The 57,003-nt window shown below is 61.1% G+C and carries 53 protein-coding genes and 1 tRNA gene (2 of these 54 cut by a window edge); 37 read left to right on the top strand and 17 right to left on the bottom strand.

Features of this window, described 5'->3' with window-relative positions; all coding sequences use genetic code 11:
• On the bottom strand, positions 1–576 hold the 5' portion of the coding sequence (gene tsaD / locus Q8L25_RS09285) for a tRNA (adenosine(37)-N6)-threonylcarbamoyltransferase complex transferase subunit TsaD (RefSeq protein WP_308924589.1). It extends 465 nt beyond the left edge of the window; the window shows 576 of its 1,041 coding nt (coding positions 1–576); the start codon lies at positions 574–576; its stop codon lies beyond the left edge, outside the window.
• Positions 577–785: 209 nt separating this feature from the next.
• Between tsaD and Q8L25_RS09290 the strand changes: the two genes are divergently transcribed.
• Complete coding sequence (locus Q8L25_RS09290; RefSeq protein ID WP_072455133.1) at positions 786–1,193, top strand: nitrite reductase (NAD(P)H) small subunit; 408 nt, start codon at positions 786–788, stop codon at positions 1,191–1,193.
• A gap of 50 nt (positions 1,194–1,243) precedes the next feature.
• On the opposite strand, the gene Q8L25_RS09295 is transcribed toward Q8L25_RS09290, so the two are convergent.
• Entirely contained in the window at positions 1,244–2,305 is a 1,062-nt protein-coding gene (locus Q8L25_RS09295) for a 3-deoxy-7-phosphoheptulonate synthase (protein ID WP_308924590.1), read from the bottom strand.
• A 90-nt stretch (positions 2,306–2,395) separates the two neighbouring features.
• The gene (locus Q8L25_RS09300) at positions 2,396–3,070 is read right to left on the bottom strand and encodes a hypothetical protein (protein ID WP_308924591.1); all 675 of its coding nucleotides are present in this window, start codon (positions 3,068–3,070) and stop codon (positions 2,396–2,398) included.
• Between the two features lie 156 nt (positions 3,071–3,226).
• On the opposite strand from Q8L25_RS09300, the gene ybiB reads away from it, so the two are divergent.
• The 9 genes from ybiB to Q8L25_RS09345 all read left to right on the top strand — a co-directional run bounded on the left by ybiB (position 3,227) and on the right by Q8L25_RS09345 (position 13,795).
• Positions 3,227–4,219, top strand: a complete 993-nt coding sequence (ybiB, locus tag Q8L25_RS09305) for a DNA-binding protein YbiB (protein WP_308924592.1) — start codon at positions 3,227–3,229, stop codon at positions 4,217–4,219.
• Positions 4,220–4,272: 53 nt separating this feature from the next.
• Complete coding sequence (locus tag Q8L25_RS09310) at positions 4,273–5,487, top strand: NAD(P)/FAD-dependent oxidoreductase (RefSeq protein ID WP_308924593.1); 1,215 nt, start codon at positions 4,273–4,275, stop codon at positions 5,485–5,487.
• A 192-nt stretch (positions 5,488–5,679) separates the two neighbouring features.
• Positions 5,680–5,892 carry a 30S ribosomal protein S21 gene (gene rpsU, locus Q8L25_RS09315; protein WP_008451879.1) on the top strand — a complete coding sequence of 71 codons (213 nt, stop codon included), beginning with the start codon at positions 5,680–5,682 and terminating at the stop codon, positions 5,890–5,892.
• A 180-nt stretch (positions 5,893–6,072) separates the two neighbouring features.
• Entirely contained in the window at positions 6,073–6,525 is a 453-nt protein-coding gene (locus Q8L25_RS09320; RefSeq protein WP_308924594.1) for a GatB/YqeY domain-containing protein, read from the top strand.
• Positions 6,526–6,653: 128 nt separating this feature from the next.
• Positions 6,654–8,450, top strand: coding sequence for a DNA primase (dnaG, locus tag Q8L25_RS09325; protein ID WP_308924595.1), 1,797 nt, complete (start codon positions 6,654–6,656; stop codon positions 8,448–8,450).
• A 462-nt stretch (positions 8,451–8,912) separates the two neighbouring features.
• The gene (gene rpoD / locus Q8L25_RS09330) at positions 8,913–11,117 is read left to right on the top strand and encodes an RNA polymerase sigma factor RpoD (protein ID WP_374694253.1); all 2,205 of its coding nucleotides are present in this window, start codon (positions 8,913–8,915) and stop codon (positions 11,115–11,117) included.
• Positions 11,118–11,225: 108 nt separating this feature from the next.
• A tRNA-Ile gene (locus Q8L25_RS09335) sits at positions 11,226–11,304 on the top strand.
• A 227-nt stretch (positions 11,305–11,531) separates the two neighbouring features.
• A complete protein-coding gene (locus tag Q8L25_RS09340) occupies positions 11,532–12,731 on the top strand; it encodes a site-specific integrase (RefSeq protein WP_004883034.1) in 1,200 nt (399 codons plus the stop codon).
• Positions 12,728–13,795 (top strand): YhcG family protein, encoded by a 1,068-nt coding sequence (locus tag Q8L25_RS09345; protein ID WP_004883035.1) that lies wholly within the window; start codon positions 12,728–12,730, stop codon positions 13,793–13,795. The genes Q8L25_RS09340 and Q8L25_RS09345 overlap by 4 nt, the downstream gene beginning before the upstream one ends.
• A 239-nt stretch (positions 13,796–14,034) precedes the next feature.
• Here Q8L25_RS09345 and Q8L25_RS09350 read toward each other — a convergent pair whose 3' ends face one another.
• The 5 genes from Q8L25_RS09350 to Q8L25_RS09370 all read right to left on the bottom strand — a co-directional run bounded on the left by Q8L25_RS09350 (position 14,035) and on the right by Q8L25_RS09370 (position 21,279).
• A complete protein-coding gene (locus Q8L25_RS09350; RefSeq protein ID WP_004883036.1) occupies positions 14,035–15,282 on the bottom strand; it encodes a hypothetical protein in 1,248 nt (415 codons plus the stop codon).
• A 288-nt stretch (positions 15,283–15,570) separates the two neighbouring features.
• A complete protein-coding gene (locus tag Q8L25_RS09355) occupies positions 15,571–17,364 on the bottom strand; it encodes a UvrD-helicase domain-containing protein (RefSeq protein WP_207570148.1) in 1,794 nt (597 codons plus the stop codon).
• 8 nt (positions 17,365–17,372) lie between these two features.
• Positions 17,373–19,511 carry an AAA family ATPase gene (locus tag Q8L25_RS09360; RefSeq protein ID WP_004883041.1) on the bottom strand — a complete coding sequence of 713 codons (2,139 nt, stop codon included), beginning with the start codon at positions 19,509–19,511 and terminating at the stop codon, positions 17,373–17,375.
• 105 nt (positions 19,512–19,616) lie between these two features.
• On the bottom strand, positions 19,617–21,026 hold the full coding sequence (locus Q8L25_RS09365) for a Shedu immune nuclease family protein (RefSeq protein ID WP_004883043.1): 1,410 nt from the start codon (positions 21,024–21,026) through the stop codon (positions 19,617–19,619).
• Between the two features lie 61 nt (positions 21,027–21,087).
• Entirely contained in the window at positions 21,088–21,279 is a 192-nt protein-coding gene (locus Q8L25_RS09370) for a type II toxin-antitoxin system RelB/DinJ family antitoxin (RefSeq protein WP_004883046.1), read from the bottom strand.
• A 679-nt stretch (positions 21,280–21,958) separates the two neighbouring features.
• Between Q8L25_RS09370 and Q8L25_RS09375 the strand changes: the two genes are divergently transcribed.
• The 4 genes from Q8L25_RS09375 (at position 21,959) to Q8L25_RS09390 (ending at position 26,367) form a co-directional block, all read left to right on the top strand.
• On the top strand, positions 21,959–22,789 hold the full coding sequence (locus Q8L25_RS09375) for a DUF932 domain-containing protein (RefSeq protein WP_004883049.1): 831 nt from the start codon (positions 21,959–21,961) through the stop codon (positions 22,787–22,789).
• Positions 22,790–22,869: 80 nt separating this feature from the next.
• On the top strand, positions 22,870–24,936 hold the full coding sequence (locus tag Q8L25_RS09380) for a ParB/RepB/Spo0J family partition protein (protein WP_004883050.1): 2,067 nt from the start codon (positions 22,870–22,872) through the stop codon (positions 24,934–24,936).
• A gap of 810 nt (positions 24,937–25,746) precedes the next feature.
• Positions 25,747–26,061, top strand: a complete 315-nt coding sequence (locus Q8L25_RS09385; RefSeq protein WP_004883051.1) for a DUF736 domain-containing protein — start codon at positions 25,747–25,749, stop codon at positions 26,059–26,061.
• 87 nt (positions 26,062–26,148) lie between these two features.
• Positions 26,149–26,367: a hypothetical protein gene (locus tag Q8L25_RS09390; protein ID WP_103790875.1), complete on the top strand. Its 219-nt coding sequence runs from the start codon at positions 26,149–26,151 to the stop codon at positions 26,365–26,367.
• On the opposite strand, the gene Q8L25_RS09395 is transcribed toward Q8L25_RS09390, so the two are convergent.
• The gene (locus Q8L25_RS09395) at positions 26,364–26,657 is read right to left on the bottom strand and encodes a helix-turn-helix domain-containing protein (RefSeq protein ID WP_064717570.1); all 294 of its coding nucleotides are present in this window, start codon (positions 26,655–26,657) and stop codon (positions 26,364–26,366) included. The two genes, Q8L25_RS09390 and Q8L25_RS09395, sit on opposite strands and share 4 nt — an antisense overlap.
• A gap of 118 nt (positions 26,658–26,775) precedes the next feature.
• Here Q8L25_RS09395 and Q8L25_RS09400 point away from each other — a divergent pair, with 118 nt between their 5' ends.
• The 9 genes from Q8L25_RS09400 to Q8L25_RS09440 all read left to right on the top strand — a co-directional run bounded on the left by Q8L25_RS09400 (position 26,776) and on the right by Q8L25_RS09440 (position 34,437).
• Positions 26,776–27,327 (top strand): DUF2958 domain-containing protein, encoded by a 552-nt coding sequence (locus Q8L25_RS09400; protein WP_004883053.1) that lies wholly within the window; start codon positions 26,776–26,778, stop codon positions 27,325–27,327.
• A 343-nt stretch (positions 27,328–27,670) separates the two neighbouring features.
• Positions 27,671–28,438, top strand: a complete 768-nt coding sequence (locus Q8L25_RS09405) for a DUF2285 domain-containing protein (RefSeq protein ID WP_004883055.1) — start codon at positions 27,671–27,673, stop codon at positions 28,436–28,438.
• A gap of 112 nt (positions 28,439–28,550) precedes the next feature.
• Positions 28,551–28,835 (top strand): AlpA family transcriptional regulator, encoded by a 285-nt coding sequence (locus Q8L25_RS09410; RefSeq protein WP_004883058.1) that lies wholly within the window; start codon positions 28,551–28,553, stop codon positions 28,833–28,835.
• A 14-nt stretch (positions 28,836–28,849) separates the two neighbouring features.
• Positions 28,850–29,704 carry a replication initiator protein A gene (locus Q8L25_RS09415; protein ID WP_028699137.1) on the top strand — a complete coding sequence of 285 codons (855 nt, stop codon included), beginning with the start codon at positions 28,850–28,852 and terminating at the stop codon, positions 29,702–29,704.
• 265 nt (positions 29,705–29,969) lie between these two features.
• A complete protein-coding gene (gene parA / locus Q8L25_RS09420; protein ID WP_004883061.1) occupies positions 29,970–30,608 on the top strand; it encodes a ParA family partition ATPase in 639 nt (212 codons plus the stop codon).
• The gene (locus tag Q8L25_RS09425; RefSeq protein ID WP_004883063.1) at positions 30,605–30,880 is read left to right on the top strand and encodes a hypothetical protein; all 276 of its coding nucleotides are present in this window, start codon (positions 30,605–30,607) and stop codon (positions 30,878–30,880) included. Before parA ends, Q8L25_RS09425 begins: the two co-directional genes overlap by 4 nt.
• Positions 30,877–31,422: a DUF2840 domain-containing protein gene (locus Q8L25_RS09430; protein ID WP_004883064.1), complete on the top strand. Its 546-nt coding sequence runs from the start codon at positions 30,877–30,879 to the stop codon at positions 31,420–31,422. Before Q8L25_RS09425 ends, Q8L25_RS09430 begins: the two co-directional genes overlap by 4 nt.
• Positions 31,419–32,018, top strand: coding sequence for a S26 family signal peptidase (locus tag Q8L25_RS09435; RefSeq protein WP_004883067.1), 600 nt, complete (start codon positions 31,419–31,421; stop codon positions 32,016–32,018). The genes Q8L25_RS09430 and Q8L25_RS09435 overlap by 4 nt, the downstream gene beginning before the upstream one ends.
• A 436-nt stretch (positions 32,019–32,454) precedes the next feature.
• Entirely contained in the window at positions 32,455–34,437 is a 1,983-nt protein-coding gene (locus tag Q8L25_RS09440) for a relaxase/mobilization nuclease and DUF3363 domain-containing protein (RefSeq protein WP_004883068.1), read from the top strand.
• Here Q8L25_RS09440 and Q8L25_RS09445 read toward each other — a convergent pair.
• From Q8L25_RS09445 to Q8L25_RS09480, 8 genes are all read right to left on the bottom strand, one after another.
• A complete protein-coding gene (locus tag Q8L25_RS09445) occupies positions 34,430–34,753 on the bottom strand; it encodes a hypothetical protein (RefSeq protein ID WP_308924597.1) in 324 nt (107 codons plus the stop codon). The genes Q8L25_RS09440 and Q8L25_RS09445 overlap by 8 nt on opposite strands.
• A 46-nt stretch (positions 34,754–34,799) precedes the next feature.
• Positions 34,800–36,052, bottom strand: a protein-coding gene (locus tag Q8L25_RS09450; RefSeq protein WP_100429696.1) for an IS3 family transposase whose coding sequence is annotated in 2 segments (ribosomal slippage) — positions 34,800–35,773 and positions 35,773–36,052 — 1,254 coding nt in all. Because the reading frame shifts where the segments join, the coding sequence is not laid out codon by codon here.
• 28 nt (positions 36,053–36,080) lie between these two features.
• Positions 36,081–37,241, bottom strand: a complete 1,161-nt coding sequence (locus tag Q8L25_RS09455) for a patatin-like phospholipase family protein (protein ID WP_308924598.1) — start codon at positions 37,239–37,241, stop codon at positions 36,081–36,083.
• A 155-nt stretch (positions 37,242–37,396) separates the two neighbouring features.
• Complete coding sequence (locus Q8L25_RS09460) at positions 37,397–38,014, bottom strand: DUF3313 family protein (protein ID WP_004883071.1); 618 nt, start codon at positions 38,012–38,014, stop codon at positions 37,397–37,399.
• Positions 38,015–38,026: 12 nt separating this feature from the next.
• On the bottom strand, positions 38,027–38,362 hold the full coding sequence (locus Q8L25_RS09465; RefSeq protein WP_004883073.1) for a multidrug efflux SMR transporter: 336 nt from the start codon (positions 38,360–38,362) through the stop codon (positions 38,027–38,029).
• Between the two features lie 190 nt (positions 38,363–38,552).
• Positions 38,553–41,669 carry an efflux RND transporter permease subunit gene (locus Q8L25_RS09470; protein ID WP_004883075.1) on the bottom strand — a complete coding sequence of 1,039 codons (3,117 nt, stop codon included), beginning with the start codon at positions 41,667–41,669 and terminating at the stop codon, positions 38,553–38,555.
• Between the two features lie 22 nt (positions 41,670–41,691).
• Positions 41,692–42,858 (bottom strand): efflux RND transporter periplasmic adaptor subunit, encoded by a 1,167-nt coding sequence (locus Q8L25_RS09475; protein ID WP_023123862.1) that lies wholly within the window; start codon positions 42,856–42,858, stop codon positions 41,692–41,694.
• Positions 42,858–43,493: a TetR/AcrR family transcriptional regulator gene (locus tag Q8L25_RS09480; protein ID WP_022652140.1), complete on the bottom strand. Its 636-nt coding sequence runs from the start codon at positions 43,491–43,493 to the stop codon at positions 42,858–42,860. The genes Q8L25_RS09475 and Q8L25_RS09480 overlap by 1 nt, the downstream gene beginning before the upstream one ends.
• A gap of 109 nt (positions 43,494–43,602) precedes the next feature.
• On the opposite strand from Q8L25_RS09480, the gene Q8L25_RS09485 reads away from it, so the two are divergent.
• From Q8L25_RS09485 to trbG, 14 genes are all read left to right on the top strand, one after another.
• Positions 43,603–45,027: an efflux transporter outer membrane subunit gene (locus Q8L25_RS09485; protein WP_028699135.1), complete on the top strand. Its 1,425-nt coding sequence runs from the start codon at positions 43,603–43,605 to the stop codon at positions 45,025–45,027.
• A 74-nt stretch (positions 45,028–45,101) separates the two neighbouring features.
• Positions 45,102–46,046, top strand: a complete 945-nt coding sequence (locus Q8L25_RS09490) for a LysR family transcriptional regulator (RefSeq protein ID WP_004883081.1) — start codon at positions 45,102–45,104, stop codon at positions 46,044–46,046.
• Positions 46,043–46,318: an EexN family lipoprotein gene (locus Q8L25_RS09495; RefSeq protein WP_004883082.1), complete on the top strand. Its 276-nt coding sequence runs from the start codon at positions 46,043–46,045 to the stop codon at positions 46,316–46,318. The genes Q8L25_RS09490 and Q8L25_RS09495 overlap by 4 nt, the downstream gene beginning before the upstream one ends.
• Positions 46,319–46,592: 274 nt before the next feature.
• Positions 46,593–48,608 (top strand): conjugal transfer protein TraG, encoded by a 2,016-nt coding sequence (locus Q8L25_RS09500; protein WP_004883083.1) that lies wholly within the window; start codon positions 46,593–46,595, stop codon positions 48,606–48,608.
• Positions 48,605–49,069: a ribbon-helix-helix protein, CopG family gene (locus tag Q8L25_RS09505; protein ID WP_004883086.1), complete on the top strand. Its 465-nt coding sequence runs from the start codon at positions 48,605–48,607 to the stop codon at positions 49,067–49,069. Before Q8L25_RS09500 ends, Q8L25_RS09505 begins: the two co-directional genes overlap by 4 nt.
• On the top strand, positions 49,066–50,133 hold the full coding sequence (gene trbB / locus Q8L25_RS09510; protein ID WP_004883088.1) for a P-type conjugative transfer ATPase TrbB: 1,068 nt from the start codon (positions 49,066–49,068) through the stop codon (positions 50,131–50,133). The genes Q8L25_RS09505 and trbB overlap by 4 nt, the downstream gene beginning before the upstream one ends.
• The gene (locus Q8L25_RS09515) at positions 50,130–50,513 is read left to right on the top strand and encodes a TrbC/VirB2 family protein (RefSeq protein WP_004883090.1); all 384 of its coding nucleotides are present in this window, start codon (positions 50,130–50,132) and stop codon (positions 50,511–50,513) included. Before trbB ends, Q8L25_RS09515 begins: the two co-directional genes overlap by 4 nt.
• The gene (locus tag Q8L25_RS09520; RefSeq protein WP_004883097.1) at positions 50,510–50,782 is read left to right on the top strand and encodes a VirB3 family type IV secretion system protein; all 273 of its coding nucleotides are present in this window, start codon (positions 50,510–50,512) and stop codon (positions 50,780–50,782) included. The genes Q8L25_RS09515 and Q8L25_RS09520 overlap by 4 nt, the downstream gene beginning before the upstream one ends.
• Positions 50,783–50,793: 11 nt before the next feature.
• Positions 50,794–53,244 (top strand): conjugal transfer protein TrbE, encoded by a 2,451-nt coding sequence (trbE, locus tag Q8L25_RS09525; protein WP_004883099.1) that lies wholly within the window; start codon positions 50,794–50,796, stop codon positions 53,242–53,244.
• Positions 53,241–53,978, top strand: coding sequence for a P-type conjugative transfer protein TrbJ (gene trbJ / locus Q8L25_RS09530; RefSeq protein WP_004883101.1), 738 nt, complete (start codon positions 53,241–53,243; stop codon positions 53,976–53,978). Before trbE ends, trbJ begins: the two co-directional genes overlap by 4 nt.
• A gap of 12 nt (positions 53,979–53,990) precedes the next feature.
• Complete coding sequence (locus tag Q8L25_RS09535; protein WP_004883103.1) at positions 53,991–54,317, top strand: hypothetical protein; 327 nt, start codon at positions 53,991–53,993, stop codon at positions 54,315–54,317.
• Entirely contained in the window at positions 54,314–55,678 is a 1,365-nt protein-coding gene (gene trbL, locus Q8L25_RS09540; protein WP_004883106.1) for a P-type conjugative transfer protein TrbL, read from the top strand. The genes Q8L25_RS09535 and trbL overlap by 4 nt, the downstream gene beginning before the upstream one ends.
• 29 nt (positions 55,679–55,707) lie before the next feature.
• Entirely contained in the window at positions 55,708–56,412 is a 705-nt protein-coding gene (trbF, locus tag Q8L25_RS09545) for a conjugal transfer protein TrbF (protein WP_004883108.1), read from the top strand.
• A protein-coding gene (gene trbG, locus Q8L25_RS09550; RefSeq protein WP_004883112.1) for a P-type conjugative transfer protein TrbG crosses the window boundary here: on the top strand, positions 56,409–57,003 show its 5' portion. Its footprint extends 398 nt past the window's final position; the window shows 595 of its 993 coding nt (coding positions 1–595); its start codon is at positions 56,409–56,411; its stop codon lies beyond the right edge, outside the window. The genes trbF and trbG overlap by 4 nt, the downstream gene beginning before the upstream one ends.

Genomic DNA, 57,003 nt, shown 5'->3' on the forward strand with positions numbered 1-57,003 from the left:
CGGGTCGCCGAATTCGGCCAGGCGCGAAATCGCCGGGCCACCGGGGTAGCCCAGGCCCAGCAGCTTGGCCGATTTGTCGAACGCTTCGCCGGCCGCGTCGTCCAGGGTTTCACCGAGCAGGGTGTACTGGCCCACGCCATCGACGCGCATCAGCTGCGTGTGGCCGCCCGACACCAGCAGGGCGATGAAGGGGAACTCGGGCGGCTCGGACGCCAGCAGCGGCGACAGCAGATGGCCTTCCAGGTGGTGGATGCCCAGCACCGGCTTGTCGATCGCCAGGCCCAGGCTGCAGGCGACGGAAGAACCGACCAGCAGCGCGCCGGCCAGGCCCGGGCCCTGCGTATAGGCGATGGCGTCGATCTCGGGCAGGGCGATGCCGGCCTTGGCCAGCGCTTCGTCCAGCAGCGGGATGGCGCGGCGGATATGGTCGCGCGAGGCCAGTTCCGGCACCACGCCGCCATACTGTTCGTGCATGGCCACCTGCGAATAGAGGGCATGCGACAGCAGGCCGCGGTCGGTGTCGTACAGGGCCAGGCCGGTTTCGTCACAGGAGGATTCGACGCCAAGAACAATCATGAAGGGTGCAATTAGGTGGAGTAATCCGCCATTGTAAAGGAAAGCGGCCACGCCAGCCTGGGCGCCGGCGCACCATTTCGGCGGCAGTGTGCACTTGCGCAGTGCGCGGATGATGACGTTTGTACTCGATTTCCCCGTGCCAGTGGTGTTTCAGGACTGGCACCGCTCTTGCTTATGGAACAGGTGTGCTTTTCTCACGGGAGCTTGTGATGCCAGAACAATGGAAAATGATATGCCGGCTGAAGGACATGCCGTTGGCGGGCGCGCGCATGGTGCAGCGCGGGCTGGCCTGGCAGGATTTGCCGGGCGTGGCGCTGTTTCGCGCGGCCGACGATACGGTCTATGCGCTGCTCGACACGGTACCCTGCCTGGGCGGCCCGCTGGCGCACGGCGTCCTGATGGAGAAGAACCTGATGGGGCCGAAGAACAGCTGGATCATCGAACTCGATTCGGGCCGGCTGGTCGCGCCCGTGCAGGGCATGGCGCGCATGTACGCCGTGCGCATCCTGGACGGGCGCATCTACCTGGACCTGAAGGAGCTCAATGTCCCGGCCAGCAAGGCCGAACAGGCGCTGGCCGGCTCGTTCGCGCTGCTGCCGCATGTGCAGATGGCGTGATGAAGAAAAAAACGGCGCACGCGGCGCCGTTTCAGTGATTGCTTAAATGTTTACTTCGGACGATTCACGAGATGCGCATGCGCATCGCGCAGCATGGTGGCCGTCGTCTCCCAGTCGATGCAGCCGTCGGTCACCGAGCAGCCATAGGTCAGCTGCGACAGGTCTTGCGGGATCTTCTGGTTGCCGCTGACGATATTCGATTCGATCATCACGCCCACCAGCGACTTGTTGCCCTGCACGATCTGGTGGATGACATCGGCCATCACCAGTGGTTGCAGTTCCGGCTTCTTGTAGCTGTTCGCGTGCGAGCAGTCGACCACCAGGTTGGCCGGCAGCCTGGCCTTGGCCAGCGCCTGTTCGGCGATCGCGATCGACACCGAATCGTAGTTCGGACGGCCGTCGCCGCCGCGCAGCACCACGTGGCCATAGGCGTTGCCGCGCGTGCGCACGATGGACACATTGCCTTCGCCGTTGATGCCCAGGAAGGAGTGCGGATGCGCCGACGACAGGATGGCGTTGACGGCGATGCTGATGTCGCCATCGGTGCCGTTCTTGAAGCCGACCGGCGTCGACAGGCCCGACGACATTTCGCGGTGGGTCTGCGATTCGGTGGTGCGCGCGCCAATCGCGGTCCAGGCGATCAGGTCGCCCAGGTATTGCGGCGAGATCGGGTCCAGCGCTTCGGTGGCGGTCGGCAGGCCCAGTTCGCATACGTCGAGCAGGAACTGGCGCGCCTTTTCCATGCCTTCATTGACCTTGAACGAGTCGTCCATGTACGGGTCGTTGATATAGCCTTTCCAGCCGGTGGTGGTGCGCGGTTTTTCGAAATACACGCGCATCACCAGCAGCATCGTGTCCTTGACTTCCTCCTGCAGCGCCTTCAGGCGGCGCGCGTAATCGAGGCCGGCGACAGGATCGTGGATCGAGCACGGGCCGACCACCACGAACAGGCGCTGGTCCTTGCGGTCGATGATGTCGCGCAGTGCTTCGCGGCCGCGGTTGACGGTGTCGAAGGCGCTGGCCGACAGCGGCAGTTTGGCGTGCAGTTCGGCCGGCGTGGGCATAGCCGCGAAGGAAGTGACGTTGATATTTTCGATGTCTGGCGTATTCATGATTCTGGCTGGGCTTTCACTGATTGCATTCTTCAAGAGGCAATAGTGTAGCGGAAATGCACCCTGGCGGAAGATTGCCGGGCAAAACGCCTATAGCCGAGTTGCTTTTTCGACAGAGAAAGCCAGGCGCGCCACGCGCTGGTGGTTGGCCGCCAGTTCCGGCGGCTTGTCCAGGTTCGGGTGGCGCCGGATATGCGCCAGGATCACTTCCTCGTGCTGGGCGATCTGCTGGTCCAGGCAGGCGATCTGTTCCATCAGCAAGGCGTGCAGCGCCTGCTGGCCGGCCTGCAGGTGGCTGTCCAGCCTGGCCGCTTCCTGGCGGCGCACATCTTGCACCGCTTGCAGGCGCTGCAGCCACAGCCGCAGTTCCAGATAGGCGGGCGGGGGCGGCGTCCAGCGCGGCGGCTGGACCGCCTCGGCATAGCGCGCCAGCAGGGCCGCACCGAGGCCCAGCCCGGTCAAACCATTGCTGCGCGCAAACTGTTCCAGCGCGGCCGGCGGCGCGTCGCACACCTGCATGCCCATCAGCGCCAGGCTGCGTGCCGCGATATCGCTGTGCGGCGCGTCCAGGCGCATGCACACGCGCAGGCCGGTCACGGCGACATCGTTCTTTTGCAGCCAGCTGCGCAGCCAGCGGTAGCCGGCCATGTCGTTTTCCAAGACCTTGCACAGCAGTTCGCCATCGCGCAGCAGCACCGCCTTCACATGCAGCTTGCTGGTTTCCAGTCCGACCACGGCCTGCTCGGGTTTGTTTGCGTATCCCATGTTGATTCCTCCAATACAGTCATATACGCAGGTGCTGCGCGGCCGGATTCAAGCAGGTGGTGATGTTGTTTTTTTACAACGCAAGCCGGCATGGCAATCGCCTGCATCGCCAGCCCAGGCTGCGAGATAGAAGGCAAATCCGTGTAAGCTGGCGCCATGACTACCGTATCCATTCCCCATACCGACGTGGCCGGAGAGCCATTTCCCGCCGCCCGCTTCATCAAGGAGATCGGCCGCGGCAAGCACGGCGCGCGCAGCATGACGCGCCTCGATGCCTGCGCCCTGTACCGCGCCATGCTGGACGGGCGCGTGTCCGACCTGGAGCTGGGCGGCATTTTGTTGTCGATGCGCATCAAGGGCGAGTCGGTGGACGAGATCGCCGGTTTCCTCGAAGCGGCCGAAGCGTCGTTTGCGGCCCTGCGGGCGCCAGCCGGGCCGTACGCGCCGATCGTCATTCCCAGCTACAACGGCGCGCGCAAGATGGCCAATCTGACGGCCTTGCTGGCGCTGCTGCTGGCGCGCGGCGGCGCGCCGGTGCTGGTGCATGGCGTGACGCTGGACCCGGGCCGCGTCACCACCGCCGAAGTGCTGGCCGCGCTGGGCGTGCCGGCCTGCGACAGCCATGAGCAAGCGCAAGACGCCATGGCGCGCGGCGAGGTCGCCTTCATGCCGATCACCGCGCTGGCGCCCAGGCTGGCCCATATGTTGTCGCTGCGCCGCATATTGGGCGTGCGCAACTCCACCCATACCCTGGTCAAGATCATGCAGCCGTTTGCGGGCCCGGCGCTGCGCCTGGTGTCGTACACGCATCCGGAATACCTGGAAATGCTCGGTGAATATTTCATCACGGCCGCCCCCGCCGGGCGCGGCGACGCTTTTTTGATGCGCGGCACGGAAGGCGAAACCGTGGCCAACGCCAACAAGGCGCAGCAGATCGACTGGTTCCACGATGTTGAACGCACGGTGCTGGTGGAAAAGCAGTTGCTGGTCGAGCAACTGCCGCATTTGCCGGTGGAGCGCGACGCGGCCACCACCGCCGCCTGGATCAGGCAAGTACTGGCCGGCGAGATTGCCGTGCCGCCATCGATCGCCGAGCAGGTGGAGCAATGCCTGATGGCGTCTGCCAAGATTGCAAGCGCCGCCGCCTGATGGCCTACGCCGTTTACAATGGCGCTTTGTAATCAGCGGTGACCGGAATTCTTATGGCAAAACAATTTGATGTGGCAGTGATCGGCGCGGGCGCGGCCGGCATGATGTGTGCGGCCGTGGCCGCCCAGCAGGGCAAGCGCGTGGTGATCATCGATCACGCGGCCAAGCTGGCCGAAAAAATCCGCATCTCGGGCGGCGGGCGCTGCAATTTCACGAATATCCACGCCGGTCCCCAGCATTTTTTGTCGGACAACCCGCATTTCTGCAAGAGCGCGCTGTCGCGCTACACGCCGCAGGATTTCCTGGCGCTGGTGAAAAAACACCGCATCGGCTACCACGAGAAGCACAAGGGCCAGCAGTTCTGCAATGAATCGGCCGAGCAGATCATCGAGATGCTCAAGGACGAGTGCGCTGCCGGTGACGTGCACTGGCGCATGCCGTGCAAGATCGACAGCGTGGCGCGCCAGGATGATGGCGGCTTCGTGCTGCGCACCGACAGCGGCGAGATCGAGGCGGCCAATGTGGTGATCGCCACCGGCGGCCTGTCGATCCCGAAGATCGGCGCCACCGATTTCGCCTACCGCATCGCCAGCCAGTTCGACCTGAAAATGGTCGAGCCGCGTCCGGCGCTGGTGCCGCTGACCTTCGATCCCGCCAGCTGGGCGCCGTTCGCCGAATTGTCGGGCATCGCGCTGGAGGTGGACGTGGAGACGGGCAGCCTGAAAGGACGCAAGCCGACCGGCGCGCGTTTCCGCGAAGACTTGCTGTTTACCCATCGCGGCCTGTCCGGCCCGGCCATTTTGCAGATTTCCAGTTTCTGGCAGCCCGGCACGCCGATTGTCATCAACCTGCTGCCGGAAGTGGACGTGGCGCAAGTGCTGATCGAAGGCAAGGGCAGCCTGAAAAAGCAGTTGGGCAATATCGTCTCGCAATGGCTGCCGGAGCGCCTGGCCGACTGCCTGCTGGCCGTCAACGGCCTGGCGGCGGACGCGCGCATCGCCGACATGCCCGACGCGCAACTGCGCAAGCTGGGGCAGGCCATCAATGCCTGGTCCATCGTGCCGAACGGTTCCGAGGGCTACCGCAAGGCGGAGGTGACGCGCGGCGGCATCGACACGCGCGAGCTGTCGCAGCAGACCATGATGGCCAACAAGGTGCCGGGCCTGTACTTTATCGGCGAGTCGGTCGACGTGACGGGCTGGCTGGGCGGCTACAACTTCCAGTGGGCCTGGGCCTCGGGCGCGGCGGCCGGCGTGGCACTGCAATAAGCAAGATGAAACAGCTTGCGGTAAAATGAATTGACGCCACAGCGCGTCCGTTCATTTGCGTGGTTTACACCACAGCCGCATGGCCTGGACAGGCCGCATCCCAGGCGCAAGCAGGGAAGGGCTTTCCTTTTCCGATAAAAGCTGCTACTATCTACCTCTTCCTATACACCACCTCAACGGTTTGAATTTTACATGACCACTATTCGCCTTAAAGAAAACGAGCCGTTCGAAGTCGCAATGCGTCGCTTCAAACGCACCATCGAAAAAACGGGTCTGCTGACCGAATTGCGCGCACGCGAATTCTACGAAAAGCCAACAGCTGAGCGCAAGCGCAAGCTGGCAGCTGCTGTCAAGCGTCATTACAAACGCATCCGCAGCCAACAACTGCCGAAAAAATTATTCTAAGACTGTCCAGTCAGAACCAACCCGGGTAGCACGGCGCATTGTTCGCCACGGGTTTTGTTTTGATTCGCCTGGAGCGCTGCTTCAGATGAGTCGCATACCCGCTCCGGTTCGCCGCAGCGGGTTTTCGCTTTTGTGGCCCGCACGCATGTGTTGCCCATCACACCAATAACGAGGATTGCCATGAGCTTGAAAGAACAAATTACCGAAGACATGAAAAATGCCATGCGCGCCAAGGAAACCGGCAAGCTGGGCACCATTCGCCTGCTGCTCGCTGAAATCAAGCGCAAGGAAGTCGACGAGCGCATCGAGCTGACGGACACGCACGTGACGGCCATCGTTGAAAAAATGATCAAGCAGCGCAAGGATTCGATCACCCAATTCGAAGCCGGTGGCCGTGCCGACCTGGTCGACATCGAAAAAGCCGAGCTGGTGCACCTGGCCGGTTATATGCCTGCCGGCCTGTCGGACGAAGAAGTGGCCGCTGAAGTGGCTGCCGCCGTGGCCGCCTCGGGCGCCGCCGGTCCGCAAGACATGGGTAAAGTCATGGCCATCGTCAAGCCGAAGCTGGCTGGCCGTGCCGACATGACCGTCGTCTCGGCGCTGGTAAAAAAAGCATTGACACCAGCCGCGTAAGCCTTATCTTCAAGCAATAACGGCTGCCGGCGAGTGCGCTGGCAGCTGCAGCGCCACACGTTGACCTGGATCAACATCCGGCCGCGTGCGGTAGTATAGTCTGACCTATAACAAAACCGCCCTCGCCAGTGATACCACAATCTTTCATTTCCGATTTGCTCAACCGCGTCGACATCGTCGATGTCGTCGGGCGCTATGTGCAGCTGAAAAAAGGCGGCGCGAATTTCATGGGCTTGTGCCCGTTCCACAGTGAAAAATCGCCCAGCTTTACCGTCAGCCCCACCAAGCAGTTCTATCACTGCTTCGGCTGCGGCGCGCATGGCACCTCGATCGGCTTCCTGATCGAATATTCGGGCATGGGCTTTGTCGACGCCGTCAAGGACCTGGCGCAAAACGTCGGCATGGTGGTGCCGGAGGCGGACGACAAGATCCCGCCGGCCCAGCGCGCACAGATTCAGGCGCAAAGCCTGGCCCTGTCCGACGCCATGACGCAAGCGTGCGACTATTACCGCGGCCAGTTGCGCCACGCGCCGGACGCCATCGCCTATTTGAAAAACCGTGGCCTGACCGGCGAAGTGGCTGCTCGCTTCGGCATGGGCTACGCGCCCGGCGGCTGGGACAATCTGCGTTCCGTGTTTGCCGACTACGAAGTGCTGGCCCTGGTCGAAGCGGGCCTGGTGATCGACAAGGTCGACGAAGAGGGCAATAACCGCAAGCGCTACGACCGTTTCCGCGAACGCATCATGTTCCCGATCCGCAATACCAAGGGTCAGGTGATCGCTTTTGGCGGCCGGGTGCTGGACCATGGCGAGCCGAAATACCTGAATTCGCCGGAAACCCCCTTGTTTTCCAAGGGATTCGAACTATATGGGTTGTTCGAGGCGCGCCAGGCCATCCGCGACGCCGGCTATGTGCTGGTGACGGAAGGCTATATGGACGTGGTGGCGCTGGCGCAGATGGGCTTTCCGCAAGCGGTGGCCACCCTGGGCACGGCGTGCACGCCGACCCATGTGCAAAAACTGCTGCGCCAGACCGACAACGTGATTTTCAGCTTCGACGGCGACAAGGCCGGCCGCCGCGCCGCCCGCCGCGCGCTGGAAGCGAGCTTGCCGCACGTGTCGGACAACAAGACCATCAAGTTCCTGTTCCTGCCGTCCGAGCACGATCCGGACAGCTATATCCGTGAATTCGGCGCCGAAGGCTTCGAGCGGCAGGTGCACGAGGCGATGCCGCTGTCGCAATTTTTGCTCAAGGAAGTCTCGGGCGAGCACGATTTGTCGGAACCGGAAGGGCGCGCGCGTGTCCAATTCGACGCCAAGCCGTTGTTGCAACTGATGGTGCCGTCGTCCCTGCGCCTGCAGATCGTGCGCGGCCTGGCGCAACTGACGCAGTCGACGCCGGCCGAGATCGAGGCCTTGTTCGAACTGGCCAAGCCGGTCGCCGTGGCGCGCCGCGCGCCGCCGAAATCGGGCCGTCCCGTGCCGGTGGGGCTGGAACTGAAGATCATGCGCATGCTGGTGGCCCATCCGCCATTGACTTTGCAGATCGACGAAGCGGCGCTGGCCGCCTTCCAGCACCTGGGGCCCGATGCGGCGCACAGCCTGGGGCAGCTGGTGGGCGTGGGCCAGGCGCTGGGCGAGCACGGTAGTTTTGCCGCGCTGGCCCAGCAACTGAAGGAGCTGGGCAGCGAGTACGACGAGATCATCGGCGAGATCGCCGCCGGCAGCGAATCGGATTACGACAGCGAGCACTCGTGGCTGGTCAGCACCATTCGCGAAATCAAGCTGAACGCCTTGAAGGCGGAACTGCAGCAATTGTTTGCGTCGGGTTTGCCATCGGAGAAAATTGGTGTACGCTACCGCGAAATCATGCAGGAGCAGGGCGAGCTGGAGCGCCAGCGCGATGCGGAGTTGCTGAATCGGTAATGTTTCCTGTGGGATATTGTGTGAACTGGAAAAACATTTTTCGCGTGCTATAATCAAATGCTAAGTATTGTGTGCTTTGGCAAGCTAGTTTTGTTCGTAAATAGTGTTTGTTTTCAGTAAGTTAGGCTCTTGATCGGCGCAGGGATCGCGTCGGCAGCCAGGGCCAGCTGGCGCTAGCATCGTGCCAGGCTCTCGCTCCCGCGCGGTCGGATGCAGTATTTTCTGCCGAAAACGGCTGGCGACAGCTGGTGGACAGGAAGTGCTGCGATTCCCGCGGATCGTGGCCGATGAGGTGTAAGTAACGTAACAGTGTCGAACCTGGGTTGTCGGCAGGTTCGAAGATGGTGGCTTTCGTCGAGACGCGGGAGCTGGCAGCAAACTTTATCCTAATCCACCGTAAAGCAAGTCGTTGTGTAATCGAAAGCGCCTGTGCCAATCAAGAAACCCGAATCCAAAGCGGCTGTGAAGCCCACTAAAGTTACCACGAAAGCCGAAAAGGCGCTGGACCGGCCGGAAACGCGGGTCATCAGTGCCCCCGTGGTGAGCCAGACCACCGATGCCGCCACCCTGGCCGCCATCGATACGTCGGGCTATGTCTTGCCCTCGGTAAAAGTGCCAGGCCGCCGTGGCCGCAAGCCAAAAGAATTCCAGCCAGAAAATGACGAAGTCGCCGCGCTGAACGCCGTCGAACGGGCTGAACTGAAGGCCGTCGACAAGGCCAAGGCCAAGGACCGCAAGGCGAAAGAGCGCGCGCTGCTGAAAGATGCGTTCTCGTCCGATACCGAAGCGAGCGAGGAAGAACTCGAGCGCCGGCGCCAGAAACTCAAGACCCTGATCAAGTTTGGCAAGGAACGCGGTTTCCTGACCTACGCCGAGATCAACGATCACCTGCCCGAAAACATTGTCGACCCGGAAGCCATCGAAGGCATTATCGGCACCTTCAACGACATGGGCATTGCCGTCTACGAGCATGCGCCGGACGCCGAAAGTCTGCTGCTGACGGACAATGTTGCCGTCGTCACCAGCGATGACGAGGCGGAAGCGGCGGCCGAGGCCGCACTGTCGACGGTCGACTCCGATTTTGGCCGCACCACGGACCCGGTGCGCATGTACATGCGCGAAATGGGCTCGGTCGAGCTGCTGACGCGCGAAGGCGAGATCGAAATCGCCAAGCGCATCGAAGACGGCCTGAAAGACATGATACAGGCCATCTCCGCCTGCCCCGTGACGATCGCCGAGATCATCGCCGCCGCCGACCGCATCGCCAACGACGAGACCAAGATCGATGAAATCGTCGACGGCCTGGTCGATGACAGCGAGCCGGTGGTCGCGCCGGTGGTCGCCGCACCCGTCGAGGAAGACGAGGAAGAGGGCGAAGAGGAAGAAGAGGAAGAGAGCGAAGAGGAAGAATCGAGCGCGTCCGGAGCAGCCGGTTTCTCGGCCGAGCAGCTGGAAACCTTGAAACGCACGGCGCTGGAAAAATTCGCCGTGATTTCCCAGCAATTCGACAAGATGCGCCGCGCCTTTGAAAAAGAAGGCTACAACTCCAAGCCCTACGCCAAGGCGCAGGAAGCGATCTCGCACGAACTGCTGGGCATCCGCTTCACCGCCAAAGTGGTGGAAAAGCTGTGCGACACCCTGCGCGGCCAGGTCGATGAAGTGCGCCATATCGAGAAACAGATACTCGATGTGGCGGTGAACCGCTGCGGCATGCCGCGCGCCCACTTCATCAAGGTCTTCCCGGGCAATGAAACCAATCTTGACTGGGTCGACGGCGAAGTCAACGCAGGACACGCCTACAGCGCCATCCTGGGCCGCAACATTCCGACCGTCAAGGAACTGCAGCAGCGCCTGATTGACCTGCAGGCGCGCGTCGTGCTGCCGCTGCCGGACCTGCGCAACATCAACCGCCAGATGGCGGCCGGTGAAATGAAGGCGCGCAAGGCCAAGCGCGAAATGACGGAAGCCAACTTGCGCCTGGTGATCTCGATCGCCAAGAAATACACGAACCGCGGCCTGCAGTTCCTCGACCTGATCCAGGAAGGCAATATCGGCCTGATGAAGGCGGTCGACAAGTTCGAATACCGCCGCGGCTACAAGTTCTCGACCTACGCCACCTGGTGGATACGCCAGGCGATCACGCGCTCGATCGCCGACCAGGCGCGCACGATTCGTATCCCGGTGCACATGATCGAGACGATCAACAAGATGAACCGCATCTCGCGCCAGATCCTGCAAGAAACAGGCGCGGAACCCGATCCGGCCACCCTGGCGATCAAGATGGAAATGCCCGAGGACAAGATTCGCAAGATCATGAAAATCGCCAAGGAACCGATCTCGATGGAAACGCCGATCGGCGACGACGACGATTCCCACCTGGGCGACTTTATCGAGGACAACAACACCCTGGCCCCCGCCGACGCGGCCCTGCACGCCTCGATGCGCGGCGTGGTCAAGGACGTGCTCGACTCCTTGACGCCGCGCGAAGCGAAAGTGCTGCGCATGCGTTTCGGCATCGAAATGTCCACCGACCACACCTTGGAAGAAGTCGGCAAGCAATTCGACGTCACGCGCGAGCGCATCCGCCAGATTGAAGCGAAGGCGCTGCGCAAGCTGCGCCACCCATCGCGCTCCGACAAGCTGAAAAGCTTCTTGGAAGGCAATTAAAGGCCCGTCAGGGCTTGACGTAGGCGGCGGTTCCCCCTATGCTCGCGTGTCCGTTTCACAACGGCCACGCGAGGCAGGGATCAACGCCCGCCACGCCAGCACCACCCCGGGCCTCTAGCTCATGCTTGGTTAGAGCAGCGGACTCATAATCCGTTGGTGCCGTGTTCGACTCACGGGAGGCCCACCAGAATTACTATTAAAAACAAGGGGTTGCGCGATTGCGTAGCCCCTTTTTTTATTTCACCATGACTCCAGCACCGAAATTCGCTGGACTACGCTACAGCCCGATACAGCAGGTTTATCAATGACTTAAGCGAGTTCAACATATGCCGGTGCTTTCCGAAACCTGACCTGACTTCCGACCGCCTGACTCCTATCCGGCCCTTGGAATCCAGGTCTTTCCAAGGAGTCATCATGGCTAAGATCAAACTCACTAAGTCCGCTGTCGATGCGGCGCAACCCCAGGCAGAGGCCGTCGAACTCCGGGACACGCTGGTCCCCGGCTTCCTGTGCAAGATTACCCCGGCGGGTCGCAAGGTGTTCATGCTCCAGTACCGGACGAACGCTGGCGAGCGCCGCAAGCCCTCGCTAGGACTGTACGGGGAGCTGACCGTCGAACAGGCGCGGTCGCTGGCGCAGGAATGGCTGGCCCAAGTCCGCCGAGGCGGAGATCCCGCCGCAGAGAAGGCGGAGGCGCGCCAGGCACCTACGGTCAAGGAGCTATGCACGAAGTTCATGGAGGACTACTCCAAGAAGCGCAACAAGCTCAGCACCCAAGCCGGCTATCAGGCTGTCATCAATCGCAACATTATTCCGCTGCTGGGACGCAAGAAAGTTCAGGACGTGAAGCGTCCTGAAATCGCCGGACTGATGGAAAAGCTTTCGTACAAGCAGACCGAGGCGAACAAGGTATTCAGCGTCTTGCGCAAGATGTTCAACATGGCCGAGGTATGGGGCTATCGGCCCGACGGTACCAACCCTTGCCGTCACGTCCCGATGTTCCCTGCCGGCAAATCGACTCACCTCATCAGCGACGAAGAAATGGGCAACCTGTTCCGACAGCTCGACAAGATCGAGTCGGAGGGGCTGGAGAACTACGTCATCCCTTTGGGAATCCGCCTGCAGTTCGAGTTCGCCGGCCGCCGCTCGGAAATCATCGCGCTGGAATGGAACTGGGTTGACTTGCAGAACCGGCGCGTCGTCTGGCCTGACAGCAAGACAGGCGGCATGTCTAAGCCCATGAGCGAGGAAGCCTATCGGCTACTCTCGACGGCACCCCGGCAGGAGGGTAGCCGCTATGTGCTGCCTTCTCCTAGCCACGCTGGCAAGCATCTAACCACGGGCGAGTATTACGGTGGCTGGAGCCGTGCGCTCAAGGCGGCTGGCGCTACGCACGTGGGCACGCATGGCATCCGCCACCGTTCGGCGACCGACATTGCCAATTCGGGCATCCCGGTCAAGGTCGGCATGGCGCTAACGGCGCACAAGACCGTCGTCATGTTCATGCGCTACGTCCACACCGAGGATAAGCCGGTGCGAGAGGCGGCCGAACTGGTGGCGAATCGGCGTAAGACGATCACCGGGATGCAGGGAGCCAAGGAGGTGGCCGCATGACCCGGCGCAAGGCATCCGTCTCAGCGCCAGCAGCGCCGCCCGCGCTGCTGGGCGACATCCGGGCACTGATCGAAGCGTCGCGCCAGCGCGTCGCCTCGGCGGTCAATGCCGAGCTGACATTGCTGTTCTGGCGCATTGGCCAGCGCATCCATACGGAAGTGCTTGCCGGGCAGCGGGCCGGGTACGGCGACGAAATCCTGCCGACCCTGGCGGCGCAGCTTGTCCGCGACTACGGACGTAGCTTCGCGGACAAGAACCTGCGCCGGATGGTGCAGTTCGCCGCCACCTTCTCGGACGAGCCAATTGTCGTGACGCTGTCACGACAATTGAGCTGGTCGCATTTCGTGGCGCTGCTGCCGCTAAAAGACCCGCTCCAGCGGGACTACTACGTGCAAATGGCCAGCGCCGAACGCTGGAGCGTGCGGACGCTACGCGAGCGCATCGACTCGATGCTATACGAGCGCACGGCGCTGTCCAAGAAGCCGGACGAGACGATCACGCAAGAGCTGGCGGCGATGCGCGATGCGCAGCGCATGTCGCCGGCGCTGGTCATGCGCGACCCGTACATCCTCGACTTCCTGGGCCTGCGCGATACCTGGCAGGAAGGCGACCTGGAAGCCGCGATCATCCGCGAAATGGAGTCTTTTTTGCTGGAGTTGGGCGCGGGCTTCTCTTTCCTAGCCCGGCAGAAACGCATCCAGATCGACGACGAGGATTTCCACCTGGACCTGCTGTTCTATAACCGCAAGCTGCGGCGGCTGGTGGCGGTGGAGTTGAAGATCGGCGAGTTCAAGGCAGCATACAAGGGGCAGATGGAGCTTTATTTGCGTTGGCTCGACAAGCACGAACGCGAACCGGAGGAAGCCTCGCCGCTGGGCATCATTCTTTGTACCGGCAAGAAGTCAGAGCAGATCGAGTTGCTGGAGCTGGACAAGTCGGGCATCCACGTAGCCGAATACCTGACGACCCTGCCGCCGCGTGCGGTGCTGGGGGAGCGGTTGCAGCAGGCGACCGAACGGGCGCGGTTGCAGATCGAGCAGCGGCAGCCTGGCGAGAAGTCCTGACAGCAGCATCTGTCCAACCGTACACCCAAACCACAGCACGAGCATGTGGCAACGGATCTCTTGCTCTATCGAGGCTCCATGCTAGTGTGGAATCGCCATAGGCCGATAAGGAACTGGCCTGCGGCTCAAGGATGCGCTGGGGCTAGTGGGCGCGAGCGCCCAATCACATGATTATCGCGGGCAGCAGCGCCATGTTCTATGCCGATCGCTGTTTTAATTAAATATCTCAAACTATAAAGTCAGTTAATTTTTTCAAAATATTCACGAATCAAGTCATCATTTTTTAAATACGAATCGAGAACCTGAAACAGAAAAAGATCCCCGCTAATATTTATATCAAACGGGATCATTGAGTTATCTATTTTGAATGTCTTTATTTTTCTATGCCCCTTGATGTTGGCATTGCTCAATCTTTCTTGATAGCTATCCAACGTATATACGATAAATTCGTGATCCAAGTGAGTTATAAAAAAATCATCGCCTTTTGAACTGTATTCAAGATGGATGACTTGCGTTACGACGTCGTCGCCTGCCACCTCAAAGTCCTCCATCAATTCTTCAAAAGTCAAACTTAGCTTCTCTGCGTCATGGTGAATCCATAGATTGTTCTCATATTTATCGGTGGAGTAGAACTTTGACAATCTAGGAAGGGAAGATATTTTCAATCGCAACGGAGCGCCAAACTCCATCTCCTCCATTGCAGGGACATAATCGGAGACGTAATCAATCCTGAATGCTATTTCGGACAGCATTCCTTTTTCAATGAGTTCCTCGATAGAGGTAAGCAGCTTCCTCGGAACTTTTATCCAGAAGTGTCGCCCTATGCGTTCATCGCGTATTGTCTGACTATCCTTGTCGTTGAATATCTGAATATTCTCGTTCAGGCTGACAAGACTATATTTAGAGAACTGAGCATCTTCCTTTCTTATGTCAATTCCAATTTTCTCGTACTCACGTTCAACTACCTTGGAATATTTTAGCTCCAGCATCTCAGCCCTCCCCATGATTGATTGGTGCTTGGAATAAAAAATGCAGCCAATGCGATAATTTGCGTAATTTTCTTTTATGTACGAAACACCATCTTCGTCATGGATATGCTTGTAGGAATTGTTGAGAATTTCTAGCGATCCCGGATACTCGTTGAGATAATTATTTAAGTAGTCCATTAAATGCTGGATTGTCTTTATAGCCAATCGCTTGTCCACTAGATCAAGCTGTGGCCCATAAAACTTGGCTGCGTTTGGATGGTCGCGTTTGGCTTCAAATTCTTTCAGAATGGCCGCCTTTTCATTCATGCAGCCCTCCGTATAAGCACGCATTACGTCTGCCTGAAAGCTCTCATTTGCCAGAGAGGTTTGGATGAGGGGAAGCAATTTCTTGACAAAGATCGGGTCTTTATTAAGAAAGACGTAGCAAAATTTCCCAAAGCTGAATAACGCGATTTTTTCCGAAGAAAATTCATTGATTTCTTCAAAGATATTTTTCATATTTTTTACTCAACTCGCCGTAGTCCAAATAGTAAGCGACGGAACCTTGAGCGTCTCCACTTTGTGGATCGCGCTGCTCCACGTTCGCTATTCGCTCATCCCTGACGGGACTGGCATTCGCCAGCCCTCCACGGCCCGACACTGTGATCCGGGCCTGCGCGCTCCGCTTGCATGTTGAGCTGGCGACAGCAGGGCATGCAGAGCGAGCCGCGCGCAGATGATTCAGCCAAACGCTAAACAAAGCTGTAGGGCATCCCATAGAGAGCGCGGTTGCGCTACTCGTGATTTCTATGGAATTTGATCGTATCCAAAACTGCATGAGGCAAGCTTGCGAGTTACTTGATACTCTTCGCCAGAATACTGGCGAACTCGACCTCGTTCCGAAACAAGGTGCAGGTTCTTCCTTGCCCGCGAACCAATGACATACAGCAATTTCATCGCGCTTTCTTGACCGTTCGGATCATTGAAATGCGGCACCATATCTTCTAATAATGCATAAGCGATCACTGCATCGAACTCGGCTCCCTTGACGCCGTGTATCGTCGAGATGGTGATTCCAGTCCTATGCTGAAATACCTTCCTGAATGTCTCAATATCGCCTATAAATTCGCTACCTTCACTCTTCAATCGATTTACCCGGGCTTGCGAACTATCGAAGAAGGCAACGTGATGCTCTTGAAGCAGCGTGAAAAGGCGAAAGTCGATTGCTAAGTTTGCAAACAGACGCTCGAAAAATGCGCTCAAGTAGGTAAGACCATCTGTTTCATCGATCTTAATTGCATTGCACTCCCTCAACAAGGACCTCCGCGTGAGCTTCGACACGCTAGCCCCGGCCGCCTCTAGGTCATTCAGAATCTCCCCGGCCCACCGCAGTCTGCGCACATACATTCCCGGCGATGCCTGAGTAAGTGCAATCTTAGAAAGCCTGTACCAGAAATTCTCTGTGTCCCGTGCAAAGGGAACCATACCGGGGCCATCGAATGAGTACTCCGGCATGCTGGCGACCAAACGACGTGTCATGCTTGCAAGATGCGTCCACTGTGGCGCGAGAATGCACACCTCGTGAGGTGAGATGCCCATAGTCTCAATGTTGAAACGGATGAGCCGGATGAGCTCAGCGTCCAGATCATTTTTGCTCACTGTGTCGTCGAATGAAATAAGGCTTGGGTACGCCTTGTCCTCGGATGCGGCTTCGATGCGTGTGTTGTGAACGTTGTAGTTTCCGAAGTACTCAATGATGCGCTCAGAAGAACGGTAGTTCCGCGACAGTTCGAGTTCGTCCAAATCGATATTGGCCATCGCCTTGAAATCCTCGAAGGCAATCGGATATCCGCCAAGCGATTGATAAATCGCCTGGTTAGGATCTCCGACAATAAAGGCCTTGGTCGCACCTTGACCAGCTTTCAGAATGGCGGTGATGATCGAATACTGAATTCGTTTGGTGTCCTGATACTCGTCGATCAGCACGAAAGAGAACAACTGTGCCAGAAGAGTGCTGATCGCAGGATGACGTGCGATCAGTTGGTACGCATAGTAAAGAATGAGCTCAAAGTCTAGCTGCCGACTTTCGTGCAGAATCTCAAAATACTTGCCCAATATGACGTGAAGACCCGAATGCTTCCAATCTTGTGGGCAGGAGAGCACATATCCAGTTTCGGTGTAATAAAACTCACAATCCCAGAATGTTATTTTTGGCTTCTGGTAAGGCTTGCACAATGCCTCCAGGATTTTCTCGCGCTCATGCTGATCGATCACACGGAAGCCTCGATCCAACGCTTCGTGATAGATGCCGTACGGTTTCAATATCCATTCAAGACAGAACGAATGTATCGTTCCTATCCATAATCGGGATGTATCCACCCCAAGGCTCTCAATGCGCTCGTGGATTTCGTCGGCGGCACGGTGCGTATAAGTGATGGCAACGACAAACTGCTTGTTCGATTTCAGCCTGGACAACTCATAGGCGATTTTGTAGGTGAGCGTGCGCGTTTTCCCGCTGCCCGGGCAAGCGATGAGAAAGACGCTCCCTGGCTTCAGAATGGCTGCTTCCTGCTCGGGATTCAGATCATCTTTGTTCCACATGAACATGATCAGAACACCGCGAGTACATCGTTGATGCGATCATCTGGGAACGTGGCAAGCATCTCGTTTCGGATGCCGACGAAGTCGATGTCTCCATTTCGGAAGGCCAGCAGCTTGGCCCTAAAGTCGTCGAATACGGCAGACGCAGTGAAGATATCTTCTGCATCGATGTAGTTCACGCGGTAGCTCAGCACGTTAAACCAGACTTCCTTAGTGACCACCGGATGCGCAAAAGCGATGGCGTCCAAGATGTACTTCGGAATGGCGGTCTGCGGATCGATCTTCTTTCCCAGCAAGATGGCAAACCATCCCTTGCCGTAGTTGTCCGCCATGGTCAATGCGCGCTGACCGAACAACGCGATGTCCGCTGATTCGAGCTCCGCCTTGGCCGTCGCGATGGTTGGTGCATCCTTGTAGACATCAGGAAGGATGCCGACCACCTTACGCGCATTGCCGGCGGCAATGAAGTCGACCTCGAAGGTATGGGGGGCAAAGAATGGAGAAACCCACCCGTTATCTTTGAAGGTGTCTTCCAATAACGCTTTCCTGGCGACCCCTTTTTCCTGGGATGCCTGATACTTGCCCTTGCGCCGGAGCAGCCCTTCGGAGTCTCCCGCCGCCGGCGTTGTGTCAATGATGGACTTGTCAAGGTCGGTGACGATGCTGCACCGCTTCCGGATTCGGGCATCATCGAAAAGAACCGCGACGTTCTGAAATCCAGTGCTGCGGATATTAATTAAACTGATGCCGAGTTCATCAAGGCTGACGCCTAGCACGTTCTTGATCAGGATCGGAACGAGAATTTCTTCTGCATCGCCCTCCACTAAGAGGACGCTCTTGGCAAACAACAAGTTGCTACGGACAGCATCCAGGTAGCGTTGAATGTTGCCGATCTCTTCTGGGTTTAGGCCAATTGCAGGCTGGTATGCCTCGCAACGATCACCTTCTCTGCCGAGGATGTTCACGTTCTGAACATTGCTGACCTCAGAGATGTGCGTCGAATGGGTCGAATAAATGATCTGTGTGTCGTCGTATTTGAGCTTGTCGAACAGTGTTTTCTGGATATGTGTGTGAATGTGAGCTTCCGGCTCTTCGATAAGCAGAAAGTTGGCGATCGACTGTTTAGCCTTTTGATACTTGAATTCAAGCAGTTTCAACGTGAGGAATATCAGGTTTGCTCCACCAAGGCTCAGCTCGTGGATCGGTCCTTCGTGGCTCTCCCCCGATTCGCCAACGAACAGCTTGAGCGACTGGAACAACTTGTCAGCTTCGTCTGGCAGATCCGACTTGATAGAAAGAGAAGACGGCGAATACGCCTCACCCGCCGCATCCTTGATGGTGTCTCTGATATCCGTCCGGACGACCTGCACGTCTGGCAACGCTTCGATGGAGTCATTCAATGCCTTTACCCCGTCGGTGATAGCCTGGAACGCCACGGGGTCGATATCGCCGCTCTTGCCCTTCAGAAGCGAAAAGAGCGGATTTGTCCGGTTGTTGTGAAATTCGGAGACGACGTCCCGTAGCGCCTGGACGAAAGTGAACGAAATTTCTTTGGAGACGGACAGCACGTTCGGAATCTTCGCGCCGATAACACGAAATTCAACCTCTTCATTGAATCGAACATTCGCGAAGTCGCCGACCACATCCTTATAGAAGGCCTCGTCGTTGAAGTCGGCTTCACTCCGACCTGTGAAAATCGTTTCATAGTCGTCGATGGTGACCGGGTTCAGGATAGCGTCGAGGCCTGCCTGATCACCATCGTTCAATTGAGAAAGTCGCAGCCTGATTTCCTTCTTCGGACGAAAGATCAGGTTGTAAGTGGCCTTGCCGTTCGCCTCTTCCTCAATTACGCCCGTCCCATGTCGGAAGAGCGCCTGCACTGATTCATCCGCAGAGATTTCCTCAAACTCAAGACTGATGATGATCCAATGTCCCTGCCAGCGCCCTAGGCCGCGATGAAAGTCGGTATGCTCCAGCCGGTAGGCAGAGCGAATCATGTTGTCATCAAGCAGCAATCTGATTGCGCGAAAGAGATTGGTTTTGCCAGATCCATTTTCGCCGATGACAGTGTTGATACCCTTCTGGAACAGCAGCTTCGTGTTGGGAAAGTTCCGGTAGTTGACCAGGCTGAGCTTGGATATATGCATTTGATTCAATCTTGTTGTTGAAATCCACATGCCGATCGGCCGATGGATTGGTTGAACACTGCAGCCATTGATCCCAACTACGGAATGGCCAACTGTCAGTTGGTTTTAGAACGGCACCGTGTCTAAGGTAGGAATCGGTTGGAGCGCATTTTTAATCTCGGTTAGCCTTGCAAGTAGTTCATCGAAAGTCACGATCACGATCTCTGCGAACGCATTTCGAACGAGCTCGAATGACTTTCTTTGCTGATGCTCTTGTGGCGTCATGCCAGCGACAACTATGCAGCGAACCGCATAGCTGTGGAGGTCGTATCGGTTCATGTTATTTTTTATGACGGGTAGTTCACTCTGCAATTTGAAACGCTGATCTAGAATTTGAGCAATCGCTCCACCCAATTCTGTCGATGGGCCAAAAACATCATCTCCACGATAGGGAGATTTTCCTAGCAGTTCGGTTTGCGGCTTTTTTATCTCAATGAGGCCAAGATTGCCCGTGGAAGCGGATGCGTATAGAAAATCTGAAAATTTTCCGCCGGACCCGTTAAGTCGCTTGCCACCTGCATAAGCTTGCCCCTGAACCAGCATGGCTGGAACGGCAAATGCAAGACTAAGTATGAAAGGATTTTCCAGAAAGAAGCTTTGCCACTTGCTTTCCGTCAGTCCTTTTCCAAGCATTTCCTGGTATCGCTCAATCAGTTGATTCAGTGTGATGAGCTCAATATCATTCTTTAATGCCAGCAGCGAGCGCGGCTCAGATTCCGCCAGTGCTTCTATATTGTCTTGAACCATGCGAACAGCGGCGCGCCGATCACGCTTGGAAAGCGTCACATGCTGCCGCCCACCATCGGTCATTTCCGTTAGTGCATCAGGTCTTACGCTCTTCTTTAGAGCGGGAAATTGTGCTGAATCGGCAGCATGTAATAAGGTCTGGTAGACATGAAATTGCTTGTCCTTGCGCGCGTCTCTCTGGTGGCGAGAGGCTATGCGATTTAATTCTTTTCTTAATTCATGAAATCTTCTTATTCCGAGAATAAAGAATGGCGAATCAATTTTCGCGTCATTTCCTTTGTGGACAATGAGTATGCTTACGTTTTCTAAGCTGGCGGCTGTTTCGCAAATTTGCCGATATTCCCACAGAAGCCCCAAACCGAATCGAAAATCTTTGGCAAACCCATCCGGCAACTGCTCAAGAAGCCCAACGACATCGTCAGTAGTCTCTGGCAGTATGTAGGGCTCGATAACAGGCCGAGCGACGACGATGCGTTCAAGGGTGCCGTATTTAGGTTGCAGGTAATCGTCGCGATCTTCTCGAATATTAAGAGGCCAAATGGTCAATCTGTCTGGACACACATTGAGCAGTCTCGCTATTGGCGAATCCGGCTTGCGCTCCGCTGCGGGAATATCAGTGAAGAAAACGTTAATGCCTTCCTCTTCCGGTTCGGCTGCTTCAATGACAAGGAAGGGGCCGCCGTCCAAACGCTCACGTTGATTGAATGCTGAAGGTCTGATAGATGCCATGAACTATTCTTGATCCCTACTGTTCAGAGAAACGATTTGCGGGCCTTGCCTCAGCGCAACCTTATGGTGCCTTCCGATCAGAATCGGACGACACACGATTGATGTCAAAGGGGAGTGCCTTATCTGCCGCGATTCGGGTCAGCAGCATCCGAATCGCATCCGAAATTGATAACCCCATTTCAGCCAGAACAACAGTTGCGGCTTCTTTAATCTGCCCGTCAATCCGGGCACGAACGACGTCGTTACTTGCCATTGTTGCGCTCACAATAGATGTAGCTACATTGTGGCTCATAAGTACTATTGCGTCACTTACATTTTGTTGTGAACAGTAGAGCATCCCGGCGTGCCGCCGTCGGGCTCGCGGGCGTTGCCCCGCGCCTCGTGCCGAGTCGCGGCCATGCGGCTTTGATCCCTGATGCCTCCGGCCGTCTCTTCGCTCCTGGCCTGCGCGCGGCGCTTGCCCTCCAGGGGATCGGCTGGACAGCCCATCCCCGCCGCGCCTTGCTTGGCGCCCCTCGCATGCACCGAACAGGTTGCACCTGATCGACCAACAGCCATCCAGCTAGGCGTGCCGCTGGCACGCAGGGGCGCTCGCCGCGCGGCGTTGGTTTCAGCGCACCCCCTGGCCCATTGGCCGCTGTTCGTCTTTCCCCAAGTTCATCGCTTTTTCCCGCGACCGTAGCCCGCGGTGCCTGGCCGTCAAGGCGCGCAGGGCCGAGTCCTCGCTGCGCTGCGGGCCGCACCAACCCTGCGCTTCTCCCTTGACGGCCAGTCCCTCGCTGGCCCGGTTTTTCGCGGGCGATGAACTCAGGAAAGACGGCGGCAAACAGGACCGGCCCAGGTCTCTGCGCCGAACCAACCGAAGCCACAACGGGCTCCGAATCTTGGAATCCGGTCAGCTTTGAAACCACAGCAACTCATTGGAGAAAACCATGCAACTCGCATCTCGATTCGCTTCCCATTCCCCGACGCTGCGCAGTGACTACCCGCTGTCCGACGACCAAATCCGCCGCGTAGCCCCGTCCATCTTCGCGGAGGCCCCGCACGATAGCCGCTCCGAACGGTACGCCTACATTCCCACCGCCGCCGTGCTGGCGGAACTGCGCAAGGAAGGGTTTGAACCCTTCATGGCAGCGCAAACCCGCGTGCGGCACGACGACCGCCGCGACTACACCAAACACATGATTCGCCTGCGCCATGCCAGTCAGATCAACGGCGCGGAAGCCAATGAAATCGTGCTGCTGAACTCGCACGACGGCACCAGCAGCTATCAGATGCTGGCCGGAATGTTCCGGTTCGTTTGCAGCAATGGCCTTGTGTGCGGCGATACCGTGGCCGATGTGCGCGTGCCGCACAAGGGCGACGTGGCCGGTTCTGTCATCGAAGGCGCTTTCGAGGTGTTGAGCGGCTTCGAACGCGTGAAGGAATCCCGCGACCTGATGCGCGCTATCACGCTGGACGAAGGCGAAGCCGAAGTGTTCGCCCGTTCCGCGCTGGCCCTCAAGTACGACCCCACCGATAACAAACCCGCGCCCATCACGGAAAGCCAAATCCTGATGCCGCGCCGGTTCGACGACCGCCGCCCGGACTTGTGGAGCGTGTTCAACCGCACCCAAGAAAACCTGACCAAAGGCGGATTGCATGGCCGCAGCGCCAACGGACGCCGCCAGCAGACCCGCCCCGTGCAGGGCATTGATTCCGATGTGCGCCTCAATCGCGCCCTCTGGATGTTGGCCGATGGCCTGCGCCAGTTGAAGGCCTGATTCCCCACGCGGCAGGGGCAGGCAGCAGCCCTTGCCGCTTTCTTCGCTGCTGCATCCCTGAACCGATAGGAGTTATCACCATGAACGCCATTACCCAAACCGAAGCCCGCGCCCTCAACACCGCCGCCGCTATCCCGCTGGAAGCCGCCGACCCGACCAAGAACCTGATTTTGGTTCCGCTGTCGCGGCTGGTGTCGCGTCCTGCTGGCCGCAACGTGCGCAAGACCCCGCGCATGTCCATTCCCGAACTCGCCGCGAGCATTCAGCGTGTCGGCCTGCTGCAAAACCTCATCGTCATTGCCGCCGCCGATGGCGAGCATTACGAAGTCGTGGCCGGTGGCCGCAGGCTGGCCGCGTTGAAGCTGCTGGCGAAGAAGCGCCGCATCAGCAAGGAATGGGAAGTGCCTTGCCTGTTGGTGGCCGATGGCACCGCCCGCACGGCCAGCCTCACCGAGAACGTGCAGCGCGAAGCCATGCACCCCGCCGACCAGTTCGAGGCATTCGCCGCGCTGGTGGCCGAAGGCCGACCCATCGAGGACATAGCCGCCGATTTCAGCGTCACGCCGCTGGTGGTGCAGCGCCGCTTGAAGCTGGCGAACGTCTCGCCCCGGCTGCTGGCCGACTACCGCGCCGAAGCCGTGACGCTCGATCAGTTGATGGCCCTTGCCATCACCGACGACCACGCCGCGCAGGAAACCGCGTTCTACGACGCGCCGACGTGGCAGCGCAACCCTTCCCAATTGCGCGACCGCCTCACCGAGCGCGAGATTGACGCATACCGGCATCCGCTGGTGCGTTTCGTGGGGCTGGATACCTACGGAGCCGCAGGCGGTGGTGTGCGCCGTGACCTGTTCGCGGAAGGTGACGCGGGCGTGTATCTGACCGATGCCGCGCTGCTGGAACGGCTGGCGCAAGACAAGCTGGCAGGTATCGCCGCCGAGGTGAAGGACGAAGGCTGGGCGTGGGTGGATGCCACCCCCGCCGTGACCCATGCCGACCTGCACGCCTTCCAGCGTGCGCCGAGGGAGCGCCGCGAACCGAACAAGCGCGAAGCGCAGCGCATCGAGAAGCTGCAAACCAAGATGCACGAACTGGCCGCCGCCGTGGATGACGCGCTTGATACCGAGGACGAGGAAAAGGCCGATGCCTTGCAGGAAGAAGGCGAAGCCGTGGGCGAGCAGTTGCAGGCGCTGGAAGATGGCTTGCAGGACTACGGCACGACCGTGAAGGCCGCAGCCGGTGCCATCGTCACCATCGACCGCAACGGGCAGGCAGTGATTCATCGCGGGTTGATGCGCGAGGCCGAGGCCAAGGCGCTGCGCACACTGGAACGCCTGCGCCAAGGTTTCGGCAGCGAAAGCGAAGCCGGGAACGACGACGAAGGCGAGGACGACGAGCAGCCCAAGACCGCCGCCATGTCCGACAAGCTGGCGCAGCGGTTGAGCGCCCACCGCACCGCCGCGCTGCAAATCGAAGTCGCCCGGCATCCGCAAGTGGCGCTGGCCGCGCTGGTGCATGGCATGGTGCAGACCGTCTTGCAGGGCAGCCACTACGGCCACGACTTGCCGCTGGGCGTGAGCCTGAAAGCGCAAGACCGGCTGGAAGGCATCGCCCCGGATATACCGGATTCGCCCGCCGCCGTGGCGCTGCGCGAGTTGCAGCAGGTAGCAGGCGAAGGCTTGCCGGAGGACAGCGCCGAACTGTTCGCCGTGCTGCTAGCGAAGTCGCAAGATGAACTGGTGCGGCTGCTGGCGATATCCGTGGCCGTCACGGTGGACGTGGTGACACCCCGCGCCACGCCGCAGCAACCGGGCGCGGAACTGGCGCAGGCTGTCGGCTTGGACATGGCCGCATGGTGGAAGCCCACCAATGAGGGTTATTTCCGGCATGTGCCGAAGGCCGCGATTCTGGAAGCCGTGGAGCAGTACGCCCCGGCGCACGTCACCCGGCTGGCGAAGTTGAAGAAGGCCGACATTGCCAGCGAAGCCGAGCGGCTGGCCGATGGCACCGGCTGGATGCCTGCCATCTTCAAGGCCGAAGGCACCGACGACACCACGGCGCAGGATGCGCCGCAGGCGGTGACGAACGACGAGCCGGAAGCCATCGACAACGACGACGAGCAGCAGGCCCACGCACTCGCCGCCTGACCTTCACCACCACCGAGCGCCCCGGTTTCGGCCGGGGCGCTTCGCTGTTCCATCAGCATCGGCCCCAGGCCGTTCCGCCCTGGTGCCGATGGTCAAAAATCCGGGCGCGGCGGTGGCCGCGCCCGGTTTCCAAGCCCAAAGCCAGAACGCCCCTTCGCCGCCTTCGGGCGGACGGCGAAGGGGCGGCGCACAAGTGACCTTGTGCGCGGGAAACCCTCGAAGCCCATAAGTGCGTCGGCGCACAGCGCCGACGACATTCCGAACGCGCCCCACCGCAATGGACGGGCGTGTGGGGCTACGCCCCGGCTTGCTGCCGCAGGTTGCACGAAAGCGTGCCGTCCTCGACGCTGGCGGTTCGTCGCCTGTACGTCACGAAGGACGGTTCACCGACACGCCGCCCGGCCTTGCAATGGAGCTTCCACGCCACGCCTCACGCAAAGGGCCGCAAGCAGCGGTAGGAACGCTTTCACCTTGTCGCTGGGCATTGTCCTTGCCCGTGTCAGGGCGCAGGCCGGTGAAGCCGTCGCGCGGGGATGCCGAGTCGGCCATGCCTCCATTCGGGAGCGGGCGGCCAGTACGTCCTTGTGTTGTTGTGAATCCTGGCGGTGGCTGGGCTTCATGGCCGCAACCTTCCAGCGAAAACAATTCCCCCTGCGCTGCGCGCATTCCTCGCGGGACAAATTCTTTTCGCTTCCAGGTTCTCCACGGTGTTGCGACCGCTGCGCGGTGCGGCCAGCCCATCCCCCGCCGGACGGATCACAACAAGGACGCACTGGCGCGACCTTGTTCAACCCGAAAGGAGAAATCATCATGGCTAACATCGGCACCTTCACCGCAGAGAAAGACGGCTTCACCGGCCAGCTCCGCACCCTGACCCTCAACTTCAAGGTCAAGCTGGTTCCCAACGACAAGGGCGAGAACGAAAGCGCCCCGGACTTCCGCCTGCAAGCGGCCGGCCACGACTTCGGCGCGGCGTGGAAGAAAACCAGCGAGGCCGGGCGGGATTACCTGTCGGTGGCCATCGACGATCCTTCATTCCCGGCGACGGTCTATGCCCGCCTGATCGAAGGCGAGAATGACACGCACGACCTCATCTGGTCGCGCAGCAAGCCCAAGGCGGCCTGACGGCCGCCCACCGCGCCCCGCCCATTGCGGCGGGGCGCGGTGCTGCTGATCGCAGCATCGCACGCACAGGGTTTCGGCAGTTGCCCCATGTCCCGCATGTCCAAGGCCAGCATTGCATTGGTGATGGTCGAATGGCTCGAAGCCCGTGGCAGTAGGAACAGCATGGCGTGTCGGCGCATTGCGCCGCCGGGCTTTCGGGCTGCGCCCCATGCCGCCAATGGCGTCATGTCCATTCGGCTTCAATCCCTCACGCCTTCGCGCCTGGCGGCGCTGCGCGCTCCGCTTGCGGGCATTCAGACGCGCTAGGGCGCGTCGCGCTCTTTCAGCACGGCCTCGAACTCCTGGCGCACCCGCGCCAGCAGTTCGTCGGCCTTGTGCGTGTCGTCGCCGGCGTAGGCCAGCGTCAACAGCGTCAGCGGATGCACTTCCATGACCTCGCACAGCTCGGTCAGCTTGTGCAGGGTCGGACTTTTCAAGTCGCGCTCCAGCGTACTCATATAGGTGCGGCTGGACACGTCGGAGAACGCTTCCTGGCTCAAGCCTCGCGCCTTCCTGACTGTCCGTATTGCCGTTGCCAATGAGTGTTTCGCTGTCACTAACTTGGTTTCCCCATAAAAACCAAGATGACAGCCCATTGCGCCCTATAGGGCTACAATCTATAGTGTTCATTCATGGCTGAAAGGCCCGCTTTCGTGCTTTTACGGAAATCCGCAGATGCGGATTCCGACAGAACCGGGGAATCGCATCCGTGTCTTTCCGGCTTCCGACAATTCCGCTTCGGCGCTTCTGTTCTTCTACGGATGCGATGGCTTGCACATCGGTGCTTCCACACGAATGCACGGATGCGTTTCGGCAGTTCTGCGCTTCGGCACCAAAGCGCATTCGCGCATCGTCGGTTTCGTGGAGAAGCTGCCCATGACCCTGCCGCTTGTCACCGCTGATGAACGCGCCCGGCTGCTGGCCCACGGCGCGGCGCTCGCCGCTGGTCAGCGGCTCGACCCGCTGCCCGTGGTGCGCTTGTTCACCCCGGACGCGCATGTGACCTGGCTGCTGGTGTCGCTCGACCCGGCGGATGGCGACACGGCCTACGGCCTGATCGACCTCGGTATCGGTATGCCTGAGCTCGGGATGGTCAAGCTGTCCGACCTGGCGGGCATCGTCGGGCCGCGCAAGCTGCCGGTGCGGCGGGATCGGTATTTCCAGGCGGTGCGCCCGTTATCGGAGTACGTCCGGCTGGCGCAGGAGAACGGCGCGATCACGGACTGATGAAAACCAGCGCGGCCTAGCCAGCCGGGGCGCATCGTGACTATTTCAATCTTGATCAAGACCGTGCAGGTCTGAATCCGCATTCTTGCACCGAAGTGGTGCGATCCTGTTGAAAACAGTCCTGATCTTGGGCGCGGGCTGCGGCACGGTGTTCGGTGCTGCGCGTCATTTTCCTGAAGGCGTAGCCGTCGCATTCAGACGATTTCCGCAACACGCAGAGCCAAATGGTCTTGACACCGACAGTTACAGCCTAACCAATTTTGATGACGACCTGATGGCATTTCGATAGTTCCCGCATCGCGGAAATCGTGGCGACGCATCCCAAACAGAGGGAGGTTTCGCCATGACTGATCGCAGCGCCGAACACTGGTATCCGACAGCGGCCTATCTCTACGTTCTGCACCTTGACGGCCCTGCGCTGGCGTGGGAATACCTGCGCCGAAATCCCGACTACCGCCGCGACTGGCTGCGCCGCCGCCGCCGGCCGGACACGGCGCAGGCGTGGGGCCTGCGCCTGCTGGAAGACCCAGCCCTGGATGCGCGCGACGCGCATCCGGCCTGGTTTCCCGATCACGATGCCGTCGTGCAGGTTTACCCGGACGATGACCCGCCACCCGAAGCCCATGCCTTCGAGTTCTGGCGCGTCCCTGGCCGCAAGCAACTGATCCACGACGGCAAGCGCCTGGTGCTGGTGTCGCATTGGCCCGGCTGCTGCCTGCGGCTCGCGCTCGCGCCGGGCCTGGAAGACGGCATGGCCTACCTCTACGCCACCCGCGCCTGCGCCACGCCCTGCGCGCGCTATCGCACGCTCGCGTCCGAGCTGGACGCATTGGCCGTGGCCACGGTTGCCACGCCTGCGGCGGCGGCCCGTTCCAGGCCCACGACGGCCGCGGTGCTGGAACTGCACACCTTGCAGACGCTCGACGCGACCCTGGCGGGCGCGTCATTGCGCGAAGTGGCCGAAGGGCTGTTCGGCGCCGATGCCGTCGCCGCCGACTGGCACAAGGACAGCGCCTTACGTGCCCGCGTGCGGCGGCTGGTACGTCGTGGCGATGCGCTGATGCGTGGCGGCTATCGCCGCCTGGCACAGCTTCCGCCGCCGTTGCAGTAGGGGGGGACGTTTCGCGTCCCCCGTAGATCGTCCCTTAGCAAGCAGCCTCGCTTTCTTGAAAGTGCCTCTAACCGGCCGCGTGGTGTGGCCGGGCTTGATGGAGGTACATCCCATGCGACCCGCTCCCTTGCGGCCTGCCGCCGCTGCTGTCGCTGCGCCTGCGCAGCCCCAACGCTACCTGACCAACGACGAAGCCGCCGAGTACCTGCGCCTGTCGCCACGCACGCTGGAGAAACAGCGCGTGATCGGCGGCGGCCCGAAGTTCCGCAAGTTCGGCCGCCGCGTCATGTACGCGGTGTCCGACCTCGATGCCTGGGCCGACCAGCGCAGCTACGAGGCGACTTCCGACCCGGAATATGCCGAACGCCACGCGGGCGATTACCGTGATGGCCGCTGATCGCTGGCGCGTGGGTGGCCGTCGCCATGTCCAGCCCGCCAGGGCAAGCCTTGCAGCGCGAACAGCTCGACCTGTTCCGCGCGCTGCCGGGCGACATGGCACCCCGCGACAGCCAGGACTTGATGGCCTTTCCGTTCTTCTCGCTGGCGAAGTCGCGGCGTACCGCGCCGATCGACTTCCGCGCCGGCGGCATCACCATCCGCGTGGAGGGTACGCAGGAGCACGGCATCGCAACGATATGGGATGCCGACCTGCTGATTTGGGCCGCCTCGCAGATCGTGGAGGCGCGCGACGCGGGCTTGCGCCCGTCGCGCTGGATACGCGCCACTCCCTACGAGATCCTGCGCTTCATCGGGCGCGGCACGTCTCTCAACGACTACCTGCGCCTGAAAGCCGCGCTCGACCGGCTGCAATCGACCACGGTGGCCACGTCCATCCGCGAAACCACGGGAAGGCGATTGCATCGCTTCTCGTGGATCAACGAGTGGAAGGAACTGGCCGATGCCAGCGGCGTGCCGCTGGGCATCGAACTGATCCTGCCGGACTGGTTCTATGCGGGCGTGCTCGATGCCGCCTTGGTGCTGACCATCGACCCAGCCTATTTCCGCTTGAAGGGCGGGATCGAGCGCTGGCTGTACCGCCTGGTGCGCAAGCACGGCGGCAAGCAGCCGGGCGGCTGGCAATTCGACTTCCGGCACCTGCACCGCAAGTCGGGCAGCGCTGCGCGCTTCTCCGACTTCGCTTACGACCTGCGCGTCCTGGTGGCGCGGCAGTCGCTGCCCGGCTACGTCCTGGGCATCGAGCGAATGCCGGACGACGGACAAGAACTGCTGACCTTCCGGCCCGTGCTGCACACGGCACGGGGATAACTCGTGGAAAAGGTGTGGACGGCCTCGTGCTATCAGGAGTACCGGGTATCGTGCTATCGGGAGTACGCCTATCGTGCTATCAGGAGTACGAAAACGCCGGAAAGCCAATAACGGCGCGGGTTTGCGGCCCCTCTAACTTCCCTAACAAGAAATACATAACTTTTAGTAGAAGCGCGCCGTTTCGGTGGACAACCGAGAAACGGCACGGCGAACAGCGTTTTGCACGGCAGGTAAAGCCCGGCTTTCCAGCAGGGAGGGCCGCGCCATGATCCTCGCTCTGCTCAACCAGAAAGGCGGTGTCGGCAAGACCACGCTCGCCACGCACATCGCGGGCGAACTGGCGATGCGCGGCCAGCATGTCGTCCTGCTCGATGCCGACCCGCAGGGTTCATCCCTGGACTGGACGCAGCGCAGAAGCCAGCAAGGCTTGCCACGGCTGTTCAGCGCCGTGGGCCTCGCACGCGAAACGCTGCATCAGGAAGCGCCAGAACTCGCCAGGCGGGCCGATCACGTCATCATCGACGGGCCGCCGCGCATCGCCGCCTTGGCGCGCTCCGCGCTGCTGGCGGCCGAGCGCGTGCTGATCCCGGTGCAGCCCAGCCCCTACGACCTCTGGGCCAGCTCGGAAATGGTTTCGCTGATCCGCGAGGCGCAGGTGTTCCGGCCGCTGCTCCGCGCGGCCTTCGTCATCAACCGGCGCGTCAGCACCACCATCATCGGGCGCGAGGCGCGGCAATCGCTCGCCGAACAGCCGCTGCCCGCGCTGCGCTCGGAGGTGCATCAGCGCATCGTCTTCGCCGACAGCGTGGCCGCTGGCCGGCTCGCACGCGAGACAGCGCCCGACAGTGCCGCCGCCCGCGAAATCACCGCCCTGGTGGACGAACTGCTGCGGTGGCCGACATGACAGCGCAGCAGCCACCCAACAGCAAACGCACGGGCAAGCGCGTCGGCATCGGCGCACGTCCGCCCGCGAATCCGCACGCCGAGGCGTGGATTCGTCAGGGCGATGCCGACGCGCTGGGCAAAGGCGACCTCTACACGGCCCGCCTCACGCTCGACATCACGCCCGCCATGCGGGCGCGCATCAAGGTGTCGGCCTTCACGCAAGGCGTGACCGTGGCCGACCTGCTGCGCGGCCTGCTGGAGCGGGAGTTTCCGCCGGAGAACACACCATGAACGCATTCGCTTGGCCTGCCGCGAACGCGGCACCGGCTGCGCCGCTGCCTGCGCTTTCGGCACTCGCCGGACAGGCCGGCAATGTGCCGCTGACGCGCGTTTCGCTGGCCTACCTCGAACATCGCTTCAAGCTCTACCTGCGCTTCGGCGAACCGGCGCGCACGCTTCAGCTCGACCGCTGGCGGCGCTGCGCGGTGTTCCTGCCGGGCGCGATGCTCTGCCGCATCCGCTGGCAGGCCAACGACTACGGCACGATCCGCTGGCAACTCATGGTGATGCAGGCTTGCACACCGCTGGACGCGGCGCAGCGCATCCCCGGTGTTCAGCCGGGCGCGCGCTTGCTCCTACACACCGAAGGCGATGCCAACGTGCGCGCCGTGCTGGAGCGCATCGACGGCATCGAGGCGCTGGGCATCGCTGCCATCGACGTGTCGCCGGCGTACTGGCGCACGCTGGGCAACCGTCTTGCGGCTCGCCTTGCGCTGCCCGAATACACCACCGAGCGGCATACCGCCTGGCTGGCCGGGAAGGTGCTGCCATGACCGCCCCGACCACCACACCCAACGCGCCCGACGTGGCGCCGCGTCCTCGCTCACGCCTGCGCGCTCGCATCGTGCTGGCGACACTGGCCGCCATCGGCTTCGCTGCGCTGGCCTGGGCGGCTTTCGTGTCGCCGCTGCCGCGTCTGACCTACAACCCGTCCGACAGCGTGGCGGTCGGCTGGTATCGCATTGACCCGTTCGACCCGCGCACCGCCTCGCTGCCACGTCCGTTGTCCGTGGACAGCATCGTGCTGGTGCCGCTTCCGGCCACGGCTGCCGCGCTCGCTGCGCAGCGCGGCTACCTGCCGACGCGCGTTCCGCTGCTCAAACGTGTGGGCGCGGTCGCGCCGCAACACGTCTGCATCGTCGCCGGTCAGGTACGCATCGACGGCGTGCCTTCGGCCGCCGTACTGCCCGCCGACCGGCTGGGCCGGGCGCTGCCGTCCTTGCAGCTTTGCCGCCGCCTTGAACCGGGCGAACTGCTCCTGTTGAGCGTGACGAATCCAGCATCGTTCGACAGCCGCTATTTCGGCCCGGTCAGCGCATCCGCCGTGATCGGCGTTGCGCATCCGGTGTGGCCGGAGATACGCCCATGATGGCCGCCGATTCGCTGCGCTCTGACGTGCCATCGGGCATGTCGTTCTGCTGGCTGCTTCAGTGTCGCTGCGCCTGTCGTGCCGGTGCATTCGCACCGCACGTCGCGCAGCATCCGGCGCAGCCGTCCAACGTTCAGGCGTCTTGCCTCGAACGCGCCCGGCCTGCGGCCATTGGCGCTTTCGCCGGCGCGCTGTCTGTTCACGCAGCAGCGCCGCCGGGCCGCCGTTGCCTGGAGCGACAGCGAAGGGCAAAGGCGGAAGGCAAGACAAAAGGACGCGGCACCTGGCCGCGTCGAAAGCCAGTCAGCACATGGGGGGAACGCGGCACGGAGCGGCTTCGCCACCGTGCCGCGTTTGGCGCGAGGGTCGCGCCAATGCTGGCATGTCCGCGTGCTTCGCACGACAGGACACGCCCAAGCTTGCGGGGAGCGCAGCCATGACCGACAGCCGCGACGACGACTTTCGCGTGCGCCCCAGCGCCCCGAAGAACCGGGGCAAGGGCCAGGGGCAGAGCTTCGTTTCCAAGGTGCTCAAGCAGGCCGGCAAAGCCAGCAGCGGCAAGTCGGCAGTACGCCGTCCTGGCGCGGCTGGCACCGGCCAGCGGCCCGGCTCTCGGCTCGGACGTGGCCACACGGCGGCGCGCTTCGCCGGGGCGAAGCTAATGCCCATGTCGCGGCGCGTGACCATCAAGACCTTGCTGGTCAATCACCAGCGGGCCAGCCCGCAATCGCTCGCCAAGCACCTGCGCTACATCGAGCGCGACGGCGCGGGTCGCGATGGCGAACCGGGCCGGGGCTACGGGCCACAGGCCGACGAAGCCGATCTGGACGCCTTCAAGGAACGCTGCGCCGACGACCGGCACCATTTCCGCTTCATCGTCTCGCCCGAGGACGGGGCCGAGCTGGACGACCTGCGCACCTACACCCGGCATCTGGTGAGCCGCATGGAAGCCGACCTGGGCACGCGGCTGGATTGGGTGGCGGTGGATCACTGGAACACCGACAACCCGCACACCCACCTGATCGTGCGCGGGCGCGACGACACCGGCAAAGACCTCATCATCGCGGGTGACTACATCGCCCACGGCTTCCGCCATCGCGCCGCCGAGCTGGCGACCGAGTGGCTGGGGCCGCGCACCGAACTGGAGATTCAGCAGACCTTGAGGCGCGAGGTGGAACAGGAGCGGTGGACGAGCCTGGATCGCACCTTGCAGCGCGAGACCGGCGAGGATGGCCGGGTGCATGTCGAACGGCTCAACGAGCCGAGGTTGCAACGCCAGCGCCTGCTGCTGATCGGCCGCCTGCAACGCTTGCAGCGCCTGGGCCTAGCCGACGAGGTGCAGCCCGGCACCTGGGCCATTCATGCCGATGCCGAGAAGACCTTGCGTGCCCTGGGTGAGCGTGGCGACATCATCCGAACGATGCAGCGGGCCATGAGCGGCCAGCCGCGTGAGCTGGCGGTGTTCGAGCCGGGCGACGATGGTCGCAGCCTCATCGGCCGCGTGGCCGCGAAGGGGCTTGCCGATGAGTTGCACGACCGAGGCTATCTGATCATCGACGGCACGGACGGTAAGGCCCACTACGTTGCACTGAACGCCCGCGACGAACTGGCGAACTATCCCACGGGCGCTGTGGTAGAGGTGAAGGGTTCGACTGAGGTGCGCACGGCCGACAAGAACATCGCCTCGCTGGCGAGCGATGGCCTGTACCGCACCGATCATCACCTGGTAATCGAGCAGGGCCGGGCTACGCCCGGACGCGACCCGCAGGAAGTCGTCGCCGCTCATGTCCGGCGGCTGGAAGCCCTGCGCCGGGCTTGCATCGTGGAGCGCGTGGCCGAAGGGCTATGGAAGGTACCGGACGACCTGGCCGAGCGTGGCCGCCAATACGACGCGCAACGGCTGGGCGATGTAGCCGTAGAGCTGAAATCACACCTTCCTATTGAACGGCAGGCCCGCGTCATCGGCGCGACTTGGCTTGACCAGCAACTGATCGGCGGTGGCCGTGGGCTGGGCAACTTGGGCTTTGGCGGTGATACCAAGCAGGCCATACAGCAGCGAGCCGATTTCCTCGAAGAACAGGGGCTGGCACAGCGCCGCGGGCAGCGCGTCATCCTCGCGCGCAACCTGCTGGGCACGCTACGCAATCGGGAACTAGTGCAGGCCGCGAAAGACATTGCGGCGGAAACCGGCCTAGAGCATCGCCCGGTGGCCGACGGGCAGCGCGTAGCCGGTATCTACCGGCGTTCCATTATGCTCGCCAGCGGGCGCTACGCGATGCTCGATGACGGCATGGGGTTCAGCCTTGTGCCGTGGCGGCCGGTAATTGAGCCGCGACTGGGACAACAGCTTGCCGCAAAGGTTATCGGCGGAAGTGCCTCTTGGGAACTTGGACGAAAGCCCAGTATCGGTATCAGTTAGATATCAAGGGAAGCTGAGTACCAGGCGCAGTCTGCTTGGCTGCTGTGATTCTTCTTAGAGATTCAATCAATGCCATAAACTCCTTGGATTGCCTCAGTGCTTCGCCTCCCGCAGTTTGCAGGTCCAAGACATCCGTAGCCTCGATCGTGAAGGCTGTGGGCACGCGCAGCAGCGAATGCCGGATCTTGTCGTCCGGCACGTCGTTCAGACTTACGCTTACTACGTAGATTTCTGCGTCGGCCGCAAAGGGGCTGTCCGCTTGGCCACGGGTGCGGACAATCTCGGAACGCCAGTGTTGCAGGTCGTCGTTAAGCATGGCCAGCTAAAGTGGATCCATCAGTCAAGACACTTTCCCGACTAATTTAAGCTGTGCCCGTTTCCACTGCTCCAGCTGCTCGGCGCTGACCCGTATTGCTCTCTTCCTGTGACTTCTTCTTGTCGTCACCAAACCGGTCGACGATCAGCGCACCGCCGCCAACCCCGTCGCGGTAGACTTGGTCGGGCGTCTGGTAGCTCAGCGATTGGTGCGGCCGCTCAGCGTTATAGAACGCGAAATACTGCGCCAGGCCCACCGTCAATTCCGCCATATTGGCGTATCCTTTCAGATACACATCCTCGTACTTCACGTTGCGCCACAGCCGCTCGACGAAGATGTTGTCCAGCGCCCGACCGCGCCCGTCCATGCTGATGGCGACGCCTTCGCGCTTGAGCACGTCGGTGAAGGCCGTGCTGGTGAACTGCGAACCCTGATCGCTGTTGAACAACTCCGGCTTGCCATGCTGGCGCAAGGCGTCCTCCAGGCAGTCCACGCAGAACGACGCGTCCATGCTGTTGCTGAGGCGCCAGGACAGCAACTTGCGGCTGTACCAGTCGATGATCGCCACCAAATACGCGAAGCCCCGCGCCAACCGGATGTAGGTGATATCGGTCGACCATACGTGATTAGGACGCGTCACGGGCACACCGCGCAACAGGTACGGATAGACCTTGTGCTGCGGATGCGCTCGGCTCGTATTCGGCCCCGGCGCCATGCCCGCCAGCCCCATGCCGCGCATCAGACGCTGCACGCGCTTGCGGTTGACTACATGGCCCGTCGCGCGCAGGAACACGACCATGCGCCTGCTGCCATAAAAAGGCCGACTGGTGTATTCCTCGTCAATCAGCGCGCTCAGCTTCAGGTCGCTCTCGTCCTCGCATGCCTGCCGGGATGCCGCGTCGATCCGGCGGTACACCGTCGCGCGCGGCACGCTTGCCAGCTCGCATTGGCGCGTCAGCGGCAGCTTCTCGTGCCCGGCTTCGATCCAGCCCAAGCGCGCCTCCTGGCTCACGGCCCCAGCTTTTTTTTAAGCCAGTCCACTTCCATCTTCAGCCGACCGATCTCGCCGTATAGTTTGTCCTCGGGACTGCTTTCATCGATCGGCTTGGGGCCGCGCTTGGTGTCGAACAGCGCGCCGGCGTTCTCCAGGATTTCCTTTTTCCACTGGCCCACCAGCACCGGATGCACGCCGAACTCTTGCGCGATCTCCGTCACCGTCTTGACGCCGCGAACGGCCTCCAGACCGACCTTGGCCTTAAACTCGGCCGTGTGTACCCGACGTTTTTTACCTTCACTCATTTGCTGTCATCCTTTCACGGACCACAGCTTAAACCATCGTCTCAGATTCGGGATCCACTATAAGCGTCACCTGGGTCTCGCGAGCGCCGGCACCGAAGATCAGCGACTCAAGTACTTGCGTCGTGCTGGGAACTCGGTCGCTACTGTCCACTCTCTCGCTCAGTCCTCGTTCGGAGTTCACCGTCACCAACACGAGTCGGCGCAAGCTTCCGGGCTTGACCTCCGAGAAATTGGCGCTCATTGAGCCCGAAGCTACTAGCCGGTCTAGCATCAGACGTACGCCGAGGTTGTCGGAGACACCACCGTCCACGAGGTGGATATAGGGCCGATCGTGCGCATTGAGGTAGCTGTCTATGCCGCTTTGCAGGATGCGTGATCTGTAATTTTGCCCTCTGACAGGCAAAGATCGGAGAGGCGGCGGACAGGTATTGGCGTTGTTTCGCACCGTTACGGGCGACAGCACCAGCGGTACTGCCGACGAGGCCGCCACCGCGAAAGACAGCGGCGTTGCATCGAGGTCGGAACAGATTAGCCGGAATTGCTCGGTGGTGAAATCGAAAGGGGCACCGGTCGTGAGGTCGGTTGCCGTGATCATCAGTTCGGGCGCGCCCGGTCGTCGGCGCACGTCACCAAAGGTGCGGCCTTCAAAAAGTTCGTCCAAGCGTTGAGCCAGGATCTGGCTGCGCCCAAACCAAGGTGAAGTTAGTCTATAAAGACGCTCAGGCCACAGAGCTTCACGTATGAGTCGCCCCTCAAAAGGCACAAGCAGAAAATCCGGCTCGAAACGAGTCAGCGTGGCATCGCCGAAGGCCGCGAAGTGCGCGGCAAGGATGCTGCCCCCCGACACTCCGCTGACCAGGAACACCTGATCCAACAGAGTGGTCTCCTGGCCCTCTAGCGCGAAGCGTGTGGCCTTGAGTTCGCGCAGCACGCCCAGGCCGAAGGCCGCCGCCCGAGCGCCCCCGCCTGACAGTGTCACCGCTACAACCACCGGTTGGTTGACCTCCGACGGCCTGATGCGTTGGTCGTTCTCGGCGAGAGACATTAAGGCGGCGTCGGAAAGTGTCGGGTTGATCCAAGGACGGTAAGTGGAACACCCTGTCAGAACTACCGTTGCCAGCACACCGGCCAAACTCCATCGTGTGAATTTACACACCTCCAGGCGCTTTACCTCTGCAAGCAGCACCACGCAGCGTTTCGAATAGACAAGAACGAGAAACGCCGGCAATTTTGCGACGAAGCAGAGCCACTCCAGAATGCTGCAGACGTTACAAGAACGGCACCCTACGAATCCCCTTGATGAGGCTCCTCGCGATCCGCGCGAAGTTATGGAATAGCAGCTATTCACGAGCCAGCACTTCTCCAAGCGCTATTGATCCGTTCAAGGCAGGTGGTGATTGCAGACTTTGCATGCCCGAGCAGTGTGTAGGAGCCTTTGAAATCCGCGAGAGCGTTGCCGTGCTCGAAGCAGCTAGCAGCAGCCACCCGACGATCTGTTTGTTCATCTACTGCCTCAAACTCCAAACTAGCTCCCCCAGTTGTCACTGGTCCAACAAGCAACGTCGTTAGGGTGTTGACTGCTCTATTGGGCGTCTCAATGGTCGTAATTGCCACACGCACACGTATGCGGCCTGACGATGCGGGAGCTTCGGACTTAGTTTGGAGATGTCGCAGTTCACTGTTGACGTGATCGAGAAGCTCTCGCACTTGCTCAGCTTCAAGCCCACCTATGCGTCCAGTTGCCGTCACTACCTGAGCATCCTCGACTAATATTTCCCGGTAACGACTGGGTTCAAAGCCTGGCGCCTTGAAGAGCAGAACATTTTCGTACTTCGTTTTTCCCAATACATCGTAATCACCAAGAAACCCTGATCGAGTCATTCCGTTTGAAGCACAGCCAGATAAGGTTGCCGTGAGGCCTGCCAGCAGCACAAAATGGATTAATGAAATAGGGCGTTTCATATATATTTTCATTTATCCCATTTTCAGACAGACGATGCCAGCAACAACCAGCGCAATTCCAACCCAACGTATCAAGGAGGCGGTATCGCCGAACACATACACGCCCACGAAAAACGCGCCCAGCGAACCGATGCCGGTCCAGACCGCATAAGCTGTTCCTATGGGGATCTGTTTAAGAGATAACCATAGGAAAAAGCCGCTGGCTGCCATACAGGCAACTGCAATCGCCGGCCCCACGTAGCGCATCGCTGCATTGGCCGCACCCATCTTGAGGCCTAGTGGCCAACCGATTTCGAACAGGCCGGCAATCAGTAGAACCAACCATGGATTCCATGACAACGGGTTCATATATTTCTCCAAATCTATTCAGTGAAAATTGATTATCAAAGCATCAAAGCATCAAAGAATAGGCAGTAGGCGGTCAATTCGCTCTGCTTCTGATTTCTTCTTAAACTCTCTGATGGCGAGAATCTGTCTCCCCGATCTCTCCGGCCACGAGAGAGATCGGGGGAAGCGTGTGGACAGTTACGCTGAGGGATCAGACCGGTTGCACTGGTTGTTGTACCGCCTCGTGACTCCGTTTGCTGCCCGGCCACTTCATTCCGAACAGCACCTCGTAGAGCAACGGAATCAGGCCAAGCGTCACGAGCGTGCCAAGTGCGAGACCACCGATCATGCCGATGGCCATGCCCTTCCACAGCGGCCCCGCAAACAACATCAGGGGCACGAGACCCGCGATACAGGTCACCTTGGTCATCACGATTGGACGCAGCCGCTGCATCGCAGCTCCCACCAGGGCTTCATGTCGGGCGAGACCTTCCGAGAGGCCGTGTTCAATTTGTTCGAGCAGAAGAACGGCGTTGTTGACGATGATTCCGAACAGCGCAAGCACCCCGAATGTCGCCATGAAGCTGAAAGGAGTGCCTGTTGCCTTCAGTGCAATCACGACCCCAATCAACGTGAAGGGAATCGTTGCGAGAATCACGATCAGCTTGCGGAAGGAGTTGAACTGCCAGATGAATAGCAGCAACATCGCCAGAAGAGCGAACGGCATGTAGTGCGTGAGCGATGCATTCGATTCAGCCGATTCCTCAATTTCTCCACCAAGCTCTATGGCATAGCCTGCAGGTAGTTCAATTGCGGCGATCCGAGGTGCGAGGTGATCCACGATCTCTTGCGCGGTGTATGCGGTGTTCTGCCCCTGAACTGTGACTGTACGAATGAGATTGCGGCGCTGGATCACAGACGGCTCGCTAGCGAGCGTGACATCGGCCACTTGCGCCAGGGAAACCGGCTGGCCACCCGACGCTGGATAGATGGTCGTCGAACCAACGTCCGCAGTGCTGCGCCGATCATTGGACGTCCCGCGCATCACGATTGGCACGCTGGTATCGCCATCTCGGATCACAGAGATCGACTGGCCGATGTAGCGGGTGCCAAGCCAGGCAGCTATGTCGTCGGTGGTGACGCCAGCACGTCGCGCACGATCTTGATCGACCCGAACATCGAGACGGCCGACACGGGTATCCCAGTTGTTCTTGATGTTGGCCGTACCTGGCAGCTCCCGTAGCGCGGACTCAATTTTCGCCGCCGCATTCATCAGCACCTCATGATCCGGCCCACTGACCCGGTAGACGGCTGTGCCGGCTTCGGTAGTGCCTAGCGAGAACCGCTGAGGCTCTGCGCGTACATCTCCATGATGCTGCGCGAAGTAAGCCCGAGTTCGGGCAATCACGACGTCAATGTTGGTGCCTGCCTTGACCGTCACGACAAAGTACGCGATGTTCGATGCTGGCAATGGGGGATTGAGCCCAAGGATGAAGCGCGGCCCACCGTCAGCGACGTAGCCAATGTGATCCGTGATTTCGGGGTTGATTTCTTGATCACCGAGCCAGCCGCTCACTTCCTTCACTTTGGCAAGAGTGAGCCGTGAATCCGTTCCAGGGGCGAGCTGCACCGGTATTTGGAATTGAACTCGGTCGGACTTCGGCAAGAAGTCGTATGGCAGTGTCGTGAATCCGTACAGAGCTACGGCCAATGCACCCGTCATCACACCAACGTAGATCGCCTTGTGGTCAAGCACCCACTCAAGCAACTTGCGATAGCCGCGATAGAAGCGTGTGTTGTAGGTTTGCGCGTCATTCGCCGGTTGATGATGCACTTTGGTGAAGTGGTAGCACAGCAGTGGAGTGACGGTCAGACACAACAGCCAAGATCCGAGTAACGTGAGCGCGAGGACAATGACGAGAGAGCGCAGATACTCACTCGTCGCACTCTGGCCGAAGAAGAACGGGGAGAAGGCGATGACGATAACCAATGAGGACGTCAGCAGCGGCAGTGCGAGGGTACGACCCGCTTCGAGACAAGCCTGTTTGCGGTCTTCACCGGCTGCCAAGCGCCGTTCAATGTCTTCGGCAATCACGATGCCGTTGTCTACCAAGAGCCCCAAAGCGATGATGATGGCTGCCATCGAAACACTTTGCAGCTCGATGTTCAGCGCGCGCATCACGATCAGTGCCCCCAGAATGGTAAGCGGCACGATCATCCCGACGATGAATCCTGTGCGCCATCCCAGGAAAAGGACGACGACGCCGAGCACGATGACAATCGTTTCGATCATCACCTGGTTCATCTTGCCCATTTCACGTTTGACGACGTCTGCCTGGAATGTCACATAGGAGAGCTCGAAACCTGCGGGCAGAAGTTTCTCAAGCTCGGCCACACGGGATTTGAGGGCTACGCCGAATTGCTCCACGTTCTGGCCCGAGGTCATGGACACTGCCATCACTACGGCAGGCTGGCCCTTATAGACTGCAGCAGACTCGGGAGGATCTGCAGGTTGTACCTGCACGCGCGCAAGCTCTCCCAGTGAGATTGAAGGAGCAGGCGAAGCACCGCGCGCACCCTGAGCTTGCGCCATCATGATCGGCAACGCGCGCAGCGAGGCGGCGTCGCGAACCTCTCCACTAACAGCCAGCGAAGCGTTGATGCCACCGATGGCGATTTGCCCGCCTGAAAGCACGACGTTTTGTTTAACGAGTTGATCGATCACCCCTTGTGGGGTCAATCCAAGCTGGGCTAGTTTTGGTCGATCAAATTCGAGATAGACGCGCTCTTCCTGCAAGCCGTAGAAGCTGATGCGATCAACGCCGGGAAGCGCGTATAGGCGATCGCGCATCTCTTTCAACGACACACGCATTTCGCCCATGGAGTAGCCCGGCGCGGTCACCGCAATGGAGGCCACGGCAACACGGCCGAAGTCGTCGTTGACAAATGGCCCCAACGTACCCTGTGGAAGCAGAGGCTGAGCATCGGCAACCTTCGCGCGAACGCGCTGCCATATGGGGGCTAGGTCGGTGTACCGCTCCCAGATCGTGACCTGTATGACGGCCCCGCCCGCGCGAACGGTTGTGGTTACACGCTTGACCTCGGCCAGCTCCCGCAAACGCTCCTCGATCGGACGCGCGATCAACTGCTCAACACGTTCGGCTGGCATGCCAGGGTTCAGAACGGCAACAACCGCATCTCGAATCGTGACCGATGGCTCTTCCTGCGAAGGGAAATTGAGAAACGTGGCAATGCCGGCAACAAGAATGATGACCGCGGCAAGGTAGGTGAGTCTGCTGGCGCGCAGCGCCATTTCTGTGATCTTCATAGCGAAGTCTTCCTGTAGCGGGTCAGCGTCCGGCCAATTGGGTCGTGGCCTTGAGTGGGGTGACTTGTTGCTCGTTCGTCAGCCAACTCGCGCCAGCCGCGACTACCATCTCGCCGCGCTTCAGGCCGCCCACAACGCGAACGTTGTCGCCGCCTGGCTCGCTCTGGAATTGCACTTCCCGGCGGTGCACCTTCTTTCCGGTCACGTCATATACAAACACTGCGGCTTGTCCTGCTTTCTCACTGAGCACCAGTGCCGAATAGGGAAGCATCAGACGATCTGGTGAGGCATCCTTCGCTTCCGGTGCCTTCAGCAATACTTGAACGGCAGACCCGGGTCGAAGACTGCGCGCAAGAGTAGCATCTTGAGGAACGAGCACGACAGGTAAAAGTGAGCCATTTTCAGCACGCAAGCCGATGCGTTGTACCGAAGCACGAACGGGACTTGCTGACTCGCTCAGGCGCAGTTCGGCGACCTGCCCAATTTTGATATTTGCCGCCTGGGTCGTCGATGCAGTCGCAAGGACTTCTACGCCGCTGCGTAGTCCATCCACTTGAAGCACCGGCGCTCCGGCTGCAATATCTGTGAACGGCAGAGCGAGTTTCTCCGCGACGACGCCGTCGAATGGCGCATGAATGGCGGCCCCCCTTCGCGCACGCTCGGCAAGGCCGAATGCGGCCTTTGCATTGCGCACCTGGCCTTCAGCTGCAACCAACTGTGCTTTCACACTCTCGAATGCAGCCGGGGAGATTACGTTGCCCTCAAGCAGCCCCCTTTGCTGCGTTGTCTGCACGATTCTGTCTGCCAATGCGGCTTCCGCAGCAGCGAGTGTCGCCCGAGCCTGTTCTAGGCGGAGTTGCTCGGGCTGAACATCCAACTCAGCCAGAAGCTGTCCGCGAGAGAAGCGATCTCCCACGTCCACATGAAGCTTGCTGATACGCCCGCCAGTCTCGAACCCCAAGGTACTCCGCTCACTGGAGCGAGCTAGACCACTCAATTCAATGCGATTGGCCACAGAACCTACATCCCCCACCGTGAGCAGCTTGACCGCTCGCGGTGGATCGGAAGCAGGCTCCTTCTGACTACCACAGCCGGCAAGCGATGCGAGCAGAACAAACGCGAGGCCGACTTTCTGCATTTGCCAGGACTGGGATTTAAAGGGAGTGCAAGACACGGGAAGGCCTTTCATCAGCGTTTATCAATAGGGGTGAGTTCCAGTTCGCCGCGGGCGAGCGCCTGGAGGGTGTGCATGAGTCGAGAAAGGTCTTCGGCAGCAAACGTCGGAAAACCCATCATTTCGGCGAGGAAGACTCCGTCCAAGGCAAATAGAACGATTCCGGCGATATCGGTGCCGCGTGGAGATTTGCTCGCGTTCTCGTACTGCCTGCGGTACCAGCCGCGCACAGGCTCAAGCAGCGTGGGGTCTTCAGCCACGGCCGCCAGCAATGCAGCGCTCATCTTTTGCATCCCGCCGTCAGGCATAGCCGAGACCTGGCTGGATAGCCAAGGGTCTGGATCGCCGACGAATGGCAGCTCTCGCTCTTCCTGCCCGCCATCAAACGCCGAGACCTGGTCATCAATCATCGTGAGGAGCAGATCGCGCTTGGTCTTGAAGTGGTACAGGAACGCACCTTTGCTCATTCCTGCCCGTGCAACGACCGCGTCAAGCGTTAGGTGCCCGGCACCTCCCTCCATGACTACGTCACGCGCAGCTTGAAGGATGCGCTCCCGTGTTTGTTGCGCTTTCTTAGAGATGGAGGGGGCTTCAGCGCCGTTGTCCGCCGAATGCGACTCCTCTGGGCTTGATTTCATACGAGTTGCCATGGTGAAACTCCAAAGATGCTTGATTTTTGAACCGTCTGGGCGGTATAGTACACGCCATGAACTATGCCCGTCAAGACGGCCTCCTCAATTCACAACCTAGTGGCTCAACATGTCCGATCCCTACGCCCGCCGCGGCCTTACTGCTGTTGCATTCCTATCGATCACGCTTCTCGCCGCGTGCAGCCACTCGCCTCACAGGGTGGAGACATCACGCGTTGAGGTTCCGGCCAAATTCATGAACGAAGCGGGTCTGGCTGTGCAGCAGGTGCCAGCACAAGCACTCCCGGCCGAGTGGTGGACGGCGTACGGTGATCCGCTGATTGACGCGCTGGTGCGCAACGCGCTGGAGCACAACACCGATCTCGCTATTGCAAGAGCGCGGATTGATGAAGCTGTGGCGATCACCCGACGTACACGCGCTTCAATGTTCCCTAGCTTGGCGCTCACGCCCCAAGCAACGCGCGCGCGCGACTTTTCTTTGGCACCGACCATCAGCAGCGATGCCAGGCTTCCGCTGTCGGCTTCATGGGAAGTTGATCTAGCGGGCCGCCTCTCGCATGCCGCTGATGGCGCACGGATGGACGCAGTTGCTGTCGAACAGAACTGGTTCGCGACACGTTGGCAGATCGCCTTTGAGACAGTGTCCGCTGCACTGCAGCAGCGGCAGGCGGCAGAGCTGGAAGATCTGGCAAAAGAGCGACTTCAAGTCGCCGAGCGCCTTGAGCGTCTGACAGAGCAGAAGTTCAAGGCAGGTCAAGCTACGGGCTTTGACATTGAACGCACGCGTTCCGAGGTCATCGCCCTCCGGGTGGAGCAAGAGCAGTTGCGACGCGTACGCGGCGAAGCAACGCATGCCTTGGATGTGCTCGTTGGCCGGATTCCGGGGGCGCTTGGCAGCGGTCCTGCGCTTGCCTCTCTCACCATGCCCGATTGGACTCCCAGAAGCGTGCCAGGCGAATTGCTGCAGCAGCGCCCCGACGTCAGAGCCGCGCAGGCGCGTCTTGCAGCGGCGACGGCGCGATGGAACGCAGCAGAAGGCGAGCGGTTCCCCAAACTTGTGCTCGATTTGAGTGGTGGGCGCCAACGCTTCGAGAACAACGGAACACGTGTGGCAGGGAACATTTTCTCTCTGGGCTTGGGTGTGACGCTTCCGATCTTTGACGGTGGAGCAATACAAGCGGGAATCGACGAGGGCTCAGCACGCAGTCGCGGCGCACAGGCTGACCTGGAACGCACGGTTTTGCTTGCGCTTCAGGATGTGGAGAACGCTTATCTGGGCTGGCAGACCCAGCGGACTTCTCTGCAGCATCAGGTCGATGGTCTTGTCGTCGCTGATCGACTCCTTGACCGCAGTCGACGCCTCTTTGAGGCGGGACAGGTGGATGCGACCGTTGTTGCAGAAGCGGAGCGTGGCACCTTGTCCCAGCGAGCGGCTCTGGTCCGTGCTCGCGCCGACGCAGCCGTGCAATGGGGTGTTCTCGCTAAAGCGCTTTCTGGTTCGCCAGAGCATGTGAATCTGCAATCTTCACCCTGAGTCCTTGAGTTGGAAGAACGCAGCATGGCAGCGAGTTTTAAATACTGAATAGATCGACGATTAGTAGGGGACGCATGGAAATTCGACATCTACGTTGTTTTATGGCGCTCGCCGAGGAACTTCACTTCGCTCGCGCCGCTGCGAAACTGCATATTGAGCAGTCCCCACTGTCTCGCACGATCAAAGAACTCGAAGAGGAGTTAGGAGCACAGCTCTTTATTCGGAACACGAGAAGCACGCGTTTGACACGAGCTGGGTTGATGCTCATGGAGCACGCACCTCGGGTGTTCGCATCCTTGCAACAGGCGCGGGACTGCGTGAAGGCAGCAAAAAATGGCTTTCATGGACAACTCCGCGTCGCCTTGTCAGACGGCGCAACACTACTGTGCTTACCAGCCCTATTGGCGTTGTGTCGCGAGGAGGAGCCCGAGGTTGAGATTCGCTTTTTTGAGGTGCCACTATCCCAACAAATCAAAGGATTGCACGACGACCTGTATGACGTCGGCTTTGCACAGTCCGACGACGTAGGTGATGGAATCGTCGCACTTCCCGCGTGGACTGACACGCTTATGGTGGCGCTGCCAGCTCGGCATCCGTTGCTGGCTCTTAAGCGAATTCCATTGGATGAACTGCTGCGCTACCCGCTAGTGCTATCTGATCCTCAAGTGTGCGAGGGCCACGCCAAGCACATTGAGCGAGTACTTAGCCGGGCTGAAATGCAGCCTCTAGTTGCCGAGCGGGTTACCACTTTCGACCTGATGATGGCGTTGGTATCTGCCGGTTTTGCACTCGGACTTACAGGGGCTGCACACATTGCAGCCTCCCGAGAGCCAGGAGTCGTGGCGAGGCCGCTTTCGACACGCGTACCACCTTTGACGACCTATCTACTCAGACTTGAAGGCGATCCGTTTGACGAGCTTGCGCGCTTCATTCAGCGAGTACAGGCCATCGAATTGCCAGAGTTTCTCAGGTCAACAAAAAGCCGAAATCCCGATCTTCCGGAGGAATTGATGCCATGAGACTCGCCATCACGCTCGTCGCTGCAATGCTAGTCGCATGCGGTCAATCTGATAAACCGCACAAAGCCACTAGTGCAGAAAAGAAAACCCCGACAGTAGAAGAGCTGGTGGCAGACCCGGAACAGCTCAAGAAGTTGCGCCAGCAATGCAAGACGGATCGGCCTACTTTGGGCGAACTGCTTTGCAACCGGGTAGCGGAGGCAACACGTAAGCGGTTCTACGGTGACGGAAAAACGCCATACACACCGCCCAAAGAATCCCCCAAATTCTGAAATTCAGCAATTCAGCAATTCAGCAATTCAGCAATTCAGCAATTCAGCAATTCGCTAGTCTGCCTGAATCTTCTGTTCGGCACGCTGATATTCGCCGGCGCTTACGGAGTCACTCCCTGGCTAGACACAGCGCGAATTCATTCTTTCTTATCGACCTTTCTGCCCCAAACGGTCTTTGACCGGCACTAAGCCAGCACCGATCCTGACGCCTGCGGCACATTTCTAAGCCGCGTTTCCCAAGGGAATCAGCGTAGGAGAGATTGGAGGCGGGGCTATGCAAGGTACGAATGTGCTGTTCGGTCAGATAGCCGTGGTATTCGGCATCGTGATCGCGGGTGTGTGGGGCGCCACACAATGGACGGCAGCAGCCCTTGGCTATCAGGTACGCCTTGGCTCCCCCTGGTTTGATTTCCTCGGCACACCGATCTACCTCCCGTGGAAGCTGTTTGAGTGGTGGTTCTTCTTCGATGCCTACGCGCCACGCGTTTTCGACACGGGCGGTGCCATAGCGGGTGGCAGTGGCTTGCTGGCGGTGGTGGTCGCAGTCTGCATGTCGATCTGGCGCTCTCGTCAATCACGCCTAGTCACGACCTATGGCTCGGCACGCTGGGCAAGTACGGAGGACATTCGCAAAGCCGGCCTTACGCAGCCGATCGGCGTGTTCCTCGGTCAGCACGATGGCAAGTACCTTCGGCATGAAGGCCCGGAACACATCCTCACTTTCGCGCCCACGCGCTCAGGCAAAGGCGTCGGCCTTGTGGTGCCGACGCTGCTTTCTTGGCCTGCATCCGCCGTAGTCCACGACATCAAGGGCGAGAATTGGCAGATCACCGCAGGTTGGCGCTCACGCTACTCACACTGCCTGCTGTTCAATCCGACCGATGCGAAGTCGGCGGCCTACAACCCGCTGCTAGAAGTTCGGCGCGGCGCACATGAAGTGCGTGACGTACAGAACATAGCCGACATTCTGGTCGATCCAGAAGGCGCGCTTGAGAAGCGCAACCATTGGGAGAAGACTTCGCACGCGCTGCTGGTCGGGGCCATCCTGCATGTGCTCTACGCGGGCGAGGACAAGACGCTGCGCGGCGTCGCCAATTTCCTCTCCGATCCGGCCAGCCCCTTCGAGCTGACCTTGCACCGGATGATGACCACACAGCACCTCGTGAACGTGGAAGGTGGTGGCCCGCATCCAGTCGTCGCTTCGGCGGCGCGCGAAGTGCTCAACAAGTCGGACAACGAGCGTTCCGGCGTGTTGAGCACCGCCATGTCGTTCCTGGGCCTCTACCGCGACCCCACGGTGGCCGAAGTCACCTCGCGCTGCGACTGGCGTATCGCCGACCTGATCGCGTCCGAGCATCCGGTGTCGCTTTATCTGGTAGTGCCACCTTCGGATATTTCGCGGACGAAACCGCTCATTCGCCTGATCCTCAACCAGATCGGCCGACGGCTCACCGAATCGCTCGACGGCAGCGACGGCATCGAACGCCGCCACAAGCTGCTGCTGATGCTCGATGAGTTCCCGGCGCTGGGCCGCCTGGACTTCTTCGAGACGGCGCTTGCCTTCATGGCGGGCTACGGAATCCGCAGTTTTCTTATCGCCCAATCGCTCAACCAGATCGACAAAGCCTACGGCCAGAACCATTCGATTCTGGATAACTGCCATGTCCGCGTGACGTTCGCCACCAACGATGAACGCACTGCGAAACGGATCTCCGAAACGCTTGGCACCGCTACCGAACTGCGCGCGCAGCGCAACTATGCCGGGCACAGATTGGCACCGTGGCTGGGGCACCTCATGGTGTCGCGGCAGGAGACGGCCCGCCCGCTACTGACGCCCGGTGAAGTGATGCAGCTTCCGACTGAGGAAGCTGTGGTGATGGTGTCCAGCGTGGCACCGATCAAGGCCAAGAAGCTGCGCTACTACGCCGACGCGAATTTCAAGAACCGCGTTTTACCGCCGCCTGTGCTCGCGGCCGGGCAATACGCGGACGCGCCACCGGCCCGGCCCGACGACTGGAGCGGCCTATCGATCCCAGCCGTGTCAACGGTCCGGGCTGCGGGCCTGTCCGGCGATGGCACAGGCACCGCCGATGACGGCGGCCCACGCCGACAGCCGGAGCTATCCGAAGTCAGCGAATACAGCCCCGAACCGCTGCTCGCCGGCCATGACCTGACTCTGCTCGATGACGACGACGACCTGCCGCTGCCGCTTCCCGGCCAGCTCGACCCGGCCATGCAGCGCACGGCCCGGCTGGCTTCCCTCGACCCCAACGACGGAATCGACTTATGAGCCAATACCGCCTCAATCTGTTCATTCAGCCCGAGCACGCCAAGCGTCTCGAAGAACTGGCCGCCAAGAAAGGCGTGTCCAAGTCGTCCATTGTCGCGGCGGCGCTCGCGTCGTGGCTATCGCCCGATGCTGGCGACCAGCGCGAGGCGGCCATCGCCAAGCGGCTCGATCGCCTGTCGCGGCAGGCCGAGCGCATGGAGCGCGACCAGAACATCCAGATCGAAACACTGGCGCTGTTCATCCGCTACTTCCTGACCGTCAGCACCCCGATTCCCGAAGCCCATCAGGACGCAGCTCGCGCCCAAGGCAAAGCGCGTTTCGAGCAATTCGTGGAGCGGCTCGGCCGCCACCTGCTGCGTGGCCGCAGCCTGGTGCGCGACGTTGTGGAAGAACTGCACCCAGACCCGGCGCGAATGGATGACGCGGAGGCACTGGCTGAAGCGCAGGAGCGTGCCTCATGAGCGCCATTCCGCAAACCCCGCCCGAACTCTCATCCGCCGCAACCTCTCTGGATCGCCGTATCCAGATGCTGCGCACGGCAATGGGGCCAGTCATCGCCGCTGCGCTGGCCGACCCCGACGTGGTGGAAATCATGCTCAACCCCGACCGCACCCTATGGGTGGATCGGTTGTCATCGGGCCGCATGCCGCTGGGCGTGGAGCTGTCCCAAGACGATGGCGAACGCATCATCCGGCTGGTGGCTGCGCACGTCGGCGCAGAGGTGCATCGCGGGCGGCCGCTGCTGACCGCCGAGCTGCCCGAAACCGGCGAGCGGTTCGAGGGCATCTTGCCGCCCGCAGCGCCCGGCCCAGCCTTCGCGCTGCGCAAGCGCGCCGTGAGCATCATCGGGCTGGATCGCTATGTGGCCGACGGCATCTTGACCACAGGCCAGGCCGAGTTCCTGCGCCGCGCCGTGCGTGAGCGCCAGAACATCCTGATCGCCGGGGCGACGAGCAGCGGCAAAACCACACTCGCCAATGCCTTGCTTGCGGAGATCGCCGCCACGGGCGACCGCGTGCTTGTGCTCGAAGACACCATCGAGCTGCAATGCGCAGCCCGCGACCATGTGCCGCTGCGCACCCGCGCTGGCGTCGTGTCTATGACCGAGCTGGTGCGGGCCACGATGCGCCTGCGCCCCGACCGCGTGATCGTCGGCGAGGTACGCGGCGGCGAAGCCCTGGACTTGGTTAAGGTGTGGGGCACCGGCCACCCCGGCGGCATCGCCACCATCCACGCCGGTTCCGCGCTGGGCGCGCTGCTGCGCCTCGAACAGTTGATTCTTGAAGTGGCGGTGAACCCACCGCGTGCGCTGATCGCCGAGGCGGTCAACGTCGTGATCCACATCGCCGGGCGTGGCCGCAAGCGCCGCGTCGAAAGCATCGCCCGTGTCGTCGGTTTCGACGGCACCGGCTATCGCCTGGCGGACGCGCTGGAAACACCGTTTCCCGAGCTGATGCCGGTTCCTCTCGCAGCCGATGCCGCTGCGCCTTCCTCGTCCCTTGACCTACCTGGAGAACTGCCATGACGCAGATGCACGTTCACGCTTTCCGTAATTCCGTAAATCCGGTTTCAACCATCGCACGCCTGCGGCGGCTGGCCGGCCCCGCGCACCACGGCCTGCTGCTGGCCGCAGTCATGCTGATGACGGCGGGCACGGCGAAGGCATCCGGCTCCTCGATGCCATGGGAAGGCCCGCTGCAATCCATTCTGGAGTCGATTCAGGGGCCGGTGGCACGCATCGTCGCGGTCATCATCATCATCGCCACGGGCCTCGCGCTCGCCTTCGGCGACACGTCGGGCGGCTTTCGCAAGCTGATCCAGATCGTGTTCGGTTTGAGCATCGCGTTCGCCGCGTCCTCGTTCTTCCTGTCGTTCTTCAGCTTCTCCGGCGGGGCTGTCGTATGAGTGGCCCGGATAGCTTCGCGGCCGGCTTCGAGGTGCCGCTACATCGCTCGCTGACCGAGCCGCTCTTGATGGGCGGCGCACCGCGCACGGTGGCGATTGCCAACGGCACGCTAGCCGCTGCCGTCGGGCTGGGCCTGCAACTCTGGATTCCTGGCGTAGTGCTCTGGATCGTCGGTCACTCGCTGGCCGTGTGGGGCGCGAGGGTCGATCCGCAGTTCATGCAGGTCTTCGCCCGGCACATCAAGCACAAGCCGCTGCTGGACGTGTAGGAGACGCCGCCATGCTTAACCTTGCCGAATACCGCCAGCGGCCCGCCTTGCTGGCCGACTGGCTTCCCTGGGCTGGGCTGATCGCGCCGGGCGTGGTGCTGAACAAGGATGGCTCGTTTCAGCGCACGGCGCGCTTTCGCGGGCCTGATCTGGACAGCGCCACGCAGGGCGAATTGATCGCCACGACGGCACGGCTAAACAACGCGTTGCGCCGGCTGGGTTCGGGCTGGGCGCTGTTCGTGGAAGCCGAGCGCCAGTCGGCCGCGGACTATCCGCATTCCGACTTTCCCGAACCGCTGTCCTGGCTGGTGGACGAAGAACGCCGCGCTGCCTTTGAGGAATCGGGGAACCACTACGAAAGCAGCTATCACCTGACGCTAGCCTATCTGCCGCCGGAGGAATCCCGCGCTCGTGCAGCCAAGCTGCTCTACGAGCACGCGCCGGGCGATGGTGTGGACTGGCGCGGTCGGCTTGACGCCTTCCTGGCAGAAACGGATCGGGTTTTCGACCTGCTCGATGGCGTGATGCCAGAAATCGTCTGGTTGGACGATGCCGCGACGCTGACTTATCTTCACGCCACGGTGTCCACGCGGCGCTACCGGCTGGCCGTGCCCGAGGTGCCTTTCCACCTCGACGCACTGCTGGCCGATTCCGCCCTAGTCGGCGGCCTTGCGCCCATGCTGGGTGACCAGCATCTGCGCGTGGTGTCGGTGCGGGGCTTTCCGACCTCGACCTGGCCGGGCCTGCTGGACGACCTCAATCGCCTGGGCTTTGCCTATCGCTGGAGTACCCGGTTTCTCTGCCTCGATAAAGCCGAGGCGGAAAAGGAGCTGGGCCGCCTGCGTCGCCAGTGGTTTGCGAAACGGAAGAATGTCATTGCGCTACTGCGCGAAACCATCTTCCAGCAGGAATCGCCGCTGGTGGACACGGATGCCAGCAACAAGGCGGCCGACGCGGATGCCGCCTTGCAAGAGCTTGGCAGCGATCAAGTCGCCTTCGGCTACCTCACCGCCACGGTGACGGTGTTCGATGACGACCCTGCCGTAGCCGACGAAAAGCTGCGCATGGTGGAACGTGTCATCCAAGGACGTGGCTTCGTCACCATCCCCGAAACCTTAAATGCAGTCGATGCGTGGCTGTCGTCCATACCAGGCAATGCCTATGCCAACGTGCGCCAGCCCATCGTCTCGACGCTGAATCTGGCGCACATGATGCCGGTGTCCGCCGTGTGGGCTGGGCCGGAGAAAAACGCCCATCTCGACGGCCCGCCGCTGATCGTCACGCGCACGGATGGCGCGACGCCGTTCCGGCTGGTGACGCACATCGGCGACGTGGGGCATACGCTGGTCGCGGGGCCGACGGGCATGGGAAAATCTGTCCTGCTGGCGATGCTCGCCTTGCAGTTCCGCCGCTATGGCGGCTCGCGCATCTTCGCCTTCGACATGGGGCGATCCATGCGGGCGACGGTGCTGGGCCTGGGCGGCGAACACTACGACCTCGGCGCGGACGGCGCCATTGCCTTTCAGCCCTTGGCCCGTATCGACAGCGAAGGCTATCGCACCTGGGCCGCCGAGTGGATCGAAGGCCGCCTGCTGCATGAAGGCGTGACCGTCGGCCCCGACGAGAAAGCCGCCATTTGGTCGGCGCTCGGCAGCCTCGCTGGTGCGCCGGTGGAGCAGCGCACGATGACCGGGCTTTCGGTGCTGCTGCAATCGAACGCGCTGCGGCAGGCATTGTCGCCGTATGTGCTGGGCGGCGCGCACGGCAAGCTACTGGATGCCGACCGCGACCGGCTCGGCAGCGGCGACGTGCAGGGCTTTGAGATGGAAGAGCTAATGCACAGCCCCGCCGCCGTGCAAGCGGTGCTGCGCTACTTGTTCGCCCGCTTCGATGCACGTTTCGACGGTGCTCCCACGCTGCTGATTCTCGATGAAGCCTGGCTATTCCTTGATGAACCGTCCTTCGCGGCACGCATCCGGCAATGGTTGAAAACTCTGCGCAAGAAAAACGTGTCGGTGATCTTCGCCACGCAGTCGCTTGCCGACATCAAGGATTCGACCATCGCGCCCGCGATCATCGAAAGCTGCGCGAGCCGGATTTTCTTGCCCAACCCGCAGGCGACCGAGCCGCAGATTCGCACGGTCTACGAGGGCTTTGGCCTCAACAGTCGGCAAATCGAAATCGTCGCCACCGCGCAGCCCAAGCGCGACTACTACTACCAATCGCGCCTGGGCAATCGTCTGTTCGACCTCGACCTGGGGCCAGCCGCGCTCGCCTTCTCGGGCGCATCCACACCGCAAGACCAACGCGACATTGACCGAGTGCTGACGCAGGCCGGCGCTCCCGGCTTCGCCGGTGCGTGGCTACGCCATCGCGGCCTCGATTGGGCCGCCGACCTGCTGCCGTCCTCGCCGTCGGCGGCTTCTTTCCTCGCTACTCAACCCCTGGAGATTTCGCCATGAAGACCCGTGTACTTTCCGTTTCGCTCGCCGCCGCGCTGGCCGGCTCGCTGATGCTCGCTCAGCCAGCGGCGGCGCTCACTTTCGTTGATCCCGTCAACTTGGTGCAGAACACGCTGACTGCCATCCGCACGCTGGAGCAGATCAACAACCAGATCAACCAGCTCCAGAACGAAGCGCAGATGTTGATGAACCAGGCGCGCAACCTGGCGAATCTCGACTTCAACATCGTCAACCGGCTGCGCTCGACGCTCGCCACGACTGAACGCCTGATTGCCGAGGCGCAAGGGCTGGCCTACGACGTGCAGAGCATGGATGCCACGTTCTCGCGCCTGTACCCGGAGCAGTACGCCGCCACCATCAGCGGCGACCGCATGGCACAGGACGCACGCGAACGCTGGAAGAACACGCTCGACGGCCTGCACACCGCGATGCGGATGCAGGCGCAGGTGTCGCAGAACCTGACGCAAGACGAAAGCGCGCTGGCCGACCTCGTGAGCCAAAGCCAATCGGCCACGGGTGCGCTGCAAGCGATGCAGGCAACGAACCAGCTTCTCGCCTTGCAGGCCAAGCAGTCCATCCAGGCCCAGCAGCTCCAGATCACACAAGACAGGGCGGCCTCGCTGGAGCTGGCGCGGCAGGCAGCGGCCACCGAGCGCGCCCGCGAAGTGCGGCGGCGCTTCCTGGGCACCGGCACGCCGTACACACCGCAGTCCGTCAACTTCTACAACAACTGACGGGAGGCGGCCATGCGATGCGTTCCTGTCCTGCTGGCCGTGCTGCTGACCGCATGCGGCCAGCAGCCGGCTGAAGACCTGACCGCCACCTTGGCCGCCGATCCCGTGCGGCTCAAGGCGCTGCGCGCCCAATGCGCAGCCGACCGGCAAACCGCAGGCGAAGACACCTGTCGCGCCGCTGCCGAAGCCTTCCGGCGGCGCTTCTTCACCGGCCAGACTGGGCCGGACGAATACCGGACGCTGGCAGAACTGCCGCCGATTCCGGCGAGTTTCGACACGCCAACCGACGACGCGCCGGAAGGTGATGCGTCGCTCGCCGCTGCGGAGGACACGCCATGAACGACGTAACGATCATCGACAGATTCCTCGATACCTTCTCGCGCTACATCGACTCCGGTTTCGGTCTGCTGCAAGGCGAAGTCGCGTTCCTGACGGCCACTCTCATTGTCATCGACATGACCATTGCCGGTCTGTATTGGGCCATGAGCCATGCGACCGGCCAGGGCGAGGACGTGATCGCCAAGCTGCTGCGCAAGGTGCTTTACGTCGGTGCCTTCGCCTACATCATCGGTAACTTCAATTGGCTGTCGAGCATCGTGTTCCGCTCGTTCGCCGGGCTAGGCATCACCGCCACTGGCTCGGCCATAACGATGGAGAACTTCTTGCAGCCGGGTCGGCTTGCCAAGACCGGCATCGACGCCGCTGCGCCGATCCTCGACCAGATCGGTGACATGGCCGGCTTCCCCGAAGTGTTCGTGAACCTCGACCCCATCGTGGTGCTGTTCATCGCTTGGCTGGTGGTGATCCTCTGTTTCTTCGTGCTCGCGGTTCAGCTTTTCATCACGTTGATCGAGTTCAAGCTGACCACGCTTGCCGGCTTCGTCTTGATCCCGTTTGCGCTCTGGAACAAAACCTCGTTCCTCGCGGAAAAGGTGCTCGGCAATGTGGTTTCGTCAGGCATCAAGGTCTTGGTGCTGGCGGTAATCGTCGGCATCGGCTCGGGCCTGTTCGCGGAGTTCCAGGTTCATCCCGACGAGCCTTCCATCGACCATGCGCTTGTCGTGATGCTGGCTTCGCTTGCCTTGCTGGCGCTGGGCATCTTCGGCCCCGGCATCGCCACGGGCCTTGTGTCCGGTGCGCCGCAGCTCGGCGCGGGTGCGATGGCGGGCGCTGCCGTCGGCGCGGTAGGCACGGGTGTTGCCATCGGTGCCGCCGCGACCGGCGTGGGCGGTGCCGTCATGGCGGGCGCACGCATGGCCCCGGCCGCCGCAAAGCTGGCCGGGAGCGGCGCACGCGCCGCCACGTCGGCGGCCAGCAGCGCCAAGTCCGCATTCCAGGCCGGTTCCGCCGCTGCGGGCGGCGGGGCTAAAGGCGCGGCTGCGGGCCTCGGCAATGTCGCCAAGACCGGCGCGCAAGCGGCAGGCCGCCGAGCTGCATCGGGCGCTTCCGCTGCCGGTCAGAAGGTGGCCGACTCCTTCCGGGCAGGATGGAACGGTGCGGATGTCGGCGCTGCCGGTTCCGGCCAGGCCGCCGCAGGCGAAGGCGCAGCCAGCGCGCCGAAGCAAGAGCAACCCGCCTGGGCAAAGCGGATGCACCGCCGCCAGCAGATCACCCATGCCGCAACCACCGCAGCCCACACGCTGCGCAGTGGCGACGGCGGCGGCTCAGGGCAAGGCCCAAGCCTGCGCCCCGATGCGTGACCCGATACCTGACCACCAAGGAGAACCCTATGCGATTCAAACGCCCGCAGGTGCGCTATGCCGACACGCCGCAGCCTGCCACCCCGTACCAATCCGCCGCGCAGGTGTGGGACGAGCGCATCGGCTCGGCCCGCGTCCAGGCCAAGAACTGGCGTTTTATGGCCTTCGGCTGCCTCACGCTTGCGCTGCTGATGGCCGGTGGCCTGGTGTGGCGCTCGGCGCAGTCCATCGTCACCCCTTACGTCATCGAGGTCGATCAGTCGGGGCAGGTGCGCGCCGTCGGCGAAGCCGCCACGCCGTACCGGCCCGCCGATGCGCAGATCGCGCACCACCTGGCGCGCTTCGTGACGCTGGTGCGCTCGCTGTCTATCGATCCCATCGTGGTGCGGCAAAACTGGCTGGACGCCTACGACTACACCACCGACAAAGGCGCGGCGGTGCTCAACGACTACGCCAGCAAGAACGATCCTTTCGCCCGTGTTGGCCGCGAGTCGGTGACGGTGCAGATCACCAGCGTGGTACGCGCCAGCGATGCCTCGTTCAACGTCCGTTGGACGGAGCAACGGTTCATCAACGGTGCCCCCGCCGGGACCGAGCGATGGAACGCGGTGCTTTCCACCGTCCTGCAAACCCCGCGCACCGAACAGCGCCTGCGCAAGAACCCGCTGGGTATCTACGTCAACGGCCTGTCGTGGAGCCGCGAACTGGATTCTTCTGAAGGAGCCAAGCCATGAACCTGTCTTTCCGCTTATACGCTTTCGCGCTGACCGTGGTGGCCCTGTCGGGCTGCGCTTCGCAGGGCAAGCCGCCTCCGTCCATTTCGCTCGATGAGCCGGTGCAGGCACAGCCGCTGCCGGAGCCGCCTGCTCCAGTGGAAGTCGTCGCCATGCCCGAGCCGCTGGCGCTGCCAGCGCAGTTGAAGCCGCTGCACGAGTTGGACGCGGCCCCGGCTAAGCCGGAGCCGGCCGATGAGAAGGTGCGCGTTTCCCGTGCCAATGCCGAGGCGCGCATCGCGCCCACGCGCGAGGGCTACGTCAATGCGATTCAGGTGTGGCCCTTCACCGATGGTGCGCTCTACCAAGTCTATGCCGCGCCGGGACGCGTGACCGTGGTTTCCTTGCAGCCGGGCGAGGAACTAGTGACGGTCGCAGCCGGCGATACCGTGCGCTGGATCGTCGGTGACACGTCCAGCGGCAGCGGCGACGCGATGCGCATCAATGTGCTGGTCAAGCCCATCCGCTCAGGCCTCAAGACGAATTTGGTCATCACCACCAGTCGCAGAACATACCTGCTGGAACTGACCTCGACGGAAAAGGCATGGATGG

Origin of the sequence: Janthinobacterium sp. J1-1, assembly GCF_030944405.1 — a bacterium.
GTDB lineage: Bacteria > Pseudomonadota > Gammaproteobacteria > Burkholderiales > Burkholderiaceae_D > Janthinobacterium.

Excerpts from the sequence above, each read along its gene's own strand:
- Q8L25_RS09290 (WP_072455133.1), top strand. The coding sequence starts at position 786 with ATGCCAGAACAATGGAAAATGATATGCCGGCTGAAGGACATGCCGTTG.
- Q8L25_RS09295 (WP_308924590.1), bottom strand. The coding sequence starts at position 2,305 with ATGAATACGCCAGACATCGAAAATATCAACGTCACTTCCTTCGCGGCT.
- Q8L25_RS09300 (WP_308924591.1), bottom strand. The coding sequence starts at position 3,070 with ATGGGATACGCAAACAAACCCGAGCAGGCCGTGGTCGGACTGGAAACC.
- ybiB (WP_308924592.1), top strand. The coding sequence starts at position 3,227 with ATGACTACCGTATCCATTCCCCATACCGACGTGGCCGGAGAGCCATTT.
- Q8L25_RS09310 (WP_308924593.1), top strand. The coding sequence starts at position 4,273 with ATGGCAAAACAATTTGATGTGGCAGTGATCGGCGCGGGCGCGGCCGGC.
- rpsU (WP_008451879.1), top strand. The coding sequence starts at position 5,680 with ATGACCACTATTCGCCTTAAAGAAAACGAGCCGTTCGAAGTCGCAATG.
- Q8L25_RS09320 (WP_308924594.1), top strand. The coding sequence starts at position 6,073 with ATGAGCTTGAAAGAACAAATTACCGAAGACATGAAAAATGCCATGCGC.
- Q8L25_RS09340 (WP_004883034.1), top strand. The coding sequence starts at position 11,532 with ATGGCTAAGATCAAACTCACTAAGTCCGCTGTCGATGCGGCGCAACCC.
- Q8L25_RS09345 (WP_004883035.1), top strand. The coding sequence starts at position 12,728 with ATGACCCGGCGCAAGGCATCCGTCTCAGCGCCAGCAGCGCCGCCCGCG.
- Q8L25_RS09350 (WP_004883036.1), bottom strand. The coding sequence starts at position 15,282 with ATGAAAAATATCTTTGAAGAAATCAATGAATTTTCTTCGGAAAAAATC.
- Q8L25_RS09355 (WP_207570148.1), bottom strand. The coding sequence starts at position 17,364 with ATGTGGAACAAAGATGATCTGAATCCCGAGCAGGAAGCAGCCATTCTG.
- Q8L25_RS09360 (WP_004883041.1), bottom strand. The coding sequence starts at position 19,511 with ATGCATATATCCAAGCTCAGCCTGGTCAACTACCGGAACTTTCCCAAC.
- Q8L25_RS09365 (WP_004883043.1), bottom strand. The coding sequence starts at position 21,026 with ATGGCATCTATCAGACCTTCAGCATTCAATCAACGTGAGCGTTTGGAC.
- Q8L25_RS09370 (WP_004883046.1), bottom strand. The coding sequence starts at position 21,279 with ATGGCAAGTAACGACGTCGTTCGTGCCCGGATTGACGGGCAGATTAAA.
- Q8L25_RS09375 (WP_004883049.1), top strand. The coding sequence starts at position 21,959 with ATGCAACTCGCATCTCGATTCGCTTCCCATTCCCCGACGCTGCGCAGT.
- Q8L25_RS09380 (WP_004883050.1), top strand. The coding sequence starts at position 22,870 with ATGAACGCCATTACCCAAACCGAAGCCCGCGCCCTCAACACCGCCGCC.
- Q8L25_RS09385 (WP_004883051.1), top strand. The coding sequence starts at position 25,747 with ATGGCTAACATCGGCACCTTCACCGCAGAGAAAGACGGCTTCACCGGC.
- Q8L25_RS09390 (WP_103790875.1), top strand. The coding sequence starts at position 26,149 with ATGTCCCGCATGTCCAAGGCCAGCATTGCATTGGTGATGGTCGAATGG.
- Q8L25_RS09400 (WP_004883053.1), top strand. The coding sequence starts at position 26,776 with ATGCGGATTCCGACAGAACCGGGGAATCGCATCCGTGTCTTTCCGGCT.
- Q8L25_RS09405 (WP_004883055.1), top strand. The coding sequence starts at position 27,671 with ATGACTGATCGCAGCGCCGAACACTGGTATCCGACAGCGGCCTATCTC.
- Q8L25_RS09410 (WP_004883058.1), top strand. The coding sequence starts at position 28,551 with ATGCGACCCGCTCCCTTGCGGCCTGCCGCCGCTGCTGTCGCTGCGCCT.
- parA (WP_004883061.1), top strand. The coding sequence starts at position 29,970 with ATGATCCTCGCTCTGCTCAACCAGAAAGGCGGTGTCGGCAAGACCACG.
- Q8L25_RS09425 (WP_004883063.1), top strand. The coding sequence starts at position 30,605 with ATGACAGCGCAGCAGCCACCCAACAGCAAACGCACGGGCAAGCGCGTC.
- Q8L25_RS09430 (WP_004883064.1), top strand. The coding sequence starts at position 30,877 with ATGAACGCATTCGCTTGGCCTGCCGCGAACGCGGCACCGGCTGCGCCG.
- Q8L25_RS09435 (WP_004883067.1), top strand. The coding sequence starts at position 31,419 with ATGACCGCCCCGACCACCACACCCAACGCGCCCGACGTGGCGCCGCGT.
- Q8L25_RS09440 (WP_004883068.1), top strand. The coding sequence starts at position 32,455 with ATGACCGACAGCCGCGACGACGACTTTCGCGTGCGCCCCAGCGCCCCG.
- Q8L25_RS09445 (WP_308924597.1), bottom strand. The coding sequence starts at position 34,753 with ATGCTTAACGACGACCTGCAACACTGGCGTTCCGAGATTGTCCGCACC.
- Q8L25_RS09460 (WP_004883071.1), bottom strand. The coding sequence starts at position 38,014 with ATGAAACGCCCTATTTCATTAATCCATTTTGTGCTGCTGGCAGGCCTC.
- Q8L25_RS09465 (WP_004883073.1), bottom strand. The coding sequence starts at position 38,362 with ATGAACCCGTTGTCATGGAATCCATGGTTGGTTCTACTGATTGCCGGC.
- Q8L25_RS09470 (WP_004883075.1), bottom strand. The coding sequence starts at position 41,669 with ATGAAGATCACAGAAATGGCGCTGCGCGCCAGCAGACTCACCTACCTT.
- Q8L25_RS09475 (WP_023123862.1), bottom strand. The coding sequence starts at position 42,858 with ATGAAAGGCCTTCCCGTGTCTTGCACTCCCTTTAAATCCCAGTCCTGG.
- Q8L25_RS09480 (WP_022652140.1), bottom strand. The coding sequence starts at position 43,493 with ATGGCAACTCGTATGAAATCAAGCCCAGAGGAGTCGCATTCGGCGGAC.
- Q8L25_RS09485 (WP_028699135.1), top strand. The coding sequence starts at position 43,603 with ATGTCCGATCCCTACGCCCGCCGCGGCCTTACTGCTGTTGCATTCCTA.
- Q8L25_RS09490 (WP_004883081.1), top strand. The coding sequence starts at position 45,102 with ATGGAAATTCGACATCTACGTTGTTTTATGGCGCTCGCCGAGGAACTT.
- Q8L25_RS09495 (WP_004883082.1), top strand. The coding sequence starts at position 46,043 with ATGAGACTCGCCATCACGCTCGTCGCTGCAATGCTAGTCGCATGCGGT.
- Q8L25_RS09500 (WP_004883083.1), top strand. The coding sequence starts at position 46,593 with ATGCAAGGTACGAATGTGCTGTTCGGTCAGATAGCCGTGGTATTCGGC.
- Q8L25_RS09505 (WP_004883086.1), top strand. The coding sequence starts at position 48,605 with ATGAGCCAATACCGCCTCAATCTGTTCATTCAGCCCGAGCACGCCAAG.
- trbB (WP_004883088.1), top strand. The coding sequence starts at position 49,066 with ATGAGCGCCATTCCGCAAACCCCGCCCGAACTCTCATCCGCCGCAACC.
- Q8L25_RS09515 (WP_004883090.1), top strand. The coding sequence starts at position 50,130 with ATGACGCAGATGCACGTTCACGCTTTCCGTAATTCCGTAAATCCGGTT.
- Q8L25_RS09520 (WP_004883097.1), top strand. The coding sequence starts at position 50,510 with ATGAGTGGCCCGGATAGCTTCGCGGCCGGCTTCGAGGTGCCGCTACAT.
- trbE (WP_004883099.1), top strand. The coding sequence starts at position 50,794 with ATGCTTAACCTTGCCGAATACCGCCAGCGGCCCGCCTTGCTGGCCGAC.
- trbJ (WP_004883101.1), top strand. The coding sequence starts at position 53,241 with ATGAAGACCCGTGTACTTTCCGTTTCGCTCGCCGCCGCGCTGGCCGGC.
- Q8L25_RS09535 (WP_004883103.1), top strand. The coding sequence starts at position 53,991 with ATGCGATGCGTTCCTGTCCTGCTGGCCGTGCTGCTGACCGCATGCGGC.
- trbL (WP_004883106.1), top strand. The coding sequence starts at position 54,314 with ATGAACGACGTAACGATCATCGACAGATTCCTCGATACCTTCTCGCGC.
- trbF (WP_004883108.1), top strand. The coding sequence starts at position 55,708 with ATGCGATTCAAACGCCCGCAGGTGCGCTATGCCGACACGCCGCAGCCT.